Source organism: Anaerosporobacter faecicola (assembly GCF_012070565.1).
Lineage (GTDB): Bacteria > Bacillota > Clostridia > Lachnospirales > Lachnospiraceae > Anaerosporobacter > Anaerosporobacter faecicola.
Genome location: NZ_JAAQRO010000008.1, coordinates 115,344 through 173,014 on the forward strand (window position 1 = coordinate 115,344; position 57,671 = coordinate 173,014).

Consider the following 57,671-nt stretch of genomic DNA (forward strand, 5'->3'; position numbering starts at 1 on the left):
CAAATAAAAGATCACCATACGTTGGTACTGGCCAATATTCTTTATCTATTATGCATTCCAATGCATCAATTGGATTACGTACTTCTTCCATAGCATGTACCGCATAATCTTTGAAGTAGATTGCTCTTTCTTTTCCCTCTGCTTTTGTAGCTGCTGTTGCAACAATTTCTTCAAGTGCAACAGTGGCTGCTTTTGCTTTTGCAAGTAAGGAAGAACTTTTAATTAATAAATCCGTCTGAACGGATACATCAAGATCTGGAACTGCTGTTTTTATACTATTAATAGAATCTGCAAGAACCTTATTCGCTTTGATGACTGCAGGAATATACTTTTTATTCACCATCTCGATCATTGTCTTAGCTTCAATGTTTAGCGTCTTTGCATAAGTTTCATAATATACTTCTGCACGAGAATGCAATTCTACGGAAGATAATACCCCAAATTTTTCAAAGATACGAATTGTATTTGGGTCGATCAAAGAAGGAATTGCATCTACCATTGTTGGTGTATTCGGTAACCCTCTTCTCTGTGCTTCTGCTTTCCACTCTTTTGAATATCCATTTCCATTGAAGATGATTCTTTGATGTTCGGTCAACAGTTTCTTGATTAAGTCATGGACAGCAATATCAAAGTTCTCTGCTTTTTCCAATTCATCTGCAATATCACACAATGCATCCGCTACAATCGTATTCAATACAATATTCGCATCTGCTACTGACATAGAGGAAGCAACCATACGGAACTCGAATTTATTTCCTGTAAATGCAAATGGTGACGTACGATTACGATCGGTTGCATCTTTTTTCAATTGAGGTAATGTATGTACCCCAATATTCAATTTTCCACCTTGCTTACTTGATTTTGCTTCTCCTGTTTCGATTAATTGGCTAATTACATCCTCCAATTGTTCTCCTAAGAAGATAGAAATAACAGCAGGAGGTGCTTCATTCGCTCCTAAACGATGATCGTTTCCTGGATTTGATGCTGACATACGAAGAAGTACGGCATTCTCATCCACTGCTTTAATGATTGCTGATAAGAAGAGTAAGAATTGAATATTCTCATGTGGCGTCTTACCTGGCTCTAACAGATTTTTACCTGTGTTGGTTACCAATGACCAATTATCATGTTTTGCAGAACCACTTACTCCTGCAAATGGTTTTTCATGTAATAAACATTCCAAGCCACGTCGTTTTGCAACTTTTCGCATCGTTTCCATAACCAATTGGTTATGATCTGTGGCAATATTGGCAGTACCATAGATTGGCGCCATCTCATGTTGTGCAGGTGCTACTTCATTATGCTGTGTCTTCGAAAGAATGCCCAGTTTCCAAAGTTCCACATTAAGTTCTTTCATATATGCAGCGATACGCTCTTTAATACTACCAAAGTAGTGATCATCCATCTCCTGTCCTTTTGGTGGCATTGCCCCAAATAACGTACGACCAGTGAAGATAATATCTTCTCTTTGCAGATATTTTTCTCGATCAATCAAGAAATATTCCTGTTCTGGACCAACAGAACATTCTACCTTTCTTACCTCATCATGACCAAACAGTTTCGCTATACGTACTGCTTGTGTACTGATAGCTTCCATCGAACGAAGCAATGGTGTCTTCTTATCCAAAGCTTCCCCTGTATAGGAACAGAAAGCAGTTGGAATACAAAGCGTAACACCTGCTGCGTCTTCTCGTAAGAAGGCCGGTGAAGTACAATCCCATGCTGTATATCCTCTTGCCTCGAATGTTGCACGCAATCCCCCTGATGGGAAGGAAGATGCATCTGGTTCTCCTTTAATCAACTCTTTACCTGAGAATTCTAATATTGCTTGCCCACTATTCGAAGCTGGACTAATGAAGGAATCATGTTTTTCAGCTGTTATACCGGTCATTGGCTGGAACCAGTGTGTATAATGTGTTGCACCTTTTTCTAATGCCCATTCTTTCATTGCGTGTGCTACGACATTCGCAATCTCCAGATCGAGTTCCTCTCCATCTTCAATCGTCTTCTTCAACGTAGCATAGACTTTCTTTGGTAATCGTTCCGCCATTACAGCATCATTAAATACATCAATTGCAAAAACTTCTGATATCACATTTTTCAACGCCATTTTCCTGTCTTCCTTCCTTTTTTGTCATAGGATATGTAGCATGGTATCCCGTTTGTTAAACATTGTTGTAAAAAACACGAAGTGCATAGTAATCCGTATATCGCAAGGGTTAAAAAATACGTTTCATACTTATATAAAAAGGCGCTATTTTTCTAAACCTCTAAAACATGAGAAGTATAATTTATACTCTTGCATCAACATTATATAAGCAAACTCCTTATATCATAACTCATAACTGAATAAAAGGTATTCTTTGCATAATAAATATCATTAGCTTTACTTATATAAAAAGAGTGTCCTCAAAAACAATTTGAGAACACCCTTATTACGGATACTCAAATCCGTTACTAATAAAATACCATGATTCTCATAAAAAGAAAAGACTCTGTTTTTCTTTTTGTTACTTTTCCTAATTGTATTCGGTGGAATTCGACCTTTATTATCGCTTTTTACTTAATATTCTTCATCTTTTATATGGTAAACTTACATTTTTATTGAATGTTCCATAATCAATATTTTTCAGGGTGTTTATATGTAAAAGATTTTATAAAATTTATGCTAAACTTATCCGGTATAAAAAATGTGGAATACTTGGATCTGGTGTAAAATAGCTCTAATGTCAGTCTTAGTGCAGGTGCATCGCACTTCGCACCAAGAGACTTGACATAGAGCCAAAAAGGAAGGTGATTACATCTATCACCTTCCTTTTTAAGTTCCCAACTGACATTGGAATACACTTATTTTGTTAATAGATCACGATTAGTGATATTCACATCCAATTGATCAAACGGAATGGATACATCAGCTGCATCAAAAGCATCTTTGATCTTCTCTAACAGATCCCACTTAAGTACCCAATAGTTTTCTGTCATAACCCAAACGCGAATACCAATATTAATTGCACTTGGATCAAAACTATTCACGAATACACTTGTTTCATGTTCCTTTAGTACTAATTCATGTTCTCCAGCTACTCGCTCTAAAATCTCTTTGACTTTCTTTATATTCTCTGAATAGTCAATGGATACCGATAAGTCCAATCGACGAACTGGTTCATGGGTAACATTAATAATCGTTGAATTGGATAAGCTACCATTCGGGATAACAACTAATCGGTTATCGTTTGTTAACAAACGGGTATAGATAATATCCAACCCGGTAACCGTTCCTTCTCGATCTGGCGTGATGATATAATCTCCCACACGAAATGGTTTCATAATCAAGATCAGTACGCCACCTGCAAAGTTCGATAAGCTTCCCTGTAAAGCCAATCCAATGGACAATGTTGCAGTTCCTAATACTGCCACTAATGATGATGCATCCCAGCCCATGGTATTGATTAGCATAACGACTAGAATACCATATAGGATTGCTTTTATTAATGCAATGAGGAATGATGCAACGCTGGCTTCCATACTGCTTCTTTTAAAGGTACGATCAAAGATATGAAGGATTCCCTTAATAATCTTCTTTCCGATAAACCATATAATCAATACAATGATTAATTTAATACCAAAGTTAATAATTTTGTCTTGTGCGTTACTAAGATATTGCGCCATCCTAGAAACTTCTTTTGTTCCGTCCTCTACCGCTGCCTTAACCGTATTGGTTGCATTGGTTGATAGAAATACTGAATTAAAACTCATCTACTTTCCATGCCTTTCATTAGTCTGGTAACTTATGCAGAGAACGAATCGTCTTGTTAAAGATTTGTCTTTCACAGAACGCTTCTAATGTTCCTTATTTCTCTGCTTGTTGTTGTAATTTTTGTTTACGTGGTCTTCCCCTTTTTTTCCGTGTTACTTTCTCCATACTCTCCTGTGTTACAGCGATTTCCTCCTGTATAACAGACTTCTTACCAAAGTCTTTCCCTGTTGGGGTTGTTATTTCAGGTTGTGTTTCAGGTTCCAACGCTACTTCTTGTTTGATTACTTTTTTAACAAGCTTAGTAACTTTGTCCTTTTGTTCCTTTACCTTTGCTGAGATATTTGCTTTTGTCTCTTCTGCGTCTGATCTTTTTTTATTCTCATTTTCTTTCGTAACTTCTGTCATCTGTTCAAGATTGTTTGCCTTTTTAACATCCTTGATCTGATCAGCCGCTTTGACTGCTTTATCTTTATTCATCTGATCAGCTTTGACCGTTTCATCTTCTTGCATCTGATCAGCCATTTTAACTACTTTATCTTCTTGCATCTGATCATCTGCTTTTATCTTCTGTGGATCAACCACTTTCTTGGCGCTTTTTCTAGTAATTACTTTCTTCACTTCCGTAAGAGGTGACTCCGTTGTTTCTTGTTTCTTTTCTATCTTTGTCTTACTCGTTATTTTCGTTTGCTTAGAAGACTTTGCTGTTTTAACAGTCTCCGTTGTTTTTGCTGTGTCAACTGTATCTGCAGTCTTCGATGCTTTTCCTGTCTTAATTGACTTTGTTGCTTTCGTCGTTTTTGTGGATTTGGCTGTTTTGGTTTCCTTAGAAGCCTTTGTTTCTGCTTTTCCTGTTTTCGTTTTTGCAGAAGCTTTCTCTTTCTTCTCTGTTTTTGCTAATGCAATTGGTGTACAAGTGAATACACTGATTCCTAGTGGTGGTACCGTAATGGTTATGGAATTCTCTCTTCCATCACATTCATCCGGCTTTGAATATTTTAATCGAGGGTTGACATATCCCTTTCCACCAAATTGTTCTTTATCACTACTAAAGGTTTCTTTATATTTTCCATCGAATGGTACACCAATTTTAAAATTCTCATAAACAACTGGTGTAAAGTTACAGATGACAAGTAAGGTTTCCTCTTCTTTCTCTGTTTTACGTAAGAAGCTAACAATACTCTTATCTGCATCCATACTATTGATCCATTCAAAACCATCGCTACTAAAGTCTAATTGATACAACGCTGGATAATCTTTATACAGACGATTTAACGCTTTCACATAGTCTTTCATTTCTCTATGGGCATCGTACTCTAATAGATTCCATTGAATACTTGATTTTTCATTCCACTCATCAAATTGAGCGATATCTTGTCCCATAAATAACAGTTTTTTACCTGGATGAGCCATCATATATCCATATGCGACGCGAAGATTCGCAAACTTTTGCTCATAACTTCCTGGCATCTTGTTAATCATGGAACCTTTTCCATGAACCACTTCATCATGGGATAATACTAATACAAAATTCTCACTATAGGCATAGATCATGCTAAATGTCAGTTCTCCATGTCGCCCTTTACGGAATAATGGATCACATTTCATATAGTTGGTAAAATCATTCATCCAACCCATATTCCATTTTAAATCAAAGCCTAAACCGCCGTCTTCTACCTCACCAGTGACTTTTTCCCAAGCAGTAGATTCTTCAGCAATCAATAAGACGCCTTTGCATTCTTTCTTGAATATGGTTGATAAATCCTGCAAAAATTTTACTGCTTCTAGGTTTTCATTACCACCATAGATGTTAGCTACCCAACCACCGTCTTCTTTGCCATAATCCAGATAAAGCATTGAAGCTACCGCATCCATACGAATTCCATCGATATGATACATCTTTGCCCAGAATAATGCATTGGCAATCAGAAAGTTTGAGACTTCTGGTCTTCCATAGTTGTAGATTAATGTTCCCCAATGTGGGTGACTTCCCTGTCTTGGGTCCAGGTGCTCATACAGGCATGTCCCATCAAAATTAGCAAGTCCGAAGGCATCTCTTGGAAAATGGGCAGGAACCCAGTCTAGAATGACACCTATGTTATGCTTGTGCATATAATCAATAAAATACATAAAATCTTCTGGTGATCCATACCGCGCAGTCGCAGCATAATATCCAGTCACTTGATATCCCCAAGATTCATCAAATGGGTGTTCCATAATCGGCATCAATTCAATATGCGTATATCCCATTTCTTTTACATAAGTTGCCAGCATTGTTGCTAGTTCTCGATAATTATAGAATGCAGAGTCTTGATCTTCTACGTCTGGTCTCTTAAAAGATCCTAAATGCACTTCATAGATTGACATCGGTTCTTCTTTATAATTCTTCTTTTCCCGTTTTTTAAGATACTCTTCATCTTTCCACTGATACGTAGAGAGATCATCGATAATCGACGCTGTAGCAGGACGTAATTCTGCCCGATATCCATACGGGTCTGCTTTTAGCATAACACATTCACTATTTACCTTAATCTCATACTTATAGAGTTGTCCCTTTTGGAGACCAGGAATAAACAACTCAAAGACACCTGAATCTCCTAATCGTCTCATAGGATGACGTCTTCCATCCCATAAATTAAAATCACCAACAACACTAACACGCATTGCATTAGGTGCCCATACAGCAAATAAAGTACCTGGGACACCACCTACTTCCATTGGGTGTGCACCCAATCTATTATATATATCATAATGAACTCCACTTGTAAACAGTTTTAAGTCCATTCCATCAATTACTGGATCAAATTGATATGGATCAACGATTGTTTGTACATCACCGTTGTCATAGGTAACAATATACGTATATTCAGGAATCTTTTTCATCTTAACAAGTACTGCAAAGAACCCTGCTTCATCTGCTACTTCCATTGTATACTCTTTTCCAGACTTATTCATATGTAACACAACGTTAACAGCTGTAGGAATAAATGTATTGAACAAAATTCCCTCGTTTGTTACATGTGGTCCTAGAATGGTATGAGGATTATCATGCTCGGAATAAACAATTGCTTCGATTTCTGCCCAGTCACATAAATTGTATAATGTATCGTTCATATAATGTCCTCCCTCTGTTTCACATATTATGATTGAAGCGACAAAAAGTATTTCTACTTTCTACTGTTATTGCGATCCCCATATTCATACACCTGCGTGTAAACACATATTGTAAGATCCTTTGTCCCTAATATCATATTATTACTATTGTATCACTTTTTCCATTATAATACAATTATATTTAGTAATAAAAACTATCTTATTATCATATAAATAACTTCTTACTCAAAAAAGATGTAAATCTTGCAATTCTTGACATATTGTATGACAAGATAACAAAATTTACATCTTTCTTTCGATATAATTATTCTATTTATCAGTATTTTAATTATTTATCGACAATTCAATGGTAAACGATACAAAAACGCTTGTTAAATTCTTTGATTACCATACAATAACATTATGACTATTCCATATACCAAGCATCAAGCGTATCTGTACTTTCAGGAGTATAACGTTTTAATATCTTCTCCATTAATAATGAAACAAGTAAACATGCTACACCTGGTAAGAAAAATGTTGTTATTGGTATTACGTACATAACAACACCTGCAACGAGGATAATGATTGCCATGATGATTGTTGATAATAGATGACGAATCGCCATGATCAATGAATTCTTAAAGACATTCTTCACTGTTAATGTAAATCTTGATAGATTAGGGAATGCATAGATTGCTGTTACATATGCAACAATTGACATTGCCATATAAATACCAAATAAAATTGCTGCCATATTTCCTTTCATTTGTCGAACAACATAAAAGTTAATTGACATCAGAACACCTAATACAGTAAAAATTATTCCAACAATGGCTCCTTGCTTAAAGTTTTGTTTGAATGAGTGGAAAAACTCTTTTGAGATATATCCACGCTCTCTACGGATTGCTTTCACAACACAATAATACAACGCCGTTGTGGCTGGTCCAATGGTAATGACAGGAATGCAACAAAGCACCCATAAGATACTCACAAAAACCACATCAAAGATTTTTCCCATTCCACCGAAAAATCCGCCTTCTAAACTAAAGAAACTACCCATACTTAAACAATCTCCATTCTTTTATATTTCTTCCTATAATGATTAGAGCGTCAAAAGGTATCTTGCCGCTCTTGATACGACGTATTGCTACGCACGATCCGACATTGTCGACCATAAATGATTTTTTCTAATATAATTCTATCATAAATCCTAATATAATCAAATGAAAAAAGTATTAACTTCCTTACTAGAATCGGCTTAATTCTCTTATAACTGGTGAATGAAGATCCCGCTACGTAATTTTGGCTCAAACCAAGTTGATTTTGGAGGCATTAATCGATTGGCATCTGCAACAGCAAACAATTCTTGAATGGAAGTAGGATACATTGCAAATGCGACTTTCATATCTGTATTCACACGACGTTCTAACTCTCCTAAACCACGGATTCCTCCAATGAATTCAATACGTTTATCCATTCTTGGATCCTCAATTCCTAAGACCGGTGCAAGAAGGTAGTCTTGTAGAATGGATACATCTAAACCATCTACGGGATCCGTAATTGCTTGTATATCCTCTTTCGCTTCTAACTTGTACCACTGTTTATCCAAATACATACCGACGGTTCCCTTCCGATCTGGTCTGTATTCTTTTTCCCCAAGTAATGTAACTGAAAAATGTTGCTCAATTGCAGCGAGGAATTCTTCCTTGGAATGTCCATTGAGGTCTTTTACCGCACGATTGTAATCCATGATCATAAGTTGTTCATCTGGAAATAGCACGGATAAGAAATAGTTGAATTCTTCTTCTCCTGTATAATGAGGATTTTCTTTTCTTCTCTTTAGTCCTACCTTAACAGCAGATGCACAACGATGATGTCCATCTGCTATATAGATCTGTTCCATGTTTTCAAAGCATTCCTTAATGGTTGTATTGTCTTTCGCTTTCATTACCTTCCATACGTTATGTGTAATCCCATCTTCCGATGTGAAACCATATAATTTATCTTCTTGTTTCACACGGTCAACAACTTGATTCAAAGCAGCTACTGCACGATATGCTAAGAATATAGGCCCTGTCTGAGCATTACAGATATCCACATGATTGATTCGATCAATTTCTTTATCTTCTCTGGTATTCTCATGTTTCTTAATCACCTGATTCATATAATCATCAATGGAAGCACATGCAACAATTCCTGTTTGCGCTCTTCCATTCATAATCAATTCGTATAGATAGTAGCATTCCTCAGAGTCCGTAACGAATGTTCCATTTGCGATCATTGCCTGTAGAGTTTCTTTCGCTCTTGCATATACTTTCGCATCATATGTATCAACCGTCTCGTCAAATTGGGTTTCTGCCCGGTCAATTTTTAAGAATGATAATGGTTCCTTCTCTACTTCTACTTTTGCCTCCTCACGATTGTATACATCATAAGGTAATGCAGCTACTTTTGATACGACTGTTTCGTTTGGTCTAATGCAACGAAAAGGTTTGATTTTTGCCATTGTTTTTCTCCTATTCTCTTGTTCTCCCTATAACAAAAGCACCGTCAAATATTCTAAAGAACAGAATTATTTGCCGGTGTGTCTTTTGCTCAGTATATGAATAACTGTCTTGTTGCCCAATGATCTTCATCGAACTACTTAACAACTCTTACCTTTAATACACCATCGATTGCTGATAATTTTTCAACTAATGCCTGTGCAGAAGATGCTCCAATATCTAATACGGTATAAGCGTAATCACCACGGCTCTTGTTAACCATGTTATCGATATTAATATTCTCAGCAGCGAATACAGTTGTAAACTGGCTTAACATATTTGGAATATTTCTGTGGTTGATCGTGATACGACCTTCACTAGAACATACACCAGCATCACATGCAGGATAGTTTACAGAATTTTTGATATTACCATTGTTCATATAGTCCATGATTTCTTTTACTGCCATAACTGCACAATTGTCTTCTGATTCTGCAGTAGAAGCACCCAAATGAGGAAATGCAATAACGCCCTCCATATTTGCTGTCTTCGCATTAGGGAAATCCGTAACGTATTTGGCAACTTTACCAGAAGCTAAAGCTACTTCCATATCTTCATCATTTACAAGAAGGTCTCTTGCAAAGTTCAAGATTACAACACCGTCTTTCATCATGGCAATTGTATCTTTGTTAATCATCTTCTTCGTATCATCCACTAAAGGAGTATGTACCGTTATATAATCACATTCTTTGAATATTTCATCTCTTGTTTTTACGTATTTGATATCTCTTGATAAGTTCCATGCATGTTCTACAGAAAGATATGGATCACAACCATATACTTCCATACCGAGACGTTTTGCAGCATTGGCTACAAGAACACCAATTGCTCCTAATCCGATTACACCTAATTTTTTACCTTGGATTTCCTTCCCTGCAAATTTTGACTTTGCTTTTTCCATGGTTTTATTAATGTTTTCATCTGCTTTATTATCATTAACCCATTTCATTCCGCCAACTAAATCACGGGAAGCAAGCATTAATCCTGCAACAACTAATTCTTTAACACCATTTGCATTGGCACCTGGTGTATTAAATACAACGATACCTTTCTCTGCACATTTATCAAGTGGTATATTATTCACTCCTGCACCAGCACGAGCTATTGCACATAATTGTTTTCCCATTTCTAAATCATGCATTGCAGCACTACGTACTAAAACCGCATCTGCTTCATCAAAAGAATCTGTTTTCACAAAATCCTCAGTAAAAAGATCAAGTCCTACTCCAGCAATTGGATTCAGGCAATTATATTTTACCATTCTAATATCCTCCCATTCTTAACTTTTGCTATTAACGTATAAAGACGAATGATAACATTTCATTTACTTTATATCTATAATAATAGCGCTACAAATCTTGATTATGATAGACAATTGCGAAATCCAATTTTTCAACTGAATTTCGCAATCACCAAGTATCTTCTTTGATCCGTTATAAATTAACCTTTTGCCCTTTGTATCCTATTATTGATTTTCTTCTTCGAATTTCTTCATGAATGCAACTAACTTCTCAACGCCTTCAAGTGGCATTGCATTGTAGATACTTGCTCTCATACCGCCAACTGTTCTGTGACCTTTCAAGTTTTCAAAACCTGCAGCTTTTGCTTCTTTTACAAACTTTGCATCAAGATCAGCATCACCTGTTACGAATGGTACATTCATAAGAGAACGATCCTCTTTCACTACCGTACCTTTGAATAATTTACTTTGGTCTAAGTAATCATATAATACTTTGGCTTTCTTTTCGTTACGTTCTTTCATAACTTCAAGTCCACCCATCTTCTTTAACCATTTGAAAACTTTACCACAAATGTAGATGCCATATGCTGGTGGAGTATTATATAAAGAATTGTTGTCTGCATGAATCTTATATTTTAACATAGTAGGAGTACCTTCTAATGTATCCTCTGTGATCAAATCTTCACGAATAATAACGATTACAACACCTGCTGGTCCAATGTTCTTTTGAACGCCACCATAGATTACACCATATTTGCTTACATCTACTGGTTCAGATAAGAAGCAAGAAGAAACATCGGCTACTAACGTTTTCCCCTTTGTATTTGGTAGTGTTTTAAATTTTGTACCATAAATGGTGTTATTCTCACATATGTACACGTAATCTGCATCTTCATCAATATCAAGATCCGAACAATCTGGAATATAGGAGAAAGTTTTGTCCTCGGATGATGCAATTGCTCTTGCTTTACCATAGATCTGAGCTTCTTTGAAAGCTTTCTTAGCCCATTGACCCGTGATAATATAATCAGCTACTTTATTCTTCATAAGGTTCATTGGGATCATGGCAAATTGCTGAGATGCGCCACCTTGTAAGAATAAGACTTTATAATTATCAGGTATATTCATCAAGTCTCTTAAATCTTTTTCTGCAGTTTCAATGATTTCCTGGTAAGCTTTGGATCGATGACTCATCTCCATAACCGACATTCCAGTGCCATTGTAATCTAACATTTCTGCTGCTGCTTCTTTTAATACTTCTTCAGGTAAAACAGCTGGACCTGCTGAAAAATTATAAACTCTACCCACTTGTACTTCCTCCTTTTATGCTTGACTACTTTATTGTGTTACATTATAAAACTAAAAAAATATGAAGTCAATCCTTATTCGCTATTTTTTGCAATTGTGCCTCGGATTTCCAATTGTTAGCATTTTAACATGTGCTTTGAAAAAATGCAACAAAAGGAAAGATCCAATGCAATCAATCACGTTTCTTTTATCAAGATATTCTAGTCCATGCTACTTTATTCTTTTATCTCCATATTCTAGCTTTCTTAAACATTACATTTACCAACTACTTTTTAAGGTCTTCTTCTGAGAATACCTCATCAATTGCTGCACCTGGTGCAACCATTGGCCATACTTTATCATCACTTTGAATCTGGCAATCAATAACAACTGGTATATTTAATGCAATTGCTTCTTTTAAAACAGGCTCCACTTCTTCTTTCTTTGTGATTCGATATGCTTTTGCTCCCATCGCTTCTGCTAATTTTACAAAATCAACCGCATCATTGAGTACCGTATAGGAATACCGTTCTCCATAGAACAACGTCTGCCATTGACGTACCATTCCAAGTACATGGTTGTTAAATATAATCTCAATAATTGGTATGTTATAGCGAGTTGCTGTTGCTACTTCATTCATGTTCATTCGGAAGCAACCATCTCCCGCCATATTCACTACGACTTTCTCTGGGTGAGCAACTTTGGCACCAATACAAGCTCCTAAGCCATAACCCATTGTTCCAAGGCCACCTGAAGTAAGGAAGGTTCTTGGTTTTTTATATTTGAAATATTGTGCTGCCCACATTTGATGCTGTCCAACTTCCGTTGTAATGATTGCATCACCATTGGTAATCTCATATAATTTTTCAATTATGTATGGTCCTGTTAACACATCTTTTTGATAGGTTAATGGATATTGTTGTTTCATATCCAACACATGTTCCATCCATTCTTTATGGTTATGTTGTGTTAATTTCTTATTTATACGCTCTAAGACCATCTTAATGTCACCAACAACACAATGATCGGTAATGACATTCTTATTGATCTCTGCTGGGTCTACATCGATTTGTAATACCTTTGCATTTGGAGCAAATTTGGCAATATTACCGGTCACACGATCACTAAATCTAGCACCAACTGTAATGAGCAGATCACACTGTGTTACCGCAAGGTTTGATGTCTTCGTACCATGCATTCCCAACATACCAGTATATTGCTCATGTTCTCCACTGTAAGCACCTTTTCCCATTAATGTGTCGCATACTGGAGCATCTATAAGATCAACGAATTGTTCTAACTCTTCACTTGCTTCAGAAATAACGGCACCACCACCAACGAATACCATTGGTTTGCTTGCATGATTGATCATCTCAACCGCTGTTACCAAATCTTCTTCTTTGATCGTATCAGCTACTCGTTCAATCTTTTCTGGTACTACTTTTGTATATTCCGTCTTTGCAGCCGTTACATCTTTCGTAATATCCAATAATACAGGACCTGGGCGACCTGTGTTAGCGATTTTAAATGCGCGGCGAAGTGTATCTGCAAGTTTTGTAACATCTTTTACGATAAAATTATGTTTTGTAATCGGCATTGTAATACCAGCAATGTCTACCTCTTGGAAACTATCCTTACCAAGTAAAGGAACTGTAACGTTACCTGTTATTGCTACCATTGGTACCGAATCCATATATGCCGTTGCAATACCTGTAACCAAATTCGTTGCACCTGGGCCACTTGTCGCAAGACACACACCAACTTTTCCTGTTGCTCTCGCATACCCATCTGCCGCATGGGAAGCCCCCTGTTCATGGGAGGTAAGAATATGTCTTATCTCTTTCTTGTGTTTGTATAATTCATCATATATATTCAGAACAGCACCACCTGGATATCCAAAGATCGTATCCACTCCCTGTTCTTTTAAACATTCTACTAAGATTTCTGAACCTGTTAACTGCATACTACACCTCTTTCACCATTACTGTCTGTACTCTTTATTGCTGTGGAATCTCTAAGATTGCTCCACGATTTCCTGATGTAACCATAGAAGCATAACGAGCAAGATATCCTGTTGTTACTTTTGGTTGTCTTGGTTTCCAATTTGCACGTCTTCTCGCTAATTCTTCCTCGGATACATCCATATCCAACGTATTCGCATTGATATCAATCTTAATAATGTCCCCTTCTTCTACTAATGCAATTGGTCCTCCTACTGCTGCTTCTGGAGATACATGACCAATGGAAGCACCTCTTGATGCACCACTAAAACGACCATCTGTAATTAAGGCTACACTAGAACCAAGTCCCATACCTGCAATAGCTGATGTAGGATTTAACATCTCTCTCATACCTGGTCCACCTTTTGGTCCTTCATATCGGATTACCACAACGTCTCCTGCAACAATTTTTCCTTCTTTGATTGCCGCAATTGCATCTTCTTCACAATCAAATACTCTAGCAGGTCCTTCGTGTTTTAACATTTCAGGTGCAACAGCAGAACGTTTTACAACTCCTGAATCGGGTGCTAAGTTTCCTTTTAATACGGCAATACCGCCTGTAGTACTATATGGATTATCAATGGTACGAATTACTTCTGGATTGCGATTTACACAACCAGCAATGTTCTCTCCAACTGTTTTGCCCGTTGCAGTTATACAGTCTGTATGTAATAGATTCTTCTTATTTAACTCATTCATAACGGCATATACACCGCCAGCTTCATTCAGATCTTCCATATAAGTTGGACCAGCTGGTGCAAGATGACATAAGTTTGGTGTCTTTGCACTTATATGATTTGCAATATCTACATTCAACTCTACCCCAGCTTCATGTGCAATAGCAGGTAAATGTAACATACTGTTTGTACTACAGCCAAGAGCCATATCCACAGTCAATGCATTCATGAATGCTTCTTCTGTCATAATATCACGAGGACGAATATTCTTTTCATATAATTCCATAATCTTCATACCAGCATGTTTTGCTAATTTAATTCTTTCGGAATATACCGCTGGAATTGTACCATTTCCACGAAGTCCCATACCTAGTACTTCTGTTAAGCAGTTCATACTGTTGGCTGTATACATACCCGAACAAGAACCACAAGTTGGACATACTTTATTCTCGAATTCTTCTACATCTTCTGCTGTCATCTTTCCTGCTGCATAAGATCCTACTGCTTCAAACATGCTAGATAGACTTCTCTTTTGACCATGAACATGACCAGCGAGCATTGGTCCACCACTTACAAAGATTGTTGGGATATTCAATCTTGCAGCAGCCATTAATAGTCCAGGTACATTCTTATCACAGTTTGGTACCATTACAAGGGCATCGAAACCATGTGCCATTGCCATTGCTTCTGTTGAATCGCAGATCAAATCTCTTGTTACAAGAGAATACTTCATACCTATATGTCCCATGGCAATACCATCGCAAACGGCTATCGCAGGGAATACCACTGGTGTTCCACCTGCCATGGCTACACCGATCTTAACTGCTTCCACAATTTTATCTAAGTTCATATGGCCTGGTACAATTTCATTATGTGAACTAACAATACCAACCAAAGGTCTCTCTAGTTCTTCTTTTGTCATACCAAGTGCATTAAATAACGAACGGTGTGGTGCTTGTTGCATACCAGTCTTAACGGAATCACTTCTCATACTACTACCTCCTAGATCTCACAAATCGATTGTATTCTTTTCTATTCTAACATATTATGATGTACGGGTCAAAAGTAGCATTTGCCCTTTTATTGATGCACGAATAAGGCAAATTATTTCACAATATGACTACAGATCAAATCTCCCATCTCAATCGTACCAACTTTCTTTTTACCTTCTGACATAATATCAATGGTACGATATCCTTCTTTTAAGACAGCTTTTACTGCTTCTTCGATGGCATCTGCTTCTTTCTCTAAATCAAAAGAGTAACGTAACATCATGGCTGCTGATAAGATAGTCGCAATTGGATTGGCTTTATTCTGTCCAGCTATATCAGGTGCGGAACCATGGCTTGGCTCGTATAATCCTAATTTTGTATCGCCTAAACTTGCTGATGCTAGCATTCCAATTGAACCTGTAACCATACTTGCTTCATCGGATAAGATATCACCAAACATATTCTCTGTTAAAATCACATCAAATTGTTTTGGATCCTTCACTAATTGCATTGCACAGTTATCTACTAGCATATCGCTTAATTCCACATCTGGATAATCAGCTGCTACTTCTTTCACAACTTTTCTCCATAATCTTGAAGAATCAAGAACATTGGCTTTGTCTACGCTACATACTTTCTTATTTCTCTTTCTTGCAATATCAAATCCCCATTTGGCGATTCTTCGAATTTCATTTTCATTATAGGTAAGAGTATCCATTGCTGTGGTTACACCATTTTCTTCGTATGTTTTCCGATCTCCAAAGTATAATCCACCTGTCAACTCTCTCATTACAACAAAATCAAATCCACCATCTGTAATCTCTTCTTTAAGCGGACAAGCTCCCTTTAATTCATCAAAAAGAACTGCAGGTCGAATATTGGCAAATAGATTTAACCCTTTACGAATTTGCAATAATCCAGCTTCTGGTCTTTTGTTTGGAGGAAGTTGATACCAATTTGACTGACCTACATTACCACCTACTGCACCAAGTAACACAGAATCACTTGCTTTTGCTGTAGCTAATGCTTCTTCCGTTAATGGAACTCCTGTTGCATCAATGGAACAACCACCCATCAATACTTCTGTGTAGTGAAATGTATGTCCGTATGTACTACCAATCTTGTCTAAGACTTTCTTTGCCTCTGTTACGATTTCCGGTCCGATTCCATCTCCAGGTATAACTGCTATATTATAATTCATTCTACCTACTTCCTTTCTGTTTTCCTATATTCCATGGTACGTTCTAACTGCTTCGTATCACACATTCCTTTAGATTATACATATTATAACTTTACGTTATAATACTTTCTTTTTTTATTCCATATTCATATATTAGCTTATTATATAAAAAAAAGCAATGTATTTTCTAAAATTAATATAGGCATTGTTACAAAATGTTATATCTTGTGGGATAGATTACAACTATTGGCTTTATAAGCAAGGAATCGTCTCCAATCAACTGCATAATCCTATGGTATATACCGTCAAAAGAATGGTACAACTATATCAACGTATATTCTTGCATGTTGGTTTGGGACAAAAAAAACAATTTTCATGAACAAGTGTCAAGATGTGGCGTTTCTTGACACATGATTCTTCGAAAATTGTTTTTTATCTCAACTCAATATGGTTTGTTCTGTACTTCGGTAAATACATGCATTCTACTCTTAATTTTTCGATCATTATACTAACAAATAGATGCAGAATTTATTGTAATTGATACTTTTAGCTTCACTTGACCAATATCAAGAATGTCTTGATCTGCTAACACTGCATCTTCATCCACAGATACGCCGTTCAGATATGTTCCGTTTAATGATCCTAAGTCTGTTACATATAGTTTTCCCCCTGACTCATAGATTCTACAATGTAACTTGGATACACTTGGATCATAGTCAATCACAATCATCTTATTCGTATCTTTCGCTAATGTTCTACCTATATACAGCTCGCTATTCACGGTTTTCCCAAAAACACGATTGTTATTTACATCATTTAATTTAAAAATTAATACTTCTCTATTTTTACTCTCAGCAAAGGTTGATTTTCTATTTCCTATATATTGTGGCTTAATTGCAATCGTTTCATTATAATCTTCTTCCAAGTCCATGAAATCCATTGCAACCTTTGTTTCATAATTAGGCATAAGATCTTTTCCTGTTTGTACGGTTACTTCAGGACGTATACCTTTTCGCTTCTTCATCTCTCCCTGATGTTTTCTACGATGTCTAATGAAACCTATTGTGATTAATCCTCCCAAAATAATCACAACGAAAACAACTCCTCCAATAACAAATATTTTGTTTTTTTGGAGCCATGATGAACCATTCTTCTTATCACTTTCAGCTATATTCGGTTCGCTATACTCTGTACTCTTCGTATTTGTTGTTATCTTCAATTTATCTAGTAAAACCTTTGAAGAAATCTTTTTCGCAGCCTTCCCTTCCTGCTGAATCAGTAAGGAGACCTCACGGTTTGTTCCATCTCGTAATTCATCTGGAACTTTTGCTTTAATCAAGGAATACTCATAAAATTGATTCATCTTTGCAATAATTTTGGAGGGTTTCGTCTTTTCTTTTAATGTAAAGCTCTCTCCTCCTGTAATTACAGAAAAGTCATATAAATTCTTTAACTTTTCTTCATTATCGTCATGTAAGCATCCAACTGTATAGATTGGAAATTCTGCCTCTTGAAGACTCTCAAGAAGATAATTTGCTGCCAAACTACCATTCTCATCAACGTAATCATCAGAAAATATTATGAGTCGATAGAAACAATTCTCTGCCTCCATTGATTGTTTTATCCCGGCTATCACTTCAGGCATGATTGTTGTTATATAGGTAGCTTGTTTTGCATATTTAATCTTCTCATAGGAAGAATATAATTCGAATTTATCTTCCGTCATTGCTTGGAGAACTTCAAGATCTTTACCAATTGCATCAATTTCCATCTGTTCATTATCTGCTAAATTGCTAATTAGACCTTTTATAATACTCTTGATCGTTTTTTTATCTGAAGAAGTTACCGATTTCGACACATCGATCAATACAATCGTCCGCAACTTCACATCTGATTTTGTTATGGCAGCAATTTCACCGATTGCGCAATCACTACCATCTAATTGGCATTTAACCTGTTCACTCTTTAAATCTTTTATGTTTGATAACACATATAGATAACCATTGTTACTATTTGCATGAAATATCTGATCCATGGTTGCTACTCGAACAACGACTGCAGGTAATAATGCACATATTAGAAGGCATACTATATAGACCATCTTAACTTTCTTTTTCATCTCATTCCCCCTGTATTCCTTCCATATACCTTATCTATATGCATATCCAATTATTACTTTTCCGTGTTGTTTCTTTGTTGTGCAATTTGGAGATTTCTAAGTTCCGCTTCATAAATCCTCTTTGCGACATTATAAATTGTAGTAGCTACATCATGTATGTTATCAGCAGACATTTTCATTGCTTCTTGCAGGTCAACGCATTTGTTTAAATATTGTTTTGAACTATCTCCCTCCCAATTGCTTGATAACAGCCGCATCGTTTCATCAAACTGTTTTGTAGAAAGGGTTGATAATTGATTTGCAATCTCATGGATCTGTTCTGACTGCTTACATGCCTTTGCAAAATCCATCGCAATACTTGCTTCACTCATGTTCTCACTCTCCTAGCTAATCAAATCTGTAGGAAGATTTTCTGCTACTTCTGCTACTTCTTTTTCTACTTTTTCATAAACACCAGCCATTTTTGTTAGATCAACAACATGTTCTGAAAATCGATTAAAGATCTCCGTAACTTCCGTTTCATAGCTTTTATATACTTTACGATGTGCTTCGGATGCATCACCAATCCAATAGGATTTCGATTTTGAAACCACATTCATCATATTCGTAAATGCTGTTTGCATATTACTTATCTTTTCCTTAACAACAGCAGCTTTTTCAACTAACACCTCAGGAGATACTTTGATTATTGCTGTACTTGTTGAAGAACTTCCTGTATCACTCATACTTGCCTCCTACTCAAACTATCTACAATGTTACAAAATCCCTTTTTATATCTTAATAGCCTGAATTAAATCATTGACAGAGTTTTCGCAACTGATATATTCTTCACTTGCATATTCCATGCAGCCTATAAATTCTGCTATTACTTTGCATAGATCAACCAGAGTTTCATGATCTTTATTAAACTGTTTTGAGAACTCCGATTTTGCTGTACCTTCCCACATCGTATCTAATTCCTTAATGGAATCCAACATTGCCTTCATGTCGGACGTGATCTTCGTTAATTCCGTTGTCATCGTTTCACGATCTTTGTCCAAAAGTCTGGTACTAATTTGTATTGTATTTGCAGCCATTCTAGCCTCCCACACTACCTGTTTTCTATCTCTTGAAAGAATGAATCAATATTATCAATATTACGAAAACCGGTCTTAAGTTTCTGATAGGATACTTCTCCCTGTTCATATTGTTCTTCTATTTTACGTTCGCAATGCTCATAATACTTCTTTACTTCTGCCAATGTATCTGCTAGCTGAACAAAGCTTCTCTTTTCTTCATCCAATTGTTGCCCAAGGATTCGCATCTGTTCGATTATTTCTTCCATACCAGAAAGTGAATGAAGAACGGATTGACATTGCTCCATACGATCTTGAAATTTTGATAGTTGTATGGCATTGTCCCTAATTTCCTGAATACGTTCTGGGAATTTTGATAAATTTACAGAAAACATATTTCCTCCTTCACTTTCTATTTGTATTGAATTGGCGCATTTGCCCTTGATATGTATGAAATTTAGTTAATGATATTAGATGCCAATGAACTAATCTCATCTTGACTATCTTTCTCTGCTTTTGTATATACACTTGCCATTTCTTTTAAGTCAGCAGCATGTTCTTGAATCATCTTATTGATCTTCTGGATATCTGCGTCTAAGTCTTTGAATTTTGTACGATAAGCTTCTGCAGCATCACCTGTCCAGATTGCGCTAAGTCCTACTGCTAGGTTCGTCATCTCTGTGGTTAAACTGCTTACATTTTTACCCTTCGTACTAAATGTATCTGCTGTTGATGATAATTGTTCTGGTGTTACCTTAATTATACCTTCCATTTTAACATTCTCCTTTACAAAAATATACTTTTATTTTGCTATTTTAATATTTTCTTTTACTTGCTGTGTCTGTATTCGTATTTTCTGCGGTTTGATATTTTGTTGCGATGGTAACTAACGCTTCGCAATATTTTTCAATCGCATTATGGAATTTAACCATCTGTCCCTTGTCATTCATAAAAGCTGTATGGAATGCATTGTTTGCTGAACCTTCCCACATAGATTTTAGTGCAGTTTCTGTTGTTTCCAAATCTGTTACCTCTGTTTTAAATCTTGCGTTTAATTGTTGTAAATCCAAAGCCTTTTTACCCAATTCTTTGGCAGTTACCTGAAATGCTGACATAATAATCTCTCCTTTTTTTTATTTATTTGTTACAGGTTAATATATTTAAATATTCCCTTCATTTGGTATATTACCACATTTTAAAAAAAAATGTTAAAATCCTGACAGATGACATCAAATCCTGACAGATGACATCTTTTTGTTTATTATTTCCATTTTTCAGACTGTAATATTGATCATTTCATATATTTTCTGTTCCGATTTAAGGCAATTCTGTTGGATTGAATTAAGTTCCATATTCATCTGTGTGCAGGCGCTTTTTTCTCGCTCCACTTCATTTGCAAGCTTCGTCAATTGTGACAAGGATACCAGATTTCCCAGATCTAATTGCGTTGCTACTTCCTCAAGTTTTTGTTTTAGAATTATTAATTGTTTTCTATGCTTCTCCATTTGTTCCTTTACTTCTTGTAATTTGTCTGGAGCAACAAGGAGGTTATCCTTTAATAGGCTAGAGGTAGGTAATAATCGTTCAATGTCATCTCCATTTCCATCAAGAACAGCGATATCCATAACAGGCATCAAAATTCCCGCACGAACAATAACAGAGAGAATCCTGTTAAAATTACTGTTTGAAAATTCAAAGCCAAATATCATTTCGATGTAAGCCATAATTAATTCCTTCACAATTTCTGGTAACATATATACATACGATCCACCCATGATCAGCATCTTATCAAAATAGGATAGGTTCATAACAAATATAGCCACAGATACGAATTTATTCACACATGACAGACCGAATGCTGTAAGAACATGTTTTCGTACTTTTGCAAATTTCGGATTAAGCTGTTGATATTGAATGGTATAGGCTAATAAGCTTGCAATACTATTTTCATACTTATCTTTTAACAAGGTATTAATCATCACATTGATATCCACATGATTGCTTCCCTTTTCTATCAAATCTCCTAGTAGTCTCAATGTTTTCTGTTTTTGATCCGTCGGCAACGTCTTAAGATAACTGGTAAGAAATGTCCCCAGTACCTTCCTTTTTGGATCATGTACCACTCTTTCTAAGAAAAACGTACCATCTTCCTCTTGTAACAATACGTGAATCGGTAAAAGGGTTTTCACATAAGTAATTTGCCCAATGTCATGTAAGAATAGATTTCGATAATAATCTTGGTCAAATATAGTTTGGATTTTTTCATATTTAGAAGCAATCGCTTCCTTGTACCGTATCATAAATGCATTAGAAAAACCTTGTCCGTTAAATACAACACAACGATCAACGGTATTATCCATTACGGTTATATATACAGCTTTATTACCCCCTGATGAAAAACCCGTTACCGTAATCTTATGAATTCCATACCGATCCAATTCTAATGACTGATACCATGCGAAAGCAATCTCTTGTTGGGGTGTTGATACCCCATCCTCTGTATCTGTTTTTCCTCCCTCAACAAAATTATCTTTCCAAGACTTATCTGCTAATTCTCGAAATACAACAATTCCTTCATCCGAATCAGGGTGTTTAAAAACAGCACATACTGCACCACCGTTTGGAATTTTAGTAGAAGTTCCCCTATTAGTACTTACTAGCTTCATTTCCATTAGATTATCATCTGTACGAATTCCTTCTATTACCTTTTTCCAGTCTGCTCCTGTCATACCATTGCCATAATCATTCCTATAATGAATGCTAGAAATATGTATTTTATGAATGATGTCTTTAATCGTACTATTTACACAATTTTCAGAAATCATTGTAAATGGTTCTATATCATTCATGAACATAAAATTATTTAATAAAAATAATTGTTTGGTTGTCAATTCACCTGATTTCATCGTTCCATCTCCTCATTAAATTGTGTAAAACTTTCTTTTATCATAATTGTATCAATACCTCTCTCCCATATTGATTGATCAATGAATTTTCTATAATCTTCCTCTTCCTGAGGCAATGAACTTAAGATATATATATCGTATGTACCATATATTTTCTTCTCATTAATCCTTTTCTTTACTTTACCTATTAATCTCTCAGGCTTATTCTCTTTTCTTCCATCAATATAAATTGTGGTATTATGGGTTACTTCAAAATGGTCATCGATTATTCTCCTTATATCAAACGATTCATTTAATTCTTCCCCTCTCATACTTGTCATACACGCATCTACGGCAACACACTGTTTGCATACTTTTTTTATCTCATTCAAGAATTCCTTTTCATATTGCTTCTGTAGTAACATTCCATAATAATTATCGATTCCCGTATAGACCTTCTCCGAACCCGTATCTTTATCAACTTCTTTTCTATCAATCCGCATATCATAATAACGGTTCTCTTCCTCATCTATAAATGTAAAACTTGTATAACTCTGTTCATGATTCTTGTGTTGACCATCAACAATTCGAAAGGTATGATTTGGATACTTTCTATTTAGGTAGTCCCTGGCATAATTATATTGATTCAGAATCTCAATCTGCCAATCTACCAGTTCTCCTTTCCGAATTTTCTCTTCATTTACACACAATTTTATCAATAACTCTCTTTGCTCATCCGTCATTTCTACCATCCCTCCATTGGCTCGTTATGATAGGAAAAGCCTAGTATGTATTCCATTTGCTACACACTAGACTTTCATGATCCTTTCAAAGAACTAAACCACCTTTGAATATATCCTTTGTTCTGATTTCGTATAATTGGTTCGTATATTTCTGAGCGCATTTTTCATCTGGAGACATTTCTTACTTTCATTATTAATACTCATTGCCAACGCTACAAGTTGAACTTTCGGAAGGAATTTACCAACATCCAATTGCTTTGTCACTTCTTCTAATTGTCGTTGTAATTCCTCTAATTGTTTTCTATGTCCCTCCATCTGATTTTCTGCTTCTTGAAGTTTGCTCGGTTCTACCATGAACTTTTTCTTGGAAAAGAATTCATAGAATGGACTAACCAATGCCTTTAAATCTTCTCCACTGGTATTAAGTTCAACATTCCCCATATCATTGCTGGTTTTCCCGATTACCGACAACAACTTTTCAAGGTCGCTTTCTGATATCTCATACCCAAGTTTGTCTTTTACCAAATCTCTAAGCTTATCTTCTATAAAACCTGGTAAATGGTTTGCTACAATACCTGCCACACCAGCGGCTAAGTCAAAATACTTCCAATTCGTTACTTCCACAACGGTATCTACAACATCATTTAATTTGGATAATCCCGATGCATCAAGTACATTCTTTAATGCATTGATTAATTCCGGATTCGCTTGTTCATACTTGATGGTGTAAGCAAGCAAACTGGCTACATAATCCACATTGTCATCCTTTAAAAGGATATCCATGATTTTATTAATATCTGCACCATTGAATCCTTCTTCCACCAACTTTCCGATCATAGACAATGTCTTTTGTTTATCTTCATCGGATAACGTTCGCAAATAGCTATTCAAGAACTTATCGACTTCTTGCATGTTAGGGTCTTGTGTCCCTACTTCCATAGAATATGTTCCGTCTTCTTTAAAATTAAAAAATGTATTGGGACAATGATTTTCCGCAAAACCTCCTTTGCCATAATCATATCCCTTATAATATGTAGTCGTACCAATGTCATTCAATAGAATATTAACAAAATCCCCTTCCACACAACAATTTTGAATCTTACTTTGGTTATGTTGAATCTCTGGAGCGTATCTACGTAAAAAATCATCAGAAAATCCCTGTCCGTCAAATGACACACAACGATCTACCGTATTATCTTTAACGGTTACATATTTTGCTTTGTTACCTCCTTTGGAGTGCCCCGTGATCGTTACATAATAATCCTCTAGCTTTAAGGATCGATACCATTCCAAGGCATTTTCTTGGTAAGGTGTAGATACACCATCTGTTGTATCTGTTTTCCCACCTCCAATAAAGTTATCCTCCCATTCTCGACCAGCCGTTCCTCGGAAAACAACTGCTGCTTCCTTGGTATCCGTATCAACAAAAACTGCACTGACTCCTCCTCCACCATTTGGGGCGGAATCCTCATTGATTGCAATGATTTTCATATTCATCAACTGTTCATCTGATTTAATTGCTGCAACTAATTCTTTCCAATCCGCTCCTGTCATAAAAGAACCATAATCTTTATTATCATCTAAATCATAACCTTCAATTTTGTTAACTATAGTTTTTACTGATACATTGTTATACTCTGTAATTGATTTGAATGGTTTCTCATTCATATACATCAAATTATTCAGTAGTAGTAATTGTTCATTAGTTAACTTTTCTGCCATACTTACTTCTCTCCTTCCTTATTATCTTGTATAAATTCCAAATCAGCCTGAATCACATTTTCATTTTTAAGATATAGTTGTCCGAGAAAATCCATGTAACCATCTTCACTCTCTTCTTCATCCAATACATCGTTTAAAGCTATAATATGATATTCTCCATATATTCCGTTCTCTATAATAAACTGCTTCACTTCGTCTACCATTGCTTGACAATCTTCTATCCCACGTCCATCAAGAAAAATTGTCGTTACATTTTCAATGTTAATCTTCCCCTCCACCATATCTTTCACATCAATGGTTTCATCATCCTCTTCTCCTGAGATTGTACCCACATTGGAGTTCACAGCGAGACAGGTATCACATACTTGTTGTATGGTTTTCATCAATTCTTGTTCATACTTTTCCTTTAGCAGTGCTCCATAATAATCATCTTTTGCTGTATATACATTTCCCTCTTCTTTTTCTTCAATATCAATCCGCATGTTGTATAATTCATCACGATTTTCATCATAAAACAGAAAACTCGTATAGGATTGGGTATAGTTTTTCTGTAGTCCATCTACAATTGTAAAAGTATGACTTGGATACTTTCTCCCTAGATATTCTTTGGCATAATCAAATTGATGTAAGATTTCAATTTGCCAGTCTGTTAGTTCCCCTTTGCTGATTGCTTCATCATCAAGGCAAAGTGTCATTAATAAGTTTTTCTGTTCCTCTGTCATTGTTACGATTTCCTCCACTTCCTCATTTTTTGAACTCTTTTCACAACCACATAGACTGATTGCAACGATCAAGATCATTAGTACGCCTAAGGTGTTTTGTTTTCTCTTCATTGCTATTCCTTTCTACCATTTGTTACTTTTTATTGGATGTAACCGTCAAAACAAATTAATATTTTCCTTGCTTCGTATCATAACACATTTGTTAAATGATTTGTTGAAATCCTGACAGATGACATCAAATCCTGACAGATGACATCCTTTTGGCTAAATTTCACTCCTCTAATACCAAAAAAGACTAGAAAGGAGTGCAAAGAGTCGATACATCGTATCCTACTCTCTGCATTTCTTTCTAGTCTTTTCTATTCTGTCTGGTATTTCAATTCTTCCTGTCATTTCTATTGTGTTAATCACGCAATATGGTTTCTTAACGTAAACTTCGCACTATAAAATTATATCTAGCGAGCTACTTTACTCGAATACTGTAAGTGTGAAGTTTACGTTCTTATGATAACGCTTTTATGTATCTCTTATTCTCAGACCAACATCAACCGATTTCCTGTTATGATTCCATACTGTTCTAACGTTTCCTGCTTTTGTAATACTTCTTGTCGTTCAATGCATACCAGCATGAGTTCCCCTACTTCTCCAAACAATGTGCACTGTTCTTTCTGGCAGATCATCTCTGTTAATTCCTCTATAATCGTTCCCACTAAGGCAGTCTCATTCAGATTAAAATTATATTTTTTATTTAAGGACGGTACGTATAAGTCCACCTGAAGCATCTTCTTCTCCTCCTGCCATTTCTTGAATCAATTTCACAAGTACCTGTGTATCATATGGTATCCTTGCCATCTGCTCTCCCATCCCCTGTTCTATAAAACATTGAGAATTTTGTAAACAAAAATGCACTTCTCTGATTAACGTTTCCTTCACGAGATCCCACCACTTTACTGTTGTTAATATTCGTTTTTCCGTTCTTCTGTTGTAATCCACATCTCGTTCATCATACGTTAAGTATCCTTCTTCTAGGATTCGTCCCAAAAACTCTTTCTTTTCCACCTGATACATTCGAATTGCATCTTCTCTTGTATCTGTGGACTCCGTTATAAGAATTCGGTCATCATCAGAAAGATAGCAGCATTTCCCTGCATATACCCCTTTGTCGGTTTCAATGGTTATGGCTTCTTTGGCACTTTTAATTTGAGCAAAATAAGAAGTAAATGGTTGTTTCACTTGAAATGTATCCTGTTCTAAAGTGACCAACCCTTTCTTCATTAATTGATGCAATATTTGAATAAACGTTTCTTTTCCCATGGTTTCATGCTGACTTTCTAGAAAGCTAAATACTCTATGAATTCCACAGCGATTTGCTAATATTGCGAATTCATTCATTGACAGGATGTATTTTTGTTGAATAATTTCTACTTTCATGCCAATCTCTCCTTTATTGCTCTCTGGTAACTTCTTGATGTGGGGATTTGGCTCCCATCATCTAACATAATGACATGTTGCTTTCTATTGATTTTCTCCATTCGATCTACGTTGATGATAAAACCACGATGGCATCGAACAAAGTTCTCCGGTAAGGCATCCTCTAAACTATTCATTGTTCCATAAAAACCGTATTCCTCTTCGCCAGTTACAACAAAGATTTTCTTCAATCTCGACTCAAAGTATAGAATGGAGGCATAAGCAACTTGAAAATTTTCTCCACTAATATCCATTGTGAAGCATGTATCTTCCTCTTCTGTCAACATTTCCTTTAACGCATAACGAAACATTTCCTGTAATGCCTGGTGAAGTTGTTGTTCCTCATACGGTCGTAATAATAAGGAAGCAGCCATAATACTTGGTCTTAGATATGTCATGGGTGAAATCGTATCATCAGCAATAATCAAAAGGACCATGTCTGGGAACTTCTTACGCATGAATTCCGCCAGTTCGATTGCATTCTCCCTTGTCAGATCAAGGCAGCTAAAATCCACCTTTTCTTTGTCTTGGAGAATTTCTCTGGCTTGCTCCATCTCTTCGCAGCAATCAATATTCCAATCTTGTGGATGATAACAAGTGATTGTATTCCTTACCACCTTTTCAATTACGCTCCCCTCTTCCTTATAACCACATATAAGCATATTGATCACTTGATCTTACCCCCTAGCTAACGGTAACACGACCTTACTTGCCACACTCTCGTCTTCCTCACTTGGCGTAAGCGCTATACCAGGTTTCATCGTTTTGCTCTGTTCCATATATGGAATATTACTGAAATTAAACGTTCGTTGGCCAGCAACATTTCCACCAAGATGTAGCCCCTTCTTGTAATTTGCAAAGATCGTATATGCTCGATACCCACTTAATGCCGCTGCTTCTTCTGGGTTTACACACCCAAATATGTATATATTATGTAGACTGCCTTTATCCAGTATATTTTCCATAAATCCACTCATATTCCCCACTCCCTTTTCAGGCGTATAGATACTCTTCATATATGCTTCCATATCTGCGATGATTATGAATATTGGTTCCGTTTTGCTCATCTTCTGGTAGATTGCTTCATCTTCAAGTCCATCTTCTGTATATTGGTGCTTTGCTTTATTTCTTTCCACGAAAATTGTGGTCATATTCTTCCAGTAATCAAAGATTTCCTGGTCCGTAGTCACATATGTTGCACCAATCTCATCGGATATTTTTCTTAATTGCAGGTTGCTGTCATCTACAATACAGATCTTTCCCTTCCTTGCATATGCGGCATATAGAATTAGCTTAAGAACATTTGTCTTTCCTGTTCGTGGACGTCCAGATATTAAATAACAATAAGTCTGCTGTAATGGAATACTATAGCAAGATGCATCTTCCATATTGTAACCAATTGGCAGTTTATCCTTTTCTCGAATTGCCTGTTGGTATTCCTCCAATTCAAGAAGGTTGCTAAGTAATGGACGCTCTGGAATTTCTGGTACCTTTCTGGCTGTCTTACCTTTCCAAGCCTGATTCCAAGTATTACATTGCTCTTTAATCCGTTCTGCTCTTTGATAATCATCTTCTGCCTTCATTGCTAATGCAGTCTGGAATTCTAAGATATTTCCATTCATGCTAACAAGTCCACGGCCTTTTACATCTGCTTCTGGAAGGACATTAAAATGCATTGTTCGCATAGCATCCCCATACTTAAACTTATCTCCCATCTCCAGACATAATACCGTACGAATATTATCCCCAATCCGACTCTGTATCTCGCTACTTCCAAAACCAGCTGAGGTAATCACTAGATAGATGCCATACCCCGCACCATCTCTAGATATTTGAATTAATATATCCTCAAATTCATTGTCTGTTTTCTCCCGAAAATTGGCATAATTATCAATCGCGATCACAATAGATGGAATGGTTCGTCCATGTACTTGTACATACTGGCTGTAATTTCCTCCCTGTAGCAGATTTTTTCGTTCTGCTAACATTCGGCCAATCATACAGAAGAACTTACGGATCTTGTCCTCATCATTCTCAAACATCACACCGCCTACATGTGCTGCTTCCTCGAATGCAGCAAGCATATGGCTACTAAAGTCAAGAATATACACATTCACATGCTCCGGTGTATAACGATTCATCAAGGAATAGAGTAAGGTTTGAAGAAATGTACTTTTTCCACTAACGACCGTACCACAGATTGCTGTATGCCCATTTTCTGCAAAATTAACACACACCGGATTTTGAGCCTGATTTTCCGGATCATCACATAATCCAATGTAAGCTTCTAATGTCCACTTTTTATCTGTCGTTTTCCATTCCATATCTGCAAAACTGGTATCCTTATAGCCAAACAACTCTTCCAGATATAGATATTCTGGAAGTACTGGCAACCACAATTGCAGGTTATGGGTATATCCATGATCAGCAGCAATGGAACGTAAATATTCCACAACAGCATCCAATTGCGTCTTTTCTTTCAACTCTGGTAATTTTTGACCTCGCAAGGAAGCGGTTTGAATCAGAATCTTCATCTGTTCTGGGCGAAGCTCCTCTAATGTTTGAACTGGACAACAAGCAAGCATCTGTAAAAATTCTTCTAAACGCTGTCGATTGTATGGATTATCTGGATAATCTATCTTTGCCTCTTCTAGCCGCTTAAAGGACTCTCGAAGTAGATGGTTTTGTTTCTCAACATTTTGAATACAATCCGATAGGGTACTTGTAGTTTCCTTAAGTGCTGTACACAAAATCTTTGTTAATAACATAAGCCACTTAATTCTCGCATCTTCTTTACGCTTGATCTTTGTTTTACTTCCCACAATAGCCGTCTTTCCATTTAGTGTGAGCATTGTTGCGATCTCTGTATGGACTTGTGCTGCGTCTTCATCATAAACCGCTCCACTCCAACCAGATTGAAATAATTCATATATCTCATCATTTCCAACCTGTAGATAGCAACGTCCCGCCTGTGTAATGTAGGCAGCATCTGGTTTATGCAGCATATCATTACTATCCTGTCGATCCTGAACCCGCAGACATAGGCGGAATTTTGTGTTCGCCCATATGTTATCATCGACCATACCACTTGGTTTTTGTGTTGCTAGAATCAGATGTACCCCAAGGCTTCGTCCTACCTGTGCTACACTGATCAACTCTCTCATAAAATCAGGTTCTTCTCTCTTTAATTCCGCAAACTCATCAATAATAATAAAGAGATGAGGAACAGGAATCTTCGCTTCTTTATTCTTAAGGAGTCTTGTATATAGATTAATGTTATTCACACCATGTTCGTTAAAGATCCTTTGCCTTCTTTTATTCTCACTCTTAATGGATACCATTGCTCGATGCACCTGGTTGCCTGATAGATTGGATATCTGTCCAATCATATGTGGCAGATCAGAGAACAGATTTGCCATTCCACCACCTTTAAAATCAATAACAAAAAAGCCAATGTCATCTGGGCTAAAGTTAATGGCTAAGGAAAGCATATAGGTTTGAAGCGTTTCACTTTTACCAGATCCAGTTGTACCTGCGATCAGCCCATGTGGGCCATGGTATTTTTCATGAATATCCAGATAGCAATCTGCTCCACCTTGCTTTTTCCCGATTAATGCTTTCATACTATCATAGGTTCGATTTTTCTTCCAACGTTCTATAACATTTAACTCGTCTAACCTTGATATTCCATACATCTCAAAAAACTCTAAAGAAGATGGAATATCGGAACTACTCTCCAATTCACTTACCTTGATATTCGCAAGTCTTCTAGCCAATGTATCGACCTCTTCGCAGCTTACCTGATCAAGTTTAATTCCTTCTTCTTCTCCACTCCGCTCCAATGCGTTATAGAATACGGCTTCTTCCTCCTCAACACAAAGAATATCTTCACAAGCATTGGGCAATTGTTCATTGCGTTCTGATAATAATATGGTAGTGATTCCGTATTCTTCTCTTGGATCAAGAAGATATTTAGCTATTGGCTCTCCCACCAGCATTCGTACATCTCCAACGAAGATCACATAATGTGGTTTTACTACTTTCTTGGAATAGAATGAAGAACTACTATATTCTAAACGTATTCGTAATATATTGGCTAATTCATAGAAAACATCACTTGCCTCTAATTGATCTGACGCTACATAACGAGTTTTATAGTCTGCTGACCAAACATGTGGAAGCCATTGCGCAAATTCCCACATCTTCTCATCTTCCGTCTTTCGATCGTACAAGAATACCATCTTCACATCTGTATAGCAGTTATTAGCAGCAATCTGACTTGCCATAATATGCATTGCCTTCATACAACCAAGCCGATTTTCTCCACCAACTACTCCTAGCAAACGATGTTTCATCAAATTAACTCCCACCGGTACATGATACAACGTTTTATAATTTTCACGGATCGTTTCTGGTTTTTCCATTAACTTATCTTCAATAAGCTGGAATCTGGCCTTTGGAACCTGAATTGGTGCTTGAAATGGTATACTTCCGATTCCCAATCGTACAAACAAAAAATCATCATGGGTGTAATTCCGATTCCATAATGCTGCCTCTTTCTCTCCATAAGCAACACACTGACATGTATCAGGATAGGCATCCAGTAAAACTTTCGTGTTATGTTCGTATTTATCCCGGATAAAATCGATCATCTTAAGAAGATAATTTCCATATGCATTGAATCGTAATTCTTCCTCTTCCTTCTGTTCCTTTTTGGCATATCTTAGATTCAGTAATGCCCAGATTACACCAATGATTGCAGAACCAGCAGCGGTCACCAATCCCGTATACATAAAAACAGAGGATCTCCCTCCATTACTCCTCATTGCCAACATGGACATCATACAGCCAAGCATCATTGGTATTGCCATGGTAAAGGAAGGACCAATCGTATAAAGTAGTGGTCGATCCTTTGTATGTTTGGCTGCTGGAGGTCCTTCGATTTCAATAGGATCACTGTATATCTTTAAAACCGTTCGTGGAGAACGGTTGAAATACGGATTCTTCTTATTATTTTTAGCGACCAAAACGGTACTGTCTTGCTGAACATATTCGGACAAACTCTTTGGCTCTATAACTATATTTCCATCAATACTGGAGATTGCAAGCATCTCTCCTAGGTATACCATATGAAGACCGAATATATCGATACAATCTGCATAATTTAATTGCTGCTTTTCCTTTACTCGAAGGGAATTAACAAAGATTCCATTTGCGCTAAAATCCTCAATAAATACCTCTCCATCTCTTCGTATAATTCTTGCATGATTTCTGGACACATAGTTCTTTGACTCATAACAGATCATATTGTCTGGACTTTTTCCAATTGTTATTTCCCTCTTATGGGAAATATCTAATTTTTGATAGACATGAAATACCGCTTGCGTCTCAACAACTATGATATTAATACTGATCTGTCCTGCAACGATTACTTCTAAGATATCTCCATTTTTCAATACCTTATCAAAATACACTTCATCCCCTTTACGAATCGTGTAATCCTTGCTTTGAACAAAACTCCACTGTCTATCTCCTACTTCTAGACCGATTTCCAAATTATCTTCCAGAGAAAACAGGGTTTTATTCAATGTTAAGGAGTCATCCGCATTGGTAATCGACGGCAACACATGTTTAAAAAACACCCCTTCTGCATATAGCATTAATACTACGCTCATGAATCCGTACTTCTCCTCTCTGTACATTCTTTCGTGACCAGACGGAAAACACTAGTTTACACTCTCTATAGATATCTCTTATTAATAAAAAATAATTCTATTCGAAAAGTCACCTCGCCAATTTGAAGCAGATCTTTGTTCTTCAATTCGATGGCTTCCTCATTTCCTAGTACACAGTAATTTCCTTTTCTCTTAATGATTGTTCCATTGGAAGACCCCATATCCTTAATCCAAACCGTCTGTTGATTCTTAAAAATCGTGCAATGTATTCCCGATACCATCGGATCTTTCAAGCAAACATCAGAAGTTTTAGGGTTTCTCCCAAAAGTAATAATTTTTTCTAAACTAAAGATGTAATTCACTTTTTTCTTTGCCTGTATAGTCACTAACTGAAGCATCTGCCTATCTTCTAGGTGATATCGTTTATCCTGTACTTGATCTTCCTGCTTTTCATCTAATACTGGATTGACAAGTGCATTGCATAACGCCTCCTCCTTTATGATGTCAAATGCTGCCTGGTTTCGTTTTTGGATCTGTTTTCTTCTACGATGTCTTAGCATACATAATAGGAAACTTATGCATGCTATTCCAATCCCAATTACGATCTTACTAATCATTTTCTTTTCCTCACACAATCTATCTTTTCTTCTTTATTGAGTGATTTCACAATCTGGTAGTGTTTTTACTACCTCCTCCTTAGAAAGCTTTAGTATCATTACCGTTATATTATCTCGTGAACCACGCCGTCCTGCTTCCTCCACAAGTCTTCTTGCAATTACATCTGCTTCCCTGTTACGATATGTATTCAGTAAATGTTCGATATCTTCTTCTTTCATTGTTTCCATCAAACCATCACTGCAAAGCATTAGGAGCATTGGTTCAAATGGAATGCTTCCATAATGCGGTTCAATGAGGAATTCCGATTTTGAAATTCCAAGAAATTGGGTCAATCGATTTTTCCCAAAGTTCGTGTTCTGCTGTTGCTTATCGTCCTCCATTGTCTCTTGCATCTTAAATTGCTTGTGTTTTGCCGTTTCCATAAGCATCATAGCTTGGTTATGATCTTCAGATAGTTGTTTGATTCGATCGTCTTTTAATAGAAAGATCTTACTGTCCCCTATATTCGCATAGATAATCTGTTCTCTCTCACAATACACCAATGCTAATGTACTACCTGTTTTTTTTCCTACTTTTTCAAGTTCTACAACTCTCTCATTCGCTTCCTTGATTAACCGATCAATCTCATAAAAAGAAAGACCCTCTTTATGATGAAGCAACTGCTTTTCATTCTTTACAAGATACTGTACGACAACTTGAGAGGCTTCCTTTCCATAACCAGTTCCACCCATTCCATCACATATTGCACATATAGCGGGTAGTACAATATCTTCCGAAGTTTCCATCTGTATCTCTTCCTTGTATCCATAATGGTGATTCATAATATAATTATCTTCATTTTTTTCACGAAAGGAGCCTTTCACAGTAAAGACAGCACCTTGAATCTTATGGTTCATGGGGATAATATCTCCTTTCTAGTAATACAACGCAAAATATTCCATTTTTTCCTATAGTATAGTTTCATTATACTCATTTTTCATTTACATTCAACTATTCACCAAGCCTCTGGGACTAATGACTTACCCTCGCCATCTTGTCGTAGTAATGCGAACAAGAAAAACCCCCTCATCACATTCATCATGAATTGTGATGAGGGGGTTCCCATATTGTTCATACTTTACAAATCTGCTTACGCTTCCTTCAAGAAGGCAACATAACCTTTCTTTGCTTCGTATACATCGGCTTTACTTGTTACTTCCCATGGTGCATGCATATTTAATACAGCAACACCACTATCAATTACTTCCATACCATAAAGAGCTAAGATATACGCGATGGTTCCACCGCCACCCATATCTACTTTACCAAGTTCTGCTGTTTGGAATGCAACATTATGTGCTTCCATCATAGCACGGATTCCCGCAAAATACTCTGCATTGGCATCATTTGTACCTGATTTACCTCTTGCTCCTGTATATTTATTGAATACAATACCTTTTCCAAAGTAAGCAGAATTCTTTTTATCAAATGCAGATGCGAAAGATGGATCATATGCAGCGCTAACATCTGATGATAACATCTTAGAATTTGCTAAACATCTTCTTAATTTCAGTTCAGAAAATCCTCCCATACGATCAATCAATTCTGCTAATGTATTCTCAAAGAATTTGGATTGCATACCAGTTGCACCAACACTACCAATTTCTTCTTTATCAACAAGTAAACAACAACTTGTTTTCTTCATATCTTCCACTTCTAACATGGCAACCAAAGAAGTATAGGCACACACACGGTCATCTTGTCCATAAGCCATAATCATACTTGCATCCATACCAGCTTCTCTGGCTTTTCCTGCAGGTACCACTTCTAATTCCGCTGATAAGAAATCATCTTCTTCAAAACCGTATTTGTCTTTTAACAATTTTGCTACATTTGCTTTTACGGCATCTTTTTCCGTATCTTTCAGAGGAATGGAGCCAAATACAAGATCAAGAGCTTCCCCTTCAATCACTTTTGCTGCCTTTTTCTCCAATTGTTCAGCAGATAGATGAATTAATAAGTCAGAGATAAATAGTACTGGATCACTTTCCTCTTCTCCGATCACAACATTGATCACTTCTCCATCTTTCTTAACAACCACACCATGAATTGCTAATGGAAGCGTTACCCATTGATATTTTTTGATTCCACCATAATAATGTGTATCCAAATATGCAAAACCAGTCTCTTCATATAATGGATTCTGTTTGATATCCAAACGAGGAGAATCAATGTGTGCTCCTAGAATGGATAAACCATTTTCAATTGGTTCACTTCCGATGTTAAACAATGCGATTGCTTTTTTCATGCAAGTAGCATATACTTTATCACCTTTTTTTAATGTTTTGTTGCTTGCGATCACTTCTTGAAGATCAACATAACCATGTTCTTTTGCAAGAGCAATGGTCTTTTCTACACATTCTCTTTCTGTCTTTCCTTCATCAAGGAACTCACGGTACCCTTTGTTTAATTTTTCAAGATCTTGTAGATCTGATTCTGTATACTTCGTCCAAACTACTTCTTTCATCTGTATAACCTCCACTATATGTATGTCTATTTCTGTATAAATGCTCCGTTTATTCTATCCAATATATGAATATACAGTCAATTTATGCATGTCACATATGTTTTATTTTATTGCATAATCGATCAATCGTCAATGGTATAAAAAAACTTCGCAACAAGTTATCTTGTACGAAGTTTTTTATCTATTATTTTTGATTAATATAGTTAATCAAGCCTTCTGCCTTGATAATCTTTTGCATAAATGCAGGAAATGCCTGTCCCTTGTACTGTGTTCCTTTCGTCTTGTCATAGATCATACCATTGTCAAAATCAATTTCCACTTCATCCCCAGCTTCAATTTCTTTCGCTGCTTCTGGACATTCGATGATTGGTAAACCTATATTAATGGCATTTCGATAAAAGATTCTTGCAAATGTTTCTGCAATAACACAGCTGATTCCAGATGCTTTGATGGCGATTGGTGCATGTTCTCTTGATGAACCACAGCCAAAATTCTTATTCGCTACCATGATATCTCCTGGTTTCACACGATTTACGAAATCAGCATCAATATCCTCCATACATTTTTTTGCTAATTCTGCAGGATCCGATGAATTCAAATATCTTGCAGGAATGATTACATCTGTATCTACATTATCACCGTATTTGTGTACTGTTCCACATGCTTTCATGTTTGCTCCTCTCTGCGACTACTCATCGCTGTTCAATTCCAATTATAGACCTAGTTCTTCCGGTCCAGAGATTTTACCAGTTACTGCACTTGCCGCAGCTACTGCTGGGCTTGCAAGATATACTTCTGAATCCACATGACCCATACGTCCTACAAAGTTACGATTGGTTGTTGCAACCGCTCTTTCCCCTGCTGCAAGAATACCCATATGTCCACCAAGACATGGTCCACAGGTAGGAGTCGATACAACACCGCCTGCTTTGATAAAGGTTGCCAGTAAACCTTCCTCCATTGCTTGTAGATAAACTGCCTGTGTAGCTGGGAATACAATCAAACGCATACCCTTTGCAACTTTACGTCCTTCCAATACTTTCGCTGCAATTCTTAAATCTTCAATACGTCCATTAGTACAAGAGCCGATTACTACTTGATCGATCACTACTTCGCCAACTTCATCGATTGTCTTCGTATTCTCTGGAAGATGAGGGAATGCAACCGTAGATTTTAATGTAGAAAGGTCAATCGTATAAACTTCTTCATATTCTGCATCTGCATCTGCCTCATATGTGGCAAATGTTTTTGTAGAATGCTCCTTCATATAAGCAATTGTCTGTTCATCTACAGGGAAGATTCCATTCTTAGCACCTGCTTCAATTGCCATGTTTGCCATTGAGAAGCGATCATCCATCGTAAGATTTGCAATACCGTCTCCTACAAACTCCATGGATTTGTATAATGCACCATCCACACCAATCATTCCAATGATATGCAAGATGATATCTTTACCACTTACCCATTTACTTGGTTTTCCTGTTAATACGAATTTGATTGCGCTTGGTACTTTAAACCATGCCTTTCCGGTTGCCATACCAGCTGCCATATCCGTACTTCCTACACCTGTTGAAAATGCGCCAAGTGCTCCATATGTACAAGTATGAGAATCTGCTCCAATTACTACATCTCCTGCTACAACCAAACCTTTTTCTGGTAACAGGGCATGTTCAATTCCCATTTCTCCAATTTCAAAATAATTGGTAATGTCATTTTCCTTTGCAAAATTACGAACACATTTACAATGTTCTGCTGACTTAATATCTTTGTTTGGTGTGAAGTGATCCGGTACAAGTGCAATTTTATCTTTATCAAAAACAGTTTTTGTATTCATTTTATCCATTTCATGAATTGCTACTGGTGCTGTTACGTCATTTCCTAATACTAAATCAAGATCTGCTTCAATCAGTTGTCCTGCAGATACATGATCAAGACCAGCATGAGCAGCTAATATCTTCTGCGTCATTGTCATTCCCATAATTGATTCCTCCTATTGTTCTACGAAAAATGTTATGCATGCGTGGCAAAAGGTATTATGCCTAGAAAAATATGACCTTTCCTCTTGTATTCTGTTATAACTTATCGTAGATTCTTTCTTCGTCGTATTATAAGAGTAAAATTCTTTTTCCCTTACATCATAGTATCATTCTAGCATACTAATTTCCATAAATGAAATACATATTACTCATATTTACTATGTTGAAAAGTTATGTTTGCTATACACATGTAATTTCTGAAATTCTATTGAAATATACTTGCATTTGTACCTGTTATTGGTATAAGATATTATGATATAAGGGACAGAATACCTTTTGTCTCTATATGAATTAGCTTTTATCGTTTATATCATACTAAGATACAAGGGACAGAATACCTTTTGACGTTTATATCAATAGGATACAAGGGTGATAACCCTATGCTATACATAGATTCAGCAAGTTTCTTGCTAAACCGGAGGTCATTATGGAACAGAACTTATCTCTTTATAAAATATTTAATTGCGTTGCAAAAGCAGGAAACATCTCCCGCGCTGCAAAAGAGCTCTATATTAGCCAACCAGCCATTAGCAAGGCAATCAGCAAACTTGAGCAAAACTTAGAAGTTACCTTATTTACTCGTAACTCTCGTGGCGTTCATTTGACCAATGAAGGAAAAATGCTCTATGAGCATACCAAATCTGCTTTTGAAACATTACAACTTGGCGAAGATATGATCAAAAAGATCAATGAATTAGGAATCGGACATATTCGTATTGGTGTCAGTACGACTCTTTGTAAATATGTTTTAATTCCTTATTTAAAAGATTTTATCGCCAAATACCCACATATCAAGGTAACCATTGATTGTCAATCAACCTTCCAGACCATGGAATTACTAGAGAACCGCAAAATCGATATTGGTCTGATTGCCAAACCAGAGCAATTAAGAAATATTTCATTCTTCCCAATTGCGGAAATTGAAGATGGCTTTGTTGCAACGAAAACTTACATGGAAAATCTAAAGCTTCGTGAAGCGGGCGATCATTTTGATGTTTTTAAATCTGCAAACTTAATGCTTCTTGATGAAGAGAATATTACTCGTATGTATATTGATAACTATTTCCGTACCTATCATGTTGAAACGAACAAGATTTTAGAAATCAACAACATGGACTTGTTAATTGAATTTGCTAAGATTGGACTTGGTGTAGGATGTGTTATTAAAGATTTTGTTCAGGACGAACTAAAGTCTGGTACATTAATTGAGGTACCATTCGTTGTGCCAATAACCAAACGTCAAGTTGGTTTTGCTTATGCCTCCAACATAGAGCCTTCGGAATCTTTACAAAAGTTCATTGATTTCTACCAAGAAAAAGACTCATAAATGACAGTATTTCCTTATTTATGTATTAGAACCAATCTTTTTTTCAGACTTAAGAATATCATAAGATTTTCATAAGAATAATTCATCAAATCTTACTCATATCTTAAAAACAAATTACGCAAACTATGTTTTAATAGAAGTGTAAGTTTATTTGTTATAAGATTAAGCTTATAATTTTTACCGAGAGAAGTTTGACTTATTGATTTAAGAAATGAGGGTTAATATGAACATCTATGATTCAAAAAAAGAAGAATTTCATAAAATTCGTTTGTTACTGTTTAAAGCAGTAGGTGAAGTGTTATTAATAATCTGTATCCTTGTAGGCGCAGGTTATGGTCTAGGAAAACTATTTGGCTAATGCCAACCTAACAATATGGATAAAAAATCTCAAGCCTTTTCATCATCGTTTTCGTGAAACGATTACAATGAATATGGCTTGAGATTTTATTTTTCTTCCCAAATCTTATATTTGTCAAATGCAGATGGTAAAGCAAATGTTTCCTTAATCTCTTTTCGTGCAACCAATTGATTGGTATCTTCACTAAAAATATTACCTTGGCTACCAGAGTTATCCACCTTTTGTGTGATAAGCGCATTAAGTTGTCCACAAAAATGAAGCATTTGTTCACGTTTCGCGAATAGAATGTGGAAACCTGTCATATGCCACTCCACATGACTAAATATATGTTTGGCTTCTCCAAGTGACTGTACCGTAACCTCTGCTTCTGGGATTTCTTGCTGAATCTGTTCTTGTACTTTATCTATCGTACTTTTCCCTTGCATGTTGGGAAGTTCCCATAATCCGGCCAATAACCCTTTGCTCCCTCTCTTGTGCAAAAGAATTTTATTCTCAAATTCTATTACATATATGGTCTTCTCTTCGATTCTTCGCTCTTTCTTTTTTGCTTTTACTGGTATCTGCATCTGCAGATCTTGTTTGAAAGCCAAGCACAGATGCATAACAGGACAGACCTGACAATTTGGTTTTCCATTGGGCACACAAATGGTTGCTCCTAGATCCATTAATGACTGGTTAAAAGCACCTGCGTGTCCTTTTGGTGTAATTGCTGTAAAGATTCCTTCTAACTCCTTCTTCACCTTTGCTTTTGCTATATCATCAAAACTTCCCGCTAACCGTTTCGCTATGCGGAGTACATTCCCATCTACTGCAGCTACAGGTATTCCATACGCAATGGAAGCAATGGCACCAGCTGTATAAGTTCCAATCCCAGGCAATTTTAATAACTCCTCATATGAGCAAGGTAATTCTCCCTCATACTCTTCCATTATAACTCTCGCTGCTTTCTGTAGATTTCTTACTCTGGAATAATATCCTAAACCTTCCCACAGTTTAAGTAGAACGTCTTCCTCTGCATTGGCTAAATCACGAATCGTTGGTAACGCTGTAAGAAAGCGATCATAATAACCACGTACAGCTTCTACACGGGTTTGTTGCAACATGATCTCGGATATCCACACATGATAAGGGGTAGGTTCAAGCCTCCATGGTAAGATTCGTGCATTGGCTTCGTACCAATCCACAAGATAAGGAACGATTTCTTTATAATCATAGGGTGTGTTATTCATGACCCCTGCCTTTCTATCTACTTATATATGAATCTGTTCCCAGCAAAGGACTAATTTTTCTAGTGAAAATGCTGCATTTGCTGGACTTGTTGACGGAAGCTTTATTATATCATGATTTGTTATGGGATAGCAATATTTTTTATAAAGTTCATATGACTTATTCCCATTTGCATAGATTTGTTGAATGGGTGCAGCCTCTAATATTCTCGTTATGTCATTGGGAATTACATTTCTAATACTACTATCACTAGAACCAACAATCTCACAGCTTTGTATCACATCCCATACAGCAATACCATGCTTTAAAAGAAATGCCTTTTTTTGTTCAATGGAAACAGGTACTTCCTCCTTCATCACGGCTGCAATCACTTTCCAAAAGCGATTTTGTGGATGATGATAGAAGAATTGACCTTCTCTTGACTTTACAGAAGGAAATGAACCTAATACAAGGACTTTCGAATATTCATTAAAAATTGGTGCTATTGGGTGAATGATCCGATTGCTAATTTTCTTTTCTTCTTTTATTTCATTTTGTTCCATTTCTTCTTGTTCCATCTCTTTCCCCTTTCTTCTAGCAATGTAATTTTAGGTTCTTATCGTTTAATGAGCAATTGTATATAGTCGTTGGTTTTTCCTTTCAAACTAATCCAGTTATTCATTATTTAACGTCGAAAAGCAACCTCCTACCTTCGTAGAAGATTGCTTTTAGTTTATGCATTCTAATTAATATTATAAGTTCACCATCAAAGACTATACGTTGATTTCAGCTGTCATTCCTAACATATCTTTGTTTGCATCAAGAATTGGCTGAATCACTTCACGAACAAATTCTTCTGTCTGCATAGGTGCGCAACCAACATATTTGCTTGGATCCATTGTTTTCTTTAATTCTTCTAGCGTCATATTGAATGCTGGATCTGCTGCGATCAATTCAAGCAGGTTATTGTCCAAACCATTTTCTTTTACATTCTTTCCAGCTTCCATTGATAACTGACGAATTCTCTCATGCAATTCTTGACGGTCTCCACCAGCCTTTACTGCATCCATCATGATATTCTCTGTTGCCATGAAAGGAAGTTCTGACATAAGTCGTTTTTCAATAACTTTTGGATAAACAACAAGTCCATCTACCACATTAAGATATAGATCTAAGATTCCATCAACCGCTAAGAAACCTTCTGGTATACTTACTCTCTTATTTGCAGAATCATCTAATGTTCTCTCAAACCATTGTGTTGATGAAGTCATGGCAGGATTCATGGCATCTGCCATTACGTAGTTTGCTAAAGAGGCAATACGTTCACTACGCATTGGATTTCTCTTATAAGCCATTGCACTAGATCCAATCTGGTTCTTTTCAAATGGTTCTTCAATTTCTTTTAAATGTTGTAATAAGCGAATATCATTGGAGAATTTATGTGCACTTGCAGCAATTCCCGCTAACACATTCAGTACTCTTGTATCCACTTTACGAGAATAGGTCTGTCCAGATACTGGATAACATTCCTTATATCCCATCTTCTGCGCAATCATACGATCTACTGCTTTCACTTTCTCGTAATCTCCATCGAATAATTCGAGGAAACTTGCCTGTGTTCCTGTTGTACCTTTTGAACCTAATAATTTCATGGAATCAATCAGGTACTCTAAATCATCAAGGTCTAATTTCAATTCCTGTAACCATAATGTTGCACGTTTTCCAACCGTTGTTGGTTGAGCTGGTTGAAAATGTGTAAATGCAAGTGTTGGAAGATCTTTATATTTCATAGCAAACTTTGATAATTCAGCGATAACGTTAATTAACTTTTTACGTACTAAACGAAGAGCTTCTGTCATAACGATCAAGTCTGTATTATCGCCTACATAACAAGAAGTTGCGCCAAGGTGAATAATTCCTTTTGCCTTTGGACATTGTACACCATAAGCATACACATGTGACATTACATCATGTCTGACCAAAGCTTCTCTTTCCTTTGCAACATCATAATTGATATCCTCTTGATGTGCTTTTAGTTCTTCGATCTGTTCCTCTGTAATATTTAAACCTAATTCTTTTTCTGTCTCAGCAAGAGCAATCCATAATTTTCTCCAAGTACGGAATTTCATATCTGGCGAGAATATATATTGCATCTCCTTGCTTGCATATCGTTCAGACATAGGGCTTACATATCTATCATTACTCATGTGTTTCTCCATTCTATTCATATACTATGAACTGCCTAAGCAGTATCACTCTTCCTATTAAAATATACGTGTTATATATTATACCTTTTGGGTAAAAATTTATTTAAATTATTTATCGAAATCGCCTCGAATATCTTCTTTTGGTGGTTCTACTGGATATTGGCCTGTAAAGCAAGCACTACAATACCCCATATCACTACCTAGCATTTCTCCAAGACGCTCTACATCCAGATATCCTAATGAGTTTGCACCTAACATTTCACAGATTTGCTCCACTGTATTGTTATGCGCAATCAATTGGTCATCTGAAGGAATATCGGTTCCGAAATAACAAGGGTATAAAAACGGTGGTGAACTGATTCGTACATGTACTTCGGTAGCACCAGCATTTTTTAACATACGAACAATTCGTTCACTGGTTGTCCCTCGTACAATGGAATCATCGATCATTACTACACGCTTTCCTTTTACTACCTCTTTTAATACGTTCAATTTAATCTTAACACTAGACTCTCTTACACTTTGTTTCGGTTTAATGAACGTTCTTCCCACATAGCTATTCTTTACAAATGCCATTCCATATGGAATACCCGATTCCATGGAAAATCCAAGTGCCGCAGCATTTCCTGAGTCTGGAACCCCCACAACGATGTCGGCCTCCACTGGGTGCGCCTGGGCTAAGATCTTACCAGCCATAATTCTTGAGTTGTAGACACTTACTCCATCAATACTACTGTCTGGTCTAGCAAAATAGATATATTCGAATATGCATCTGGCTGTCTCCTGTTGACACATACTTGTATCTGATACAATTCCATCTTTCGTAATGGTTACAATCTCACCTGGCATAACATCTCGCACAAATTCCGCACTAACTGCATCCAGTGCACAAGTTTCAGAAGCTAATATATAGCTATTGTCTCTTTTTCCAATACAGAGAGGACGGAAACCGAATGGATCTCTTGCTCCGATTAGTTTTCTTGGACTCATAATAATTAAGGAATATGCACCTTTAATCTTCTGCATGGCATTCTTAACTGCCGATTCTACATTGGATACATTCAATCGTTCTCTTGCAATATGATAAGCAATAACTTCCGAATCAATTGTTGTTTGGAAGATTGCGCCTGTATACTCCAGTTCATGACGAAGTTCCAAAGCATTAATCAGATTACCATTATGAGCCAGTGCCAAGGTACCTTTCACATAGTTAAGAACCAATGGCTGTGTATTCTCTCTTGTACTTGCTCCCGCTGTAGAATAACGAACATGTCCAACTCCAATATCACCTTTTAGTCCTTCTAAGCTCTCTGGAGTAAATACTTCATTAACTAATCCCATGTCTTTTACAGACAGTACTTTTCCTTTGGGACCATTGGTATCTGATACGGCTATACCACAACTTTCCTGTCCACGATGTTGCAGTGCAAACAATCCATAATAGATGGAAGAAGCTACATCGTTTCCATCTAAATCATAGATTCCGAACACACCACATTCTTCATGTAACTCATCCGATCTCATACTACTTAATTTGTTATCACTCATTCAGTCTTTCCCCTATACTAGATGCCTAATCTTTGAAATACTTCCTGATATGCATCTTCAACATTGCCTAAATCTCTACGGAATCTATCTTTATCTAATTTATCATGTGTTTTGCTATCCCAAAGTCTACATGTATCAGGTGAGATTTCATCTGCAAGAATGATTTCACCATTGCATCTTCCAAACTCAACTTTGAAATCAATTAATTCGATTTCACAAGAAGCAAAGTATTCACATAATACGCTATTAATCTTGAAAACTAATTCTGTAATTTTATCAATCTCTTCTCTTGTAGCAGCTCCAATGGCAATTGCATAGTAATCATTGATCATTGGATCACCAAGGTCATCATTTTTGTAACTGAATTCTAATGTAGGAGCTAACAGTTTGGTTCCTTCTTCAATACCAAGTTTTTTTGAGAAGCTACCAGCAGCTACATTTCTAACAATTACTTCTAGTGGCACGATCTCCACTTTCTTAACAGCAGTTTCGCGTTCGCTAAGTTCCTCAACAAAATGTGTTGGTACACCTGCTTTTTCAAGAATCTTAAACAAATGATTACTCATTTTGTTATTGATAACGCCTTTCCCAACGATTGTTCCCTTTTTCAAACCATTGAATGCAGTTGCGTCATCCTTGTAATCTACGATATATACGCCTTCTACATCTGTTGTGTAAACCTTTTTAGCCTTGCCTTCATAAAGCATTTCTAATTTTTTCATCGTTTGCCACCTATCCTTTGATTCCCTATTTTGAGATTGCTATGTTACAAGGAGACAGCGCTGATTTGCCCCCGCCTCAAGTCGCGTATTTGGACAAATCACATCGTTATCGTCCTAGTATATTCGCTACTTTTAATTATAAACGAGCCCCAAAGATAAGCAATACTTTTTTATATTTTTGTCAATTTATACGAAAAGAGGAGCGGTAACAAATCAGTTTTGTATACATTGATTATGCCGTAAATACAGTAATAAGGAGCACTTTTTAATCATTTCAGTACTCCTTATAATCCTTCGATTTATTGCTTTCTATAAGAAAGATCATAAGCTCTTTTTAACAGGCAATTGTCGATTGTTAAAATGCAAATAAACAAATTAAAGATAGATTAATTTATTATGATCAATTTTATAGCAGAAATTAAGGGTGACACACATTTTTGTGCGACACCCCGCAAAATAGGAACACATAGCCCCATTAGGGCTGTTTGGAATATTTTCTAAATAGTAGTAAACTTATATACGGTTACATAATCATACTGTTGATCAGCTTTTGTAACGGAAGATGGGAATTCTGGGATATTACATGAATTTGGGTAGAATTGCGTCTCAAAACATACGCCATCTCTTGAATGATACTCTACACCGTCTTTTCCTTTTTCTCCATTTAAGAAGTTTGCTGTATAGAATTGCATTCCTGGAAGATCCGTATACACTTCCATCTTACGTCCACTTGCTTCATCCGTTAATTCAGCTACTAGCTCTACATCATTACTTTCATGTTTTAGAACAAAATTATGATCATAGCCACCTGCTTGTTTTAATGGTTTATATTCTGCTTGAATGTCTCTTCCGATTTCTTTAGCAGTTCTAAAATCCATAGGAGTTCCTTCTACATCTGCAAATTCACCTGTTGGAATCAAGGCATCATCTGTTGGAGTGAATTGGTCGGCATTGATCCATACTTTATGGTTAAGGATTGAGCCTGCAGCATGTCCTGACAAATTGAAGTAAGAATGGTTTGTAAAGTTCACTACCGTATCTTTATCCGGAACAGCAAGATACTCCATTACTAATTCATTCTCATCCGTAAGGGTATAGGTTACTGTTATGTCAAGATTTCCTGGAAAGCCCTGTTCCATATCAGGACTTAAACGGGAGAATTCAATTGAAGCAGATTCTTCATCTTCGTAATACTCTGTTTCATAAAGGAACTTGTTAAAGCTCTTTCTTCCTGAATGAAGATTATTGTTGCCATCATTTTTTTCTAATTCATATGTTTTTCCATTCAAAATGAACGATGCATTGCCAATTCGATTTGCATGTCTTCCAATAAATGAACCAAAGCCTGGTGCATTCTTTGTGTACTGTTCCAATTTGTCATAACCGAGAACAACATCCTCTAATTTTCCATTAGCATCTGGTACTAATAATTTTACAAGTACAGCACCATAATCGCTGAAAACTGCAGTCATACCTGATTTATTTTTTAAGGTATATAAGCTTGCTTGTTCCCCTTCCATTGTTTTACCAAAAGCTGATTTTTTAATACTCATACTCTATCTCCTTTATATTTCCATGATACTTAATAGGAATCACTTGTTGTAGTCCCATCAAGTCAACAAACGTACTTTCATTATACATTATTTTTATAAAAACGAAAATATTTCCTTAGTAAAACTGGAATTATTTTTTATTTGCTCTATTATGATATTCTATATTCTTTTTCGCTTGGATTCGATCGATGATTACTTTCACCACTTTATACATTTCACTTAAAAATATAACCTTCTTTTCACTCCAATTTTGTTTTCCCGTTGGATCACCGATTACTAACATAACATTTTCTTCCATATTCTGATCAAACAACATGAAAACAACTGATCGGAACATTCTTATTCGCAGCTGTTTTTGTATATATGGAGGAATCTCTCCCTCGTTATACACAACAATCTTTTTATCCAAAAATACTCGTAGAAGTTCACTGCATTTGAGCAAATCCAAACTCTCGCTTTTTGGGGAAAGATTACTAATCCCTCTCCCTTCATTTGTCCATTCGAAATTTTTTACGTAATGATCCATTTGTCTTATCTGACGAAACAATAGAATTTCTCCTATATATATATACTGTGACGCATTTTGTATTAATTGTCCAATTGTTTCATATAAATTATCACTTGTCAGCGCTAATTCCAATTGTTCATTCAAGAACTTCTTTTTGCGCCTCATATCCTCAATTTCTAATTCTTGTCGTTCCGTTTTATCCTTCAACCGTAACAATTCTATATTCTTTACAACACCTTTACTGACTTGATTTACCATAGCGATCATACATTGAATGACTGGTGCATCTTCGTCTAATTCCTTCTCTGTAAATAGATGCAATAACCCTACACATTTTTCATCCACTATAAATGGAAATGCATAGATATATAATTGATGTTCTTCATCATACTGCATAACATAGGAATTCTCATACTCTTTTGTTTTTTTAAACAATTCTCGAAAATAGTCTCTTCCCCTACGTTCCTCATAGAATTCTCTACATCTCTTTGTAATCGTCTCCTGCCAGACTGCATCGCATACCAATCGTCCCATATAGTCTGTAACCGCACAACTTAATTTCATTCCAGTTGCATAATTCTTGATAATCGTCTCTAGTTCTTCAACATCAAAGAGATCCGAAAATCGCACATAGCGTACCGGGATTTTTCCCTGCTTTACCCGATCGACTTTTGCTTTTATTATGCCAATACTTTCTCTTAATTCTTTTTGTAAAGACTTAATATCCGATATATCTGTTAAGATAAAGTCTACATATTGATCCGATACACGCCAATTATCACTGTCAATGAATACTGTCTGTGCTTTTACCCATACATTGCTTCCATCTGCTTTTCGAACACGGAATTCAAACTCAACTTTACTTGTATTTTTTCTTTTTACCTGGATGAATTTATTTAATAAGAGATTCTTATCTTCTGCAGCGATCAAATCTCGGAAACATACTTCGCGTATATAGAATTGTTTCTTGTTATATCCCCATTTTTCCACATTCGACGTAACAAATTCCACAGACCAATTTTCATCTACACGGATACGCATAAAAACACTTTCATTTAAAGCAAGTAATTTCGTAAGTCTCCATTTTTCTTTCTTAAGCCACTCATTTTCCTTCTCAAACTCTTCTTGGGTAAGCATGAGATTATAGACCCCTAGCAAACCAATCACTGTTCCATTCTTGTTAATAATTGGTATACGACTCATATTAATGAATTTAGTTGAGTTATTCCGATATTGAATTAGCTGCATGACATTCCAAATGGATTCTTTCTCCTTGATAACTCGCATTTCATTCTCAAATAATAATTCTTCTACTTCTTGATCATAGGTTGAGGTGATATCCTCAAATTCCAAATTACTTTCTTTAAAATCTTCCCTACAAAAATGATTTGCTCCCCTTAATTTCAACCGCTTATCCTTCCAAAATAAACGTGGTACGTGGGATGAAAATTTGTCTCCAAAACTCTGTTTATCTGTATAGTCAAACACAATTATAGAGATGTGTTTTTTATCCAGTTCAAAGGAATTTATTTCAAAGTCAATTCTTATATTCCTATTTTCTATTGTAATTGGCATATCCATTAGGATATCCGTCTGTTCTCCATATACTTGTTCAATAACAAATGGTCGCAACTTATTTTCTGGCATATATCGAAGGATTTTCCCACTCGGTGAAAGTATTTCCCTTCCCCTTTTATTGATTGCTATTATTCTTCTTGTCTCAAATACAAATATTACAGTTGGAAAATCGATCACATCAACAAATTGCTGGTATCGTATTTTCTCACTTGCTTTCATCGTAATCACCATGCCCTTCCAAAAGTCAAGTAACTTTGTGCAAGGCACAAAATAGCATGTGAAAGATTGTTCTTTCACGTAAGCCTCTCTACTTTCTTTTCTTTTTAAAGGTACAATATCCACAAGCTTTATTTGTTGCTATACATGTTCTACATGGATTACTTACAAACTCATCCCATCTCTTTTTATGATCTCCAACCTTGCAAGCAATTCCACATATCGTGTTCTCCGGAGTAAACTGACAAGATGCATGTAAAGTAACACCAATCTGATTTCCCTTTAATAACATATAGATTGATTCGTTTTCTTCTATTGGCATACCAAAATAGCCTGGTCCTAAAATTTGATCCTTATAACCCTTTACTAACTCATCCCGATATGCCTGTAATGCACTATACATCCACATAGATTGATAGTATTGCTCCATAACACTTATGCTCGCTTCTTTTTGTACCTCGTAATATGTTTCATAATACATTCTTCCCTTATGTTCAATCTCTTTATCCTGTATTACAAAATTATCTTCTTCACAAATAGTTATAAGAAATACCATTATTGATATTATATCATGAAATATCTCATCTTCAATGAAATCTATTGAAATTTTATATTCTCCTAGTTGAAGTTTTCCTTGTTCGATCCGAAATTCGTCCACCTTATATTCTCTTGATGCACTACGGATCCAATTCTTCTTTACAACTTCTCTTCTTACTTCATCGGCTTGTTTTTTTTCTTCTAGCCCTAGGAATGCATTACCGGGTAATTGATAAAAATATTCATTTAGTTGAAACAGATTCATCCGTTTTTCCTTATATTGGATCAATTCATCCTCCCCTATACAATCAATTTTCTACAGATAACAGCCATCTTCAGCTGACACCTACCTGATGTGCGAGTGCACATCCCAATATATCTCAAAAAAACTACCTCTTAACCATTACTAGTCAAGAGGTAGCACCTTACAATTCTATGAAATTGTATTCATAATCAATACGTTAAAACAATATAGCTATTTCTGTATAAAAATTCAAAAATTTATATATTAGAAAAAGGTACACTGATTAAGCAGTTTGATTAAAGTTTTGTAACGTTTGTAGCTTGTGGTCCTTTAGCTCCATTAACGATATCGAATTCTACTTCTTGGCCTTCTTCAAGAGATTTGAATCCTTCCATGTTAAGTCCAGTGTAGTGTACGAATACATCGTTACCTTGTTCATCACTGATGAAACCGAAACCTTTTTGATTGTTGAACCATTTAACTGTACCTTTCATCTTCAATTCCTCCAAAACAAATAATAATCTACGTTGCTCTTGCAACTAGCCATATGATAACATTTTTTCTAAAGATTGTCAAACATTTTTCATTCAATATCTATTTTAGGAAATAATACTCATAAAAGTAGAAAATATGTCGTGAATTGTGCGACATTAATCGATTAAATTTCCAATACACGTACTTAATTTCTCTATTCCCATTTCTCAAAGCAACAAACCGTTGCCGTCTTATTATGGCACATTTTGTTGCTTTATGATATTTTTACCAGTTAACTTGCTATAATAAGTATGTTATTCTCATAACAATAGGAGGAGAATATGCTACCAAATAATCTACCGCTTTCAAAAAAATTGAGAGATTTACGTATTTCACATGGGTATACACAGAAATATATTGGTGACTATCTTAACATTACCCGCCAAGGGTATGCTCATTATGAAAAGGGTGGCAGAACGCCTGATAATCAAACGTTAATTAAACTTGCTTCTCTCTATAATCTAAGTATTGATGAATTGATTAATTCCAAATTAATTCCAAGTACTATTCATGAAGAATCTGCCTATTCTACATATAATCGTCAGAACGCGCAATCTCTAAGTTCGTTTGAAGCAAAATTAATACAGTATATCAGGCAATTACCATCGAATACACAGCAGGATATCTTAGAGTATGTTAAGTTTCGACTCTATAAAAACCCAAAGCAATAGGTCTCCTATTGCTTTGGGTTTTTTAACTCCATGATCAAACAGTCACACCAAAGTAGATCACAAGTATTAATTGTAAAATCAATATTGCAGGCATTCCATAGACAAACGACTTATGCTTTGTTTTGTGACGAAATTTTTGCATTCCAAGAATCGTTCCAATACTTCCACCTAGTAGAGCAACCAAAAACAACGTTTTCTCTGGTATTCTCCAAGCTCCTCTTTTTGCTTTGCTTTTATCAATTCCCATGATTGCAAATCCAACACAATTACAGAGCAATACATATATTCCTATAATTACTATGTAATTGTTTTCAATAAATTTCATTTCGAAACATACTCCTTTCTTGTATTCAATAATATAAATGTACGAAGTACACTTTGTTCTCCGCGCCGAGCACAGTCAGCTTCAGCTGATATCTACCTTATGTGCGAATACGCATCCCCGGAGGGTTTCTATAATAGGAAAGTCGGAGGACTTTCCTATTATAGAACAAAGGACCCCTACACAAAATATCCCTGTGTTGAGATCCTTCCTTCTCTTTATCTATTCTTGTGAATCCGCTGTTTCCGTCTCTTCCGTCTCTGAAACTTCAATTCCTAATTCCACTAACTGTTTTTCTTCTACGATATTTGGTGCATCTGTCATTAGACAAGAAGCATCTTTTACTTTAGGGAATGCGATTACATCACGGATGCTGTCTTCTTTTGCCATTAACATAACAAGACGATCTAATCCGTAAGCCAATCCAGCGTGAGGTGGTACTCCATATTTGAACGCATTTAATAAGAATCCGAAACGGTCGTACGCATCTTCTTTTGTGAAGCCTAATACTTCAAACATCTTCTCTTGAATATGGTTCTGGAAGATTCTAACACTACCACCACCGATTTCTGTACCATTTAATACGATATCATATGCTTTTGCTCGAACTTTGCCTGGATCCGTATCAAGCATATCAAGATCTTCTTCCATAGGCATTGTAAATGGGTGATGTTTTGCTACATATCTGCCCTGTTCTTTGGAGTACTCAAGAAGTGGGAACTCTGTTACCCATAAGAAGTTGTATTCGTTCTTATCAAGTAACCCAAGGTTCTTTCCAATTTCAAGTCGTAAGTTACCAAGAACATCAAATACGATATCGTCTTCATCTGCTGCAAATAATAATAAATCACCTGGTTTACCTTGCATCGCATCAACTAAATCTTTTAATTGTTCTTCTGTCATGAATTTAGCAAAACTTGATTTGTATGTTCCATCTTCATTAATTGAAAGATAAGCAAGACCTTTTGCACCAAATCCTTTTGCAAATTCAACCAATGCATCAATCTTCTTACGTGGCATTGCACCTTGCCCTTCTGCATTGATACCTCTTACTGAACCACCATTTTCTAATGCACCAGTAAATACACCAAATCCACAACCTTTTACAACATCGGAAACATTCTTTAGTTCCATACCAAAACGAAGATCTGGTTTATCAGAACCAAAACGGTCCATTGCTTCCGCATATGTCATACGACGAATTGGTAATTGTACATCTACACCAATGGTTTCTTTGAATAATTTCTGTAACAAACGCTCATTAACAGCAATTACGTCATCCACATCTACGAAAGATAATTCCATATCGATCTGTGTAAATTCTGGTTGACGATCTGCACGAAGATCTTCATCACGGAAACATTTTACGATTTGGAAGTAACGGTCATATCCAGAGCACATAAGTAACTGTTTAAATAACTGTGGAGATTGTGGCAATGCATAGAAGTTACCTGGATGAACACGGCTTGGTACCAAATAATCTCTCGCACCCTCTGGTGTACTCTTTGTAAGCATTGGCGTTTCAATTTCAAGAAATCCTTCGTCAGCAAGGAATTGTCTTGTTAAAGTAGCCACTTTACTTCTCATGATGAGGTTTCTTTGAAGATCTGGTCTTCTAAGATCTAAGTAACGATATTTTAAACGTAAGTCTTCTTTGGTATTGCTTTCCTCTTCAATTGGGAAAGGCGGTGTTTCCGCTTCTGATAAGATACGTAACTCTGTTGCACGAATCTCGATTTCTCCTGTAGCCATGTTCTCATTCACTGCTCCAGAACGAGCTTCCACTTTACCAACAACTGCGATAACGAATTCGCTTCTTAACTTTCCTGCTTTTTCAAAACCAGTTGTTCCAATATCATTCTCATCAAATACTATCTGAAGTAAACCAGAACGGTCTCTTAAATCTACAAATATTAAACTTCCAAGATTTCTTCTTTTTTGTACCCAACCCATTACGGTTACAATTTCACCAATATTGGCTTTGGATAATTCTGTACATCTGTGGGATCTATGAAGCCCACTCATTGATTCTGCCATGTTGTCATCCTCCATATTCATCTATGTTTCTATAAATGTTCTCTATAACGCAGTCTGTGTGTTCACATCTTCGCTTTGTATTCTTTCTTATTCGTTACATTGAAAATACGATGCAATTTTATCTAATTCTACTTCCACCTGTTCATGATTGTCCATGTTCTTGATGGTTGCCTTACCACAAGCAATTTCGTCTGCACCTATGATCACTGTATTCTTTGCACCAATCTTATTTGCGTACTTCATCTGTGCTTTAACGCTTCGATCCATATAGTCTGTTTCCACAACGACTCCAGCACTTCTAAGATTTTGAACAATACGATACGCTGCTGCTTTTGCCTCTTTACCAAGAATACCGATATATAATTCAGGTACCGTTTCTGGTTCTAATTCCACGCCTTCTTTTTCTAAGAAGTAGATGATTCGTTCAATTCCCATTCCAAAACCAACACTTGGAATATTCTGTTTTTCATCTATTTCATGAACAAGATTATCATATCTTCCGCCACCACATAAGGTGAAACCTTCTTCATTAACGAATTCAAACACTGTCTTTGTATAGTAATCTAATCCACGTACAATACCTGTATCGATTTCGTATGGAATATTCAATTCTGTTAATAGACTTTGTAATTCTTCAAAATGTTCTTTGCATTCCTCATCAAGATAATCAATTGTTCTTGGTGCATTCTTCACAATTTCTTTACAACTTGGAACTTTACAGTCAATGACACGAAGTGGATTCTTTGTCATTCTCTCTAAACAAGTTGGACATAACTGGTCTTTGTGTTGCTCTAGATATGCTAATAATGCATCATTGTATGTTTTACGGCAATTTGCACAACCAATACTGTTGATATGAAGCTTTGCATTCTTCAATCCAATCTCACGAATAAATGTTGTAATCAAGGTGATTAATTCTACTTCCGCTAATGGGCTCTTTGAACCAACGAATTCTACACCAAATTGATGATGTTGACGTAATCGTCCACTTTGTGGCTGTTCATAACGAAATGCTGGTGTTACATAAAATAACTTGGTTGGACCACTTTCTGCATAAAGATTATTCTCCAGGTACGCACGAATTGCTCCTGCTGTTCCTTCTGGTTTTAAGGTAATGCTTCTATTTCCTTTATCCTCGAAGGTATACATTTCTTTTTGTACAACATCTGTTGTTTCACCCACACCTCTTTGGAACAAAACGGTATGTTCAAACACGGGAGTGATAATCTCCTTGATGTTATATGTCTTACATAACTTTCTTGCCAATCCTTCTATGATCGTTCTCTTATGCATGTTGCTGCCATACCAGTCTTGTGTTCCCTTTGGTCTTTGTGTAATCATGGGACTCCTCCTTTTATCTATACTTTGTATGTAAGATACATACTATGATGTAAGGGTAAATGCATTTCCCTTATGCTATACGTATTGCTACGTGTTTTTTGCTCTTGATACCTTGCTACGTACAACGTTTTTGTTATACTATACAATTAACTTTAATTCTTCATGTTCCTTATTCTTCTCAATAATCTCTTTTACTTTCTCAAAGTCTTTGGAATGAACCAATTCTAAGAAAGCAAGGAACACTTCCATATCAAAGTTCTTTACTTCATCTATCATTAATTCCACTGCTGTCTCAATTTCAAATGCTTCCCTGTACGGGCGATCAGAAACAAGTGCTGCGAAGACATCACAGGTGCGAAGAATTCTAGCTCCTTTTGGGATGTCATATCCCTTTAGATTATCAGGATATCCGGAACCATCAAAATTCTCATGGTGGTGATAAATCGCCTCCAACATTCTTGGAGAAAAATCATACTCCATAAGTATATCATAACTGAACTTAGAATGCATCCGTACGTATTTCATCTCTTCTACCTGTAGAACATCTTTTTTTCGTCCATACAGATATTTACTCAATCGTAATTTACCTATATCATGTAGTACACCAGCAAGTCCAATCTCATAACAGAAATCTTCATCCATTCCTAACTTCTCTGCTATCAGTCTTGCCAAATTACTAACAATAATACCATGTCTTAATCCTTCCACTAGATCTTCATTCGCTATGTGTGCCATATCCTCACTACATTGAAGATCCTCTAACGTAAGAAAATCATCCATCTTTCGCACCTCTTTCTCCCCTCACGCAAATCTGCACCTACCGCAACTCGTCTGCATTATCAGAAAGTACTTTTTCTTTTCTTGCAATCATCTCATCCACTCTTGCAATATAATCCGTTACGCTTTTTACATTCTCTGCACGTTCAATTCGATACCCATCTGGAAAAACGAATTTGGAAGATGCCCCAGCACCAAGTGCTAGAATCGTTTGCTTTTCTTCCATAATCAGAATATTATAGATTCCTTCTTTTCCATCTTTTGCGTATCCAATGTTCTCAAGGTTTTCTGCCATATTTTTTTGTCTGTACAGATAATATGGATGATACTGTGCTTTCTTTGTATAGTCAAAACATAACTGTAACATACCAACTACATCTTTCGCCACTAGTCCCTGATACTTCTCTTTGTATATATTCAGATTTGCAGCTCGTTTAATCGCTAAAGTGTGTACGGTTAAGCTATCTGGTGAAAGTTGATCAATCTGGCGTAATGTTTCCGCTACATCATCAGGACATTCTCCTGGAATACCAATGATGATATCCATATTAATATTCTCATGTCCTTCTTCTCTCGCCATAACAAATGTATCTCGAATCTGTTCCACCGTGTGTTTTCTTCCAATCAGATCCAAGGTCTCTTGCTTCATCGTTTGTGGATTAATCGATATCCGACTTACTCCATATTTCTTCAAAATTCGAAGTTTCTCTCTTGTGATACTGTCCGGACGTCCCGCTTCAACTGTAAATTCTCGGACATACGTAAAATCGAATTCTTCCTTAATTCTTTTCAGTAAACGTTCCAATTGTTGCTCATTAAGCGTTGTTGGTGTACCACCACCAAGATAAACGGTCGTCAATCGTTTGCTTGGACAAGCGTTCTTTGCATAAGCAATTTCTTTGCACAACGCATCAAGATAATCGTCTACCAAATGTGCAAACTTTTGCACAGAATAAGACGCAAAGGAACAGTACAGGCAAGTGCTTGGACAAAATGGAATACCAATGTAGATGCTATACCCATTCTTATAATCAATCTCTTCTAATATGGCGTGTTCCCTTGTAACAATGTCCATACACAGATCCGTCTTTTCTTTGCTACATAGGTACTGCTCATACATGAATTGTTCAATCTGCCTAAGGTTTTCTCCATTTTCCAACTTCTCCATTGCCAGTTTCGTTGGTCGAATTCCTGTCAACGTTCCCCACTGTAGGGTTCTTCCTGTCACTTCCATCAGCACATGATAGAGTAGTCGTTTCAAGACATTTTTCTTCACTTTTCTTTCTTCTATCGGTACCATATCTGTTTTCGTTAAGATAGGTATTCCATCCTTAATGAATGAAATACCTATCTGTCTCTGCTCATACGATACTTCTAGTACCTGTGTGGCGATCTCTTGTGTTTCAAAAGTCACCTCTTCCTTCGGAAAGAATGCCTTCGTCAATGATTGGATATCATATTCAAAATCTATGTTTACTAATTTGATTTGTATCATAATAACTTCTTTCACTCATTCACCCATGCCTTCTACAAGGGTGTTCTTTCCCACATAATACATCAAGTAACAATCTTAATCATACAGTCTGTTCTTATGGTTTGCTCTTATGATTTGATCTTACTGTATTCCTATGATTTATTCTACAATTTATTACAAAGGATTGTCCT

Annotated in this window: 48 protein-coding genes (2 of these 48 cut by a window edge); 3 read left to right on the forward strand and 45 right to left on the reverse strand. The window is 36.3% G+C overall.

Features of this window, described 5'->3' with window-relative positions:
- The 30 genes from HBB17_RS03755 to leuC form a co-directional block, all read right to left on the reverse strand.
- A protein-coding gene (locus tag HBB17_RS03755; RefSeq protein WP_167955861.1) for a glutamine synthetase III family protein crosses the window boundary here: on the reverse strand, positions 1-2,110 show its 5' portion. 8 nt of this gene lie to the left of the window's left edge; the window shows 2,110 of its 2,118 coding nt (coding positions 1-2,110); its start codon is at positions 2,108-2,110; its stop codon lies beyond the left edge, outside the window.
- 737 nt (positions 2,111-2,847) lie between these two features.
- Positions 2,848-3,756: a mechanosensitive ion channel family protein gene (locus tag HBB17_RS03760; RefSeq protein ID WP_167955863.1), complete on the reverse strand. Its 909-nt coding sequence runs from the start codon at positions 3,754-3,756 to the stop codon at positions 2,848-2,850.
- Between the two features lie 94 nt (positions 3,757-3,850).
- Complete coding sequence (glgB, locus tag HBB17_RS03765; protein ID WP_167955865.1) at positions 3,851-6,868, reverse strand: 1,4-alpha-glucan branching protein GlgB; 3,018 nt, start codon at positions 6,866-6,868, stop codon at positions 3,851-3,853.
- Between the two features lie 406 nt (positions 6,869-7,274).
- Positions 7,275-7,910 (reverse strand): YesL family protein, encoded by a 636-nt coding sequence (locus HBB17_RS03770; protein ID WP_167955867.1) that lies wholly within the window; start codon positions 7,908-7,910, stop codon positions 7,275-7,277.
- A 207-nt stretch (positions 7,911-8,117) separates the two neighbouring features.
- On the reverse strand, positions 8,118-9,356 hold the full coding sequence (locus HBB17_RS03775) for a DUF1015 domain-containing protein (protein ID WP_167955869.1): 1,239 nt from the start codon (positions 9,354-9,356) through the stop codon (positions 8,118-8,120).
- 134 nt (positions 9,357-9,490) lie between these two features.
- On the reverse strand, positions 9,491-10,654 hold the full coding sequence (locus HBB17_RS03780; RefSeq protein ID WP_167955871.1) for a phosphoglycerate dehydrogenase: 1,164 nt from the start codon (positions 10,652-10,654) through the stop codon (positions 9,491-9,493).
- A gap of 204 nt (positions 10,655-10,858) precedes the next feature.
- Positions 10,859-11,941 (reverse strand): 3-phosphoserine/phosphohydroxythreonine transaminase, encoded by a 1,083-nt coding sequence (gene serC, locus HBB17_RS03785; protein ID WP_167955873.1) that lies wholly within the window; start codon positions 11,939-11,941, stop codon positions 10,859-10,861.
- Between the two features lie 265 nt (positions 11,942-12,206).
- Positions 12,207-13,883 (reverse strand): biosynthetic-type acetolactate synthase large subunit, encoded by a 1,677-nt coding sequence (ilvB, locus tag HBB17_RS03790; RefSeq protein WP_167955875.1) that lies wholly within the window; start codon positions 13,881-13,883, stop codon positions 12,207-12,209.
- A 34-nt stretch (positions 13,884-13,917) separates the two neighbouring features.
- Entirely contained in the window at positions 13,918-15,588 is a 1,671-nt protein-coding gene (gene ilvD / locus HBB17_RS03795) for a dihydroxy-acid dehydratase (protein ID WP_167955876.1), read from the reverse strand.
- Between the two features lie 113 nt (positions 15,589-15,701).
- Complete coding sequence (leuB, locus tag HBB17_RS03800) at positions 15,702-16,790, reverse strand: 3-isopropylmalate dehydrogenase (RefSeq protein WP_167955878.1); 1,089 nt, start codon at positions 16,788-16,790, stop codon at positions 15,702-15,704.
- Between the two features lie 487 nt (positions 16,791-17,277).
- Positions 17,278-18,888, reverse strand: coding sequence for an FHA domain-containing protein (locus HBB17_RS03805; RefSeq protein WP_167955880.1), 1,611 nt, complete (start codon positions 18,886-18,888; stop codon positions 17,278-17,280).
- A 53-nt stretch (positions 18,889-18,941) separates the two neighbouring features.
- Positions 18,942-19,259 carry a WXG100 family type VII secretion target gene (locus HBB17_RS03810; protein WP_167955882.1) on the reverse strand — a complete coding sequence of 106 codons (318 nt, stop codon included), beginning with the start codon at positions 19,257-19,259 and terminating at the stop codon, positions 18,942-18,944.
- Positions 19,260-19,271: 12 nt separating this feature from the next.
- A complete protein-coding gene (locus tag HBB17_RS03815) occupies positions 19,272-19,613 on the reverse strand; it encodes a WXG100 family type VII secretion target (RefSeq protein ID WP_167955884.1) in 342 nt (113 codons plus the stop codon).
- A gap of 45 nt (positions 19,614-19,658) precedes the next feature.
- The gene (locus HBB17_RS03820) at positions 19,659-19,964 is read right to left on the reverse strand and encodes a hypothetical protein (RefSeq protein WP_167955886.1); all 306 of its coding nucleotides are present in this window, start codon (positions 19,962-19,964) and stop codon (positions 19,659-19,661) included.
- A gap of 14 nt (positions 19,965-19,978) precedes the next feature.
- Positions 19,979-20,338, reverse strand: a complete 360-nt coding sequence (locus HBB17_RS03825; RefSeq protein WP_167955888.1) for a hypothetical protein — start codon at positions 20,336-20,338, stop codon at positions 19,979-19,981.
- Between the two features lie 62 nt (positions 20,339-20,400).
- The gene (locus HBB17_RS03830) at positions 20,401-20,715 is read right to left on the reverse strand and encodes a WXG100 family type VII secretion target (RefSeq protein ID WP_167955890.1); all 315 of its coding nucleotides are present in this window, start codon (positions 20,713-20,715) and stop codon (positions 20,401-20,403) included.
- Between the two features lie 43 nt (positions 20,716-20,758).
- On the reverse strand, positions 20,759-21,058 hold the full coding sequence (locus HBB17_RS03835) for a WXG100 family type VII secretion target (RefSeq protein ID WP_167955892.1): 300 nt from the start codon (positions 21,056-21,058) through the stop codon (positions 20,759-20,761).
- A gap of 159 nt (positions 21,059-21,217) precedes the next feature.
- Positions 21,218-22,849, reverse strand: coding sequence for a DUF2974 domain-containing protein (locus HBB17_RS03840; protein WP_167955894.1), 1,632 nt, complete (start codon positions 22,847-22,849; stop codon positions 21,218-21,220).
- On the reverse strand, positions 22,846-23,571 hold the full coding sequence (locus tag HBB17_RS03845) for a hypothetical protein (protein WP_167955896.1): 726 nt from the start codon (positions 23,569-23,571) through the stop codon (positions 22,846-22,848). The genes HBB17_RS03840 and HBB17_RS03845 overlap by 4 nt, the downstream gene beginning before the upstream one ends.
- A gap of 93 nt (positions 23,572-23,664) precedes the next feature.
- Positions 23,665-25,293, reverse strand: a complete 1,629-nt coding sequence (locus HBB17_RS03850; RefSeq protein WP_167955898.1) for an Mbeg1-like protein — start codon at positions 25,291-25,293, stop codon at positions 23,665-23,667.
- A gap of 2 nt (positions 25,294-25,295) precedes the next feature.
- Positions 25,296-26,126 carry a hypothetical protein gene (locus HBB17_RS03855; RefSeq protein ID WP_167955900.1) on the reverse strand — a complete coding sequence of 277 codons (831 nt, stop codon included), beginning with the start codon at positions 26,124-26,126 and terminating at the stop codon, positions 25,296-25,298.
- Between the two features lie 422 nt (positions 26,127-26,548).
- Positions 26,549-26,797: a hypothetical protein gene (locus tag HBB17_RS03860; protein WP_167955902.1), complete on the reverse strand. Its 249-nt coding sequence runs from the start codon at positions 26,795-26,797 to the stop codon at positions 26,549-26,551.
- Entirely contained in the window at positions 26,760-27,446 is a 687-nt protein-coding gene (locus tag HBB17_RS03865) for a hypothetical protein (protein ID WP_167955904.1), read from the reverse strand. The genes HBB17_RS03860 and HBB17_RS03865 overlap by 38 nt, the downstream gene beginning before the upstream one ends.
- A complete protein-coding gene (locus HBB17_RS03870) occupies positions 27,443-28,147 on the reverse strand; it encodes a LytR/AlgR family response regulator transcription factor (protein WP_238483668.1) in 705 nt (234 codons plus the stop codon). Before HBB17_RS03870 ends, HBB17_RS03865 begins: the two co-directional genes overlap by 4 nt.
- A gap of 15 nt (positions 28,148-28,162) precedes the next feature.
- Positions 28,163-33,160: a type VII secretion protein EssC gene (gene essC, locus HBB17_RS03875; protein ID WP_167955908.1), complete on the reverse strand. Its 4,998-nt coding sequence runs from the start codon at positions 33,158-33,160 to the stop codon at positions 28,163-28,165.
- 65 nt (positions 33,161-33,225) lie between these two features.
- Entirely contained in the window at positions 33,226-33,777 is a 552-nt protein-coding gene (locus HBB17_RS03880) for an FHA domain-containing protein (RefSeq protein ID WP_167955910.1), read from the reverse strand.
- A 33-nt stretch (positions 33,778-33,810) separates the two neighbouring features.
- The gene (locus HBB17_RS03885) at positions 33,811-34,674 is read right to left on the reverse strand and encodes a PP2C family protein-serine/threonine phosphatase (RefSeq protein WP_167955911.1); all 864 of its coding nucleotides are present in this window, start codon (positions 34,672-34,674) and stop codon (positions 33,811-33,813) included.
- Between the two features lie 233 nt (positions 34,675-34,907).
- Entirely contained in the window at positions 34,908-36,284 is a 1,377-nt protein-coding gene (locus HBB17_RS03890) for an aminopeptidase (protein WP_167955913.1), read from the reverse strand.
- 184 nt (positions 36,285-36,468) lie between these two features.
- Entirely contained in the window at positions 36,469-36,954 is a 486-nt protein-coding gene (leuD, locus tag HBB17_RS03895; RefSeq protein WP_167955915.1) for a 3-isopropylmalate dehydratase small subunit, read from the reverse strand.
- Positions 36,955-36,996: 42 nt separating this feature from the next.
- The gene (leuC, locus tag HBB17_RS03900) at positions 36,997-38,262 is read right to left on the reverse strand and encodes a 3-isopropylmalate dehydratase large subunit (RefSeq protein WP_167955917.1); all 1,266 of its coding nucleotides are present in this window, start codon (positions 38,260-38,262) and stop codon (positions 36,997-36,999) included.
- Between the two features lie 485 nt (positions 38,263-38,747).
- On the opposite strand from leuC, the gene HBB17_RS03905 reads away from it, so the two are divergent.
- Together HBB17_RS03905 and HBB17_RS20605 are read left to right on the forward strand one after the other, a co-directional pair.
- Positions 38,748-39,647 carry a LysR family transcriptional regulator gene (locus tag HBB17_RS03905; protein ID WP_167955919.1) on the forward strand — a complete coding sequence of 300 codons (900 nt, stop codon included), beginning with the start codon at positions 38,748-38,750 and terminating at the stop codon, positions 39,645-39,647.
- Between the two features lie 223 nt (positions 39,648-39,870).
- Positions 39,871-40,005 (forward strand): hypothetical protein, encoded by a 135-nt coding sequence (locus tag HBB17_RS20605; RefSeq protein ID WP_274380754.1) that lies wholly within the window; start codon positions 39,871-39,873, stop codon positions 40,003-40,005.
- Between the two features lie 86 nt (positions 40,006-40,091).
- Here HBB17_RS20605 and mutY read toward each other — a convergent pair whose 3' ends face one another.
- From mutY to HBB17_RS03950, 9 genes are all read right to left on the reverse strand, one after another.
- Positions 40,092-41,234, reverse strand: a complete 1,143-nt coding sequence (mutY, locus tag HBB17_RS03910) for an A/G-specific adenine glycosylase (protein WP_167955921.1) — start codon at positions 41,232-41,234, stop codon at positions 40,092-40,094.
- Between the two features lie 21 nt (positions 41,235-41,255).
- Positions 41,256-41,774: a DNA-deoxyinosine glycosylase gene (locus HBB17_RS03915; RefSeq protein WP_167956233.1), complete on the reverse strand. Its 519-nt coding sequence runs from the start codon at positions 41,772-41,774 to the stop codon at positions 41,256-41,258.
- A 210-nt stretch (positions 41,775-41,984) separates the two neighbouring features.
- Positions 41,985-43,418, reverse strand: coding sequence for an adenylosuccinate lyase (purB, locus tag HBB17_RS03920; RefSeq protein ID WP_167955923.1), 1,434 nt, complete (start codon positions 43,416-43,418; stop codon positions 41,985-41,987).
- 108 nt (positions 43,419-43,526) lie between these two features.
- The gene (gene purF / locus HBB17_RS03925) at positions 43,527-44,966 is read right to left on the reverse strand and encodes an amidophosphoribosyltransferase (protein WP_167955925.1); all 1,440 of its coding nucleotides are present in this window, start codon (positions 44,964-44,966) and stop codon (positions 43,527-43,529) included.
- A 17-nt stretch (positions 44,967-44,983) separates the two neighbouring features.
- A complete protein-coding gene (purC, locus tag HBB17_RS03930; protein WP_167955927.1) occupies positions 44,984-45,688 on the reverse strand; it encodes a phosphoribosylaminoimidazolesuccinocarboxamide synthase in 705 nt (234 codons plus the stop codon).
- 497 nt (positions 45,689-46,185) lie between these two features.
- A complete protein-coding gene (locus HBB17_RS03935) occupies positions 46,186-47,241 on the reverse strand; it encodes an aldose epimerase family protein (protein ID WP_167955929.1) in 1,056 nt (351 codons plus the stop codon).
- A gap of 130 nt (positions 47,242-47,371) precedes the next feature.
- Positions 47,372-49,558 carry a PAS domain-containing protein gene (locus HBB17_RS03940; protein WP_167955931.1) on the reverse strand — a complete coding sequence of 729 codons (2,187 nt, stop codon included), beginning with the start codon at positions 49,556-49,558 and terminating at the stop codon, positions 47,372-47,374.
- Positions 49,559-49,634: 76 nt separating this feature from the next.
- A complete protein-coding gene (locus HBB17_RS03945) occupies positions 49,635-50,369 on the reverse strand; it encodes a vitamin B12 dependent-methionine synthase activation domain-containing protein (protein WP_167955933.1) in 735 nt (244 codons plus the stop codon).
- Between the two features lie 251 nt (positions 50,370-50,620).
- A complete protein-coding gene (locus HBB17_RS03950) occupies positions 50,621-50,818 on the reverse strand; it encodes a cold shock domain-containing protein (protein ID WP_167955935.1) in 198 nt (65 codons plus the stop codon).
- A 321-nt stretch (positions 50,819-51,139) separates the two neighbouring features.
- Between HBB17_RS03950 and HBB17_RS03955 the strand changes: the two genes are divergently transcribed.
- The gene (locus tag HBB17_RS03955) at positions 51,140-51,529 is read left to right on the forward strand and encodes a helix-turn-helix transcriptional regulator (protein WP_167955937.1); all 390 of its coding nucleotides are present in this window, start codon (positions 51,140-51,142) and stop codon (positions 51,527-51,529) included.
- 34 nt (positions 51,530-51,563) lie between these two features.
- Here the strand turns inward: HBB17_RS03955 and HBB17_RS03960 are convergent, their stop codons facing one another.
- The 6 genes from HBB17_RS03960 to HBB17_RS03985 form a co-directional block, all read right to left on the reverse strand.
- The gene (locus HBB17_RS03960; RefSeq protein ID WP_207717317.1) at positions 51,564-51,854 is read right to left on the reverse strand and encodes a DUF1294 domain-containing protein; all 291 of its coding nucleotides are present in this window, start codon (positions 51,852-51,854) and stop codon (positions 51,564-51,566) included.
- Positions 51,855-52,073: 219 nt separating this feature from the next.
- Positions 52,074-53,888, reverse strand: a complete 1,815-nt coding sequence (aspS, locus tag HBB17_RS03965) for an aspartate--tRNA ligase (RefSeq protein WP_167955939.1) — start codon at positions 53,886-53,888, stop codon at positions 52,074-52,076.
- A gap of 87 nt (positions 53,889-53,975) precedes the next feature.
- Positions 53,976-55,229 carry a histidine--tRNA ligase gene (gene hisS / locus HBB17_RS03970; protein ID WP_167955941.1) on the reverse strand — a complete coding sequence of 418 codons (1,254 nt, stop codon included), beginning with the start codon at positions 55,227-55,229 and terminating at the stop codon, positions 53,976-53,978.
- Positions 55,230-55,367: 138 nt separating this feature from the next.
- Positions 55,368-56,009: an HD-GYP domain-containing protein gene (locus tag HBB17_RS03975; protein WP_238483669.1), complete on the reverse strand. Its 642-nt coding sequence runs from the start codon at positions 56,007-56,009 to the stop codon at positions 55,368-55,370.
- Positions 56,010-56,046: 37 nt separating this feature from the next.
- A complete protein-coding gene (gene hemZ, locus HBB17_RS03980; RefSeq protein WP_167955943.1) occupies positions 56,047-57,501 on the reverse strand; it encodes a coproporphyrinogen dehydrogenase HemZ in 1,455 nt (484 codons plus the stop codon).
- Between the two features lie 169 nt (positions 57,502-57,670).
- Position 57,671, reverse strand: a 1-nt sliver of a protein-coding gene (locus tag HBB17_RS03985; RefSeq protein ID WP_167955945.1) for an MBL fold metallo-hydrolase. 650 nt of this gene lie beyond the right edge of the window; a 1-nt sliver of its 651-nt coding sequence is all that appears in the window; the start codon falls outside the window, past its right edge; its stop codon straddles the right edge of the window (only 1 of its three bases is visible, at position 57,671).

Excerpts from the sequence above, each read along its gene's own strand:
- HBB17_RS03760 (WP_167955863.1), bottom strand. The coding sequence starts at position 3,756 with ATGAGTTTTAATTCAGTATTTCTATCAACCAATGCAACCAATACGGTT.
- glgB (WP_167955865.1), bottom strand. The coding sequence starts at position 6,868 with ATGAACGATACATTATACAATTTATGTGACTGGGCAGAAATCGAAGCA.
- HBB17_RS03770 (WP_167955867.1), bottom strand. The coding sequence starts at position 7,910 with ATGGGTAGTTTCTTTAGTTTAGAAGGCGGATTTTTCGGTGGAATGGGA.
- HBB17_RS03775 (WP_167955869.1), bottom strand. The coding sequence starts at position 9,356 with ATGGCAAAAATCAAACCTTTTCGTTGCATTAGACCAAACGAAACAGTC.
- HBB17_RS03780 (WP_167955871.1), bottom strand. The coding sequence starts at position 10,654 with ATGGTAAAATATAATTGCCTGAATCCAATTGCTGGAGTAGGACTTGAT.
- ilvB (WP_167955875.1), bottom strand. The coding sequence starts at position 13,883 with ATGCAGTTAACAGGTTCAGAAATCTTAGTAGAATGTTTAAAAGAACAG.
- ilvD (WP_167955876.1), bottom strand. The coding sequence starts at position 15,588 with ATGAGAAGTGATTCCGTTAAGACTGGTATGCAACAAGCACCACACCGT.
- leuB (WP_167955878.1), bottom strand. The coding sequence starts at position 16,790 with ATGAATTATAATATAGCAGTTATACCTGGAGATGGAATCGGACCGGAA.
- HBB17_RS03805 (WP_167955880.1), bottom strand. The coding sequence starts at position 18,888 with ATGAAAAAGAAAGTTAAGATGGTCTATATAGTATGCCTTCTAATATGT.
- HBB17_RS03810 (WP_167955882.1), bottom strand. The coding sequence starts at position 19,259 with ATGAGTGAAGCAAGTATTGCGATGGATTTTGCAAAGGCATGTAAGCAG.
- HBB17_RS03815 (WP_167955884.1), bottom strand. The coding sequence starts at position 19,613 with ATGAGTGATACAGGAAGTTCTTCAACAAGTACAGCAATAATCAAAGTA.
- HBB17_RS03820 (WP_167955886.1), bottom strand. The coding sequence starts at position 19,964 with ATGGCTGCAAATACAATACAAATTAGTACCAGACTTTTGGACAAAGAT.
- HBB17_RS03825 (WP_167955888.1), bottom strand. The coding sequence starts at position 20,338 with ATGTTTTCTGTAAATTTATCAAAATTCCCAGAACGTATTCAGGAAATT.
- HBB17_RS03830 (WP_167955890.1), bottom strand. The coding sequence starts at position 20,715 with ATGGAAGGTATAATTAAGGTAACACCAGAACAATTATCATCAACAGCA.
- HBB17_RS03835 (WP_167955892.1), bottom strand. The coding sequence starts at position 21,058 with ATGTCAGCATTTCAGGTAACTGCCAAAGAATTGGGTAAAAAGGCTTTG.
- HBB17_RS03840 (WP_167955894.1), bottom strand. The coding sequence starts at position 22,849 with ATGAAATCAGGTGAATTGACAACCAAACAATTATTTTTATTAAATAAT.
- HBB17_RS03845 (WP_167955896.1), bottom strand. The coding sequence starts at position 23,571 with ATGACGGATGAGCAAAGAGAGTTATTGATAAAATTGTGTGTAAATGAA.
- HBB17_RS03850 (WP_167955898.1), bottom strand. The coding sequence starts at position 25,293 with ATGGCAGAAAAGTTAACTAATGAACAATTACTACTACTGAATAATTTG.
- HBB17_RS03855 (WP_167955900.1), bottom strand. The coding sequence starts at position 26,126 with ATGAAGAGAAAACAAAACACCTTAGGCGTACTAATGATCTTGATCGTT.
- HBB17_RS03860 (WP_167955902.1), bottom strand. The coding sequence starts at position 26,797 with ATGCTTCAGGTGGACTTATACGTACCGTCCTTAAATAAAAAATATAAT.
- HBB17_RS03865 (WP_167955904.1), bottom strand. The coding sequence starts at position 27,446 with ATGAAAGTAGAAATTATTCAACAAAAATACATCCTGTCAATGAATGAA.
- HBB17_RS03870 (WP_238483668.1), bottom strand. The coding sequence starts at position 28,147 with ATGCTTATATGTGGTTATAAGGAAGAGGGGAGCGTAATTGAAAAGGTG.
- essC (WP_167955908.1), bottom strand. The coding sequence starts at position 33,160 with ATGAGCGTAGTATTAATGCTATATGCAGAAGGGGTGTTTTTTAAACAT.
- HBB17_RS03880 (WP_167955910.1), bottom strand. The coding sequence starts at position 33,777 with ATGATTAGTAAGATCGTAATTGGGATTGGAATAGCATGCATAAGTTTC.
- HBB17_RS03885 (WP_167955911.1), bottom strand. The coding sequence starts at position 34,674 with ATGAACCATAAGATTCAAGGTGCTGTCTTTACTGTGAAAGGCTCCTTT.
- HBB17_RS03890 (WP_167955913.1), bottom strand. The coding sequence starts at position 36,284 with ATGAAAGAAGTAGTTTGGACGAAGTATACAGAATCAGATCTACAAGAT.
- leuD (WP_167955915.1), bottom strand. The coding sequence starts at position 36,954 with ATGAAAGCATGTGGAACAGTACACAAATACGGTGATAATGTAGATACA.
- leuC (WP_167955917.1), bottom strand. The coding sequence starts at position 38,262 with ATGGGAATGACAATGACGCAGAAGATATTAGCTGCTCATGCTGGTCTT.
- HBB17_RS03905 (WP_167955919.1), top strand. The coding sequence starts at position 38,748 with ATGGAACAGAACTTATCTCTTTATAAAATATTTAATTGCGTTGCAAAA.
- HBB17_RS20605 (WP_274380754.1), top strand. The coding sequence starts at position 39,871 with ATGAACATCTATGATTCAAAAAAAGAAGAATTTCATAAAATTCGTTTG.
- mutY (WP_167955921.1), bottom strand. The coding sequence starts at position 41,234 with ATGAATAACACACCCTATGATTATAAAGAAATCGTTCCTTATCTTGTG.
- HBB17_RS03915 (WP_167956233.1), bottom strand. The coding sequence starts at position 41,774 with ATGGAACAAAATGAAATAAAAGAAGAAAAGAAAATTAGCAATCGGATC.
- purB (WP_167955923.1), bottom strand. The coding sequence starts at position 43,418 with ATGAGTAATGATAGATATGTAAGCCCTATGTCTGAACGATATGCAAGC.
- purF (WP_167955925.1), bottom strand. The coding sequence starts at position 44,966 with ATGAGTGATAACAAATTAAGTAGTATGAGATCGGATGAGTTACATGAA.
- purC (WP_167955927.1), bottom strand. The coding sequence starts at position 45,688 with ATGAAAAAATTAGAAATGCTTTATGAAGGCAAGGCTAAAAAGGTTTAC.
- HBB17_RS03935 (WP_167955929.1), bottom strand. The coding sequence starts at position 47,241 with ATGAGTATTAAAAAATCAGCTTTTGGTAAAACAATGGAAGGGGAACAA.
- HBB17_RS03940 (WP_167955931.1), bottom strand. The coding sequence starts at position 49,558 with ATGGTGATTACGATGAAAGCAAGTGAGAAAATACGATACCAGCAATTT.
- HBB17_RS03950 (WP_167955935.1), bottom strand. The coding sequence starts at position 50,818 with ATGAAAGGTACAGTTAAATGGTTCAACAATCAAAAAGGTTTCGGTTTC.
- HBB17_RS03955 (WP_167955937.1), top strand. The coding sequence starts at position 51,140 with ATGCTACCAAATAATCTACCGCTTTCAAAAAAATTGAGAGATTTACGT.
- HBB17_RS03960 (WP_207717317.1), bottom strand. The coding sequence starts at position 51,854 with ATGAAATTTATTGAAAACAATTACATAGTAATTATAGGAATATATGTA.
- aspS (WP_167955939.1), bottom strand. The coding sequence starts at position 53,888 with ATGGCAGAATCAATGAGTGGGCTTCATAGATCCCACAGATGTACAGAA.
- hisS (WP_167955941.1), bottom strand. The coding sequence starts at position 55,229 with ATGATTACACAAAGACCAAAGGGAACACAAGACTGGTATGGCAGCAAC.
- HBB17_RS03975 (WP_238483669.1), bottom strand. The coding sequence starts at position 56,009 with ATGGATGATTTTCTTACGTTAGAGGATCTTCAATGTAGTGAGGATATG.
- hemZ (WP_167955943.1), bottom strand. The coding sequence starts at position 57,501 with ATGATACAAATCAAATTAGTAAACATAGATTTTGAATATGATATCCAA.